This window comes from Collinsella aerofaciens (assembly GCF_964283865.1).
In the GTDB taxonomy this organism is placed as follows: domain Bacteria; phylum Actinomycetota; class Coriobacteriia; order Coriobacteriales; family Coriobacteriaceae; genus Collinsella.
The window spans coordinates 7,698-65,368 of the sequence record NZ_CAXYLS010000007.1 but is presented as its reverse complement, the minus strand read 5'-3'; the positions used below and the strand labels follow the sequence as shown (position 1 = coordinate 65,368).

40 protein-coding genes, 1 other RNA gene and 1 pseudogene (1 of these 42 only partly in view) are annotated in these 57,671 nt (G+C 62.1%); 13 read left to right on the top strand and 29 right to left on the bottom strand.

What is annotated here, in order from left to right:
• The 13 genes from ACRX4W_RS05685 to ACRX4W_RS05625 all read right to left on the bottom strand — a co-directional run.
• Positions 1–1,033 carry the 5' portion of a N5-glutamine methyltransferase family protein gene (locus ACRX4W_RS05685; RefSeq protein ID WP_432299582.1) on the bottom strand. It extends 218 nt beyond the left edge of the window, so only the first 1,033 of its 1,251 coding nucleotides appear in the window; the start codon lies at positions 1,031–1,033; the stop codon falls past the left edge of the window.
• 589 nt (positions 1,034–1,622) lie between these two features.
• Positions 1,623–2,690, bottom strand: a complete 1,068-nt coding sequence (gene prfA, locus ACRX4W_RS05680; protein ID WP_055252487.1) for a peptide chain release factor 1 — start codon at positions 2,688–2,690, stop codon at positions 1,623–1,625.
• 291 nt (positions 2,691–2,981) lie between these two features.
• Positions 2,982–4,397 carry a M20/M25/M40 family metallo-hydrolase gene (locus ACRX4W_RS05675; RefSeq protein WP_124786605.1) on the bottom strand — a complete coding sequence of 472 codons (1,416 nt, stop codon included), beginning with the start codon at positions 4,395–4,397 and terminating at the stop codon, positions 2,982–2,984.
• Positions 4,398–4,469: 72 nt separating this feature from the next.
• Positions 4,470–5,255 carry an amino acid ABC transporter ATP-binding protein gene (locus ACRX4W_RS05670; RefSeq protein WP_055252429.1) on the bottom strand — a complete coding sequence of 262 codons (786 nt, stop codon included), beginning with the start codon at positions 5,253–5,255 and terminating at the stop codon, positions 4,470–4,472.
• Positions 5,256–5,277: 22 nt separating this feature from the next.
• Positions 5,278–6,426 carry an amino acid ABC transporter permease gene (locus ACRX4W_RS05665; protein ID WP_117757471.1) on the bottom strand — a complete coding sequence of 383 codons (1,149 nt, stop codon included), beginning with the start codon at positions 6,424–6,426 and terminating at the stop codon, positions 5,278–5,280.
• A gap of 9 nt (positions 6,427–6,435) precedes the next feature.
• On the bottom strand, positions 6,436–7,362 hold the full coding sequence (locus tag ACRX4W_RS05660; protein WP_124786606.1) for a transporter substrate-binding domain-containing protein: 927 nt from the start codon (positions 7,360–7,362) through the stop codon (positions 6,436–6,438).
• Positions 7,363–7,619: 257 nt separating this feature from the next.
• A complete protein-coding gene (locus tag ACRX4W_RS05655) occupies positions 7,620–8,513 on the bottom strand; it encodes an aldose 1-epimerase family protein (RefSeq protein WP_124786607.1) in 894 nt (297 codons plus the stop codon).
• Positions 8,514–8,592: 79 nt separating this feature from the next.
• On the bottom strand, positions 8,593–9,468 hold the full coding sequence (locus ACRX4W_RS05650) for a hypothetical protein (protein WP_124786608.1): 876 nt from the start codon (positions 9,466–9,468) through the stop codon (positions 8,593–8,595).
• A gap of 195 nt (positions 9,469–9,663) precedes the next feature.
• Complete coding sequence (locus ACRX4W_RS05645; RefSeq protein WP_199408659.1) at positions 9,664–10,533, bottom strand: MerR family transcriptional regulator; 870 nt, start codon at positions 10,531–10,533, stop codon at positions 9,664–9,666.
• Between the two features lie 91 nt (positions 10,534–10,624).
• Complete coding sequence (locus ACRX4W_RS05640; RefSeq protein ID WP_117582985.1) at positions 10,625–11,203, bottom strand: UbiX family flavin prenyltransferase; 579 nt, start codon at positions 11,201–11,203, stop codon at positions 10,625–10,627.
• Positions 11,204–11,240: 37 nt separating this feature from the next.
• Positions 11,241–12,728 carry a UbiD family decarboxylase gene (locus tag ACRX4W_RS05635; protein WP_124786609.1) on the bottom strand — a complete coding sequence of 496 codons (1,488 nt, stop codon included), beginning with the start codon at positions 12,726–12,728 and terminating at the stop codon, positions 11,241–11,243.
• 143 nt (positions 12,729–12,871) lie between these two features.
• A complete protein-coding gene (locus ACRX4W_RS05630) occupies positions 12,872–14,329 on the bottom strand; it encodes an SLC13 family permease (RefSeq protein WP_164473338.1) in 1,458 nt (485 codons plus the stop codon).
• A 242-nt stretch (positions 14,330–14,571) separates the two neighbouring features.
• Positions 14,572–15,519 carry an isopentenyl-diphosphate Delta-isomerase gene (locus ACRX4W_RS05625; RefSeq protein WP_164473339.1) on the bottom strand — a complete coding sequence of 316 codons (948 nt, stop codon included), beginning with the start codon at positions 15,517–15,519 and terminating at the stop codon, positions 14,572–14,574.
• Between the two features lie 152 nt (positions 15,520–15,671).
• Between ACRX4W_RS05625 and ACRX4W_RS05620 the strand changes: the two genes are divergently transcribed.
• Complete coding sequence (locus ACRX4W_RS05620) at positions 15,672–16,916, top strand: MFS transporter (RefSeq protein WP_432299576.1); 1,245 nt, start codon at positions 15,672–15,674, stop codon at positions 16,914–16,916.
• A 6-nt stretch (positions 16,917–16,922) separates the two neighbouring features.
• Positions 16,923–17,414 (top strand): annotated as a pseudogene (locus tag ACRX4W_RS05615) (low molecular weight protein-tyrosine-phosphatase).
• A gap of 212 nt (positions 17,415–17,626) precedes the next feature.
• Here ACRX4W_RS05615 and ACRX4W_RS05610 read toward each other — a convergent pair.
• The 3 genes from ACRX4W_RS05610 to ACRX4W_RS05600 all read right to left on the bottom strand — a co-directional run bounded on the left by ACRX4W_RS05610 (position 17,627) and on the right by ACRX4W_RS05600 (position 20,409).
• Entirely contained in the window at positions 17,627–18,988 is a 1,362-nt protein-coding gene (locus tag ACRX4W_RS05610; protein ID WP_432299574.1) for an ATP-binding protein, read from the bottom strand.
• A gap of 274 nt (positions 18,989–19,262) precedes the next feature.
• The gene (locus ACRX4W_RS05605) at positions 19,263–19,592 is read right to left on the bottom strand and encodes a TIGR04076 family protein (RefSeq protein ID WP_197032192.1); all 330 of its coding nucleotides are present in this window, start codon (positions 19,590–19,592) and stop codon (positions 19,263–19,265) included.
• Positions 19,585–20,409 carry a PfkB family carbohydrate kinase gene (locus ACRX4W_RS05600; RefSeq protein WP_117773877.1) on the bottom strand — a complete coding sequence of 275 codons (825 nt, stop codon included), beginning with the start codon at positions 20,407–20,409 and terminating at the stop codon, positions 19,585–19,587. Before ACRX4W_RS05600 ends, ACRX4W_RS05605 begins: the two co-directional genes overlap by 8 nt.
• 326 nt (positions 20,410–20,735) lie before the next feature.
• Between ACRX4W_RS05600 and ACRX4W_RS05595 the strand changes: the two genes are divergently transcribed.
• From ACRX4W_RS05595 to ACRX4W_RS05585, 3 genes are read left to right on the top strand one after another with little or no spacing between them, the layout of a single operon-like run.
• Positions 20,736–21,239: a MarR family winged helix-turn-helix transcriptional regulator gene (locus ACRX4W_RS05595; RefSeq protein WP_117773876.1), complete on the top strand. Its 504-nt coding sequence runs from the start codon at positions 20,736–20,738 to the stop codon at positions 21,237–21,239.
• Positions 21,232–23,046 (top strand): ABC transporter ATP-binding protein, encoded by a 1,815-nt coding sequence (locus tag ACRX4W_RS05590; protein ID WP_117773875.1) that lies wholly within the window; start codon positions 21,232–21,234, stop codon positions 23,044–23,046. Before ACRX4W_RS05595 ends, ACRX4W_RS05590 begins: the two co-directional genes overlap by 8 nt.
• Entirely contained in the window at positions 23,039–24,958 is a 1,920-nt protein-coding gene (locus ACRX4W_RS05585; RefSeq protein ID WP_117773874.1) for an ABC transporter ATP-binding protein, read from the top strand. The genes ACRX4W_RS05590 and ACRX4W_RS05585 overlap by 8 nt, the downstream gene beginning before the upstream one ends.
• 203 nt (positions 24,959–25,161) lie before the next feature.
• Here the strand turns inward: ACRX4W_RS05585 and ACRX4W_RS05580 are convergent, their stop codons facing one another.
• Positions 25,162–26,040 (bottom strand): LysR family transcriptional regulator, encoded by an 879-nt coding sequence (locus ACRX4W_RS05580; RefSeq protein ID WP_161194440.1) that lies wholly within the window; start codon positions 26,038–26,040, stop codon positions 25,162–25,164.
• Positions 26,041–26,273: 233 nt separating this feature from the next.
• Between ACRX4W_RS05580 and ACRX4W_RS05575 the strand changes: the two genes are divergently transcribed.
• The 4 genes from ACRX4W_RS05575 (at position 26,274) to ACRX4W_RS05560 (ending at position 32,145) form a co-directional block, all read left to right on the top strand.
• Positions 26,274–27,155, top strand: coding sequence for an SDR family NAD(P)-dependent oxidoreductase (locus ACRX4W_RS05575; RefSeq protein WP_124786612.1), 882 nt, complete (start codon positions 26,274–26,276; stop codon positions 27,153–27,155).
• Positions 27,156–27,220: 65 nt separating this feature from the next.
• Positions 27,221–28,477: an MFS transporter gene (locus ACRX4W_RS05570; protein WP_432299569.1), complete on the top strand. Its 1,257-nt coding sequence runs from the start codon at positions 27,221–27,223 to the stop codon at positions 28,475–28,477.
• 68 nt (positions 28,478–28,545) lie between these two features.
• Positions 28,546–29,586 (top strand): Gfo/Idh/MocA family oxidoreductase, encoded by a 1,041-nt coding sequence (locus tag ACRX4W_RS05565; protein ID WP_117773867.1) that lies wholly within the window; start codon positions 28,546–28,548, stop codon positions 29,584–29,586.
• 411 nt (positions 29,587–29,997) lie between these two features.
• Positions 29,998–32,145 carry a Tex family protein gene (locus ACRX4W_RS05560; RefSeq protein ID WP_432299567.1) on the top strand — a complete coding sequence of 716 codons (2,148 nt, stop codon included), beginning with the start codon at positions 29,998–30,000 and terminating at the stop codon, positions 32,143–32,145.
• Positions 32,146–32,526: 381 nt separating this feature from the next.
• Here the strand turns inward: ACRX4W_RS05560 and ACRX4W_RS05555 are convergent, their stop codons facing one another.
• Both ACRX4W_RS05555 and ACRX4W_RS05550 read right to left on the bottom strand, forming a co-directional pair.
• The gene (locus tag ACRX4W_RS05555; RefSeq protein ID WP_199580544.1) at positions 32,527–33,231 is read right to left on the bottom strand and encodes a transaldolase; all 705 of its coding nucleotides are present in this window, start codon (positions 33,229–33,231) and stop codon (positions 32,527–32,529) included.
• Between the two features lie 193 nt (positions 33,232–33,424).
• Positions 33,425–34,252: an HAD hydrolase family protein gene (locus ACRX4W_RS05550; RefSeq protein WP_158558636.1), complete on the bottom strand. Its 828-nt coding sequence runs from the start codon at positions 34,250–34,252 to the stop codon at positions 33,425–33,427.
• Positions 34,253–34,327: 75 nt separating this feature from the next.
• On the opposite strand from ACRX4W_RS05550, the gene rlmKL reads away from it, so the two are divergent.
• Positions 34,328–36,895: a bifunctional 23S rRNA (guanine(2069)-N(7))-methyltransferase RlmK/23S rRNA (guanine(2445)-N(2))-methyltransferase RlmL gene (gene rlmKL, locus ACRX4W_RS05545; protein WP_432299564.1), complete on the top strand. Its 2,568-nt coding sequence runs from the start codon at positions 34,328–34,330 to the stop codon at positions 36,893–36,895.
• A gap of 94 nt (positions 36,896–36,989) precedes the next feature.
• On the opposite strand, the gene ACRX4W_RS05540 is transcribed toward rlmKL, so the two are convergent.
• The 5 genes from ACRX4W_RS05540 to ACRX4W_RS05520 all read right to left on the bottom strand — a co-directional run bounded on the left by ACRX4W_RS05540 (position 36,990) and on the right by ACRX4W_RS05520 (position 42,764).
• Complete coding sequence (locus ACRX4W_RS05540; RefSeq protein ID WP_215693931.1) at positions 36,990–37,703, bottom strand: response regulator; 714 nt, start codon at positions 37,701–37,703, stop codon at positions 36,990–36,992.
• A 4-nt stretch (positions 37,704–37,707) separates the two neighbouring features.
• Complete coding sequence (locus ACRX4W_RS05535) at positions 37,708–39,333, bottom strand: sensor histidine kinase (RefSeq protein ID WP_432299562.1); 1,626 nt, start codon at positions 39,331–39,333, stop codon at positions 37,708–37,710.
• Positions 39,334–39,447: 114 nt separating this feature from the next.
• Entirely contained in the window at positions 39,448–39,642 is a 195-nt protein-coding gene (locus tag ACRX4W_RS05530) for a hypothetical protein (RefSeq protein ID WP_250787186.1), read from the bottom strand.
• 60 nt (positions 39,643–39,702) lie between these two features.
• Entirely contained in the window at positions 39,703–41,730 is a 2,028-nt protein-coding gene (locus tag ACRX4W_RS05525) for a KUP/HAK/KT family potassium transporter (protein WP_432299559.1), read from the bottom strand.
• Positions 41,731–41,888: 158 nt separating this feature from the next.
• Positions 41,889–42,764 (bottom strand): nitroreductase family protein, encoded by an 876-nt coding sequence (locus ACRX4W_RS05520; RefSeq protein WP_373199283.1) that lies wholly within the window; start codon positions 42,762–42,764, stop codon positions 41,889–41,891.
• Positions 42,765–42,978: 214 nt separating this feature from the next.
• Here ACRX4W_RS05520 and ACRX4W_RS05515 point away from each other — a divergent pair, with 214 nt between their 5' ends.
• Entirely contained in the window at positions 42,979–45,279 is a 2,301-nt protein-coding gene (locus ACRX4W_RS05515; RefSeq protein ID WP_432299557.1) for an LTA synthase family protein, read from the top strand.
• Between the two features lie 547 nt (positions 45,280–45,826).
• Here ACRX4W_RS05515 and bilS read toward each other — a convergent pair.
• The 3 genes from bilS to ACRX4W_RS05500 form a co-directional block, all read right to left on the bottom strand.
• Entirely contained in the window at positions 45,827–46,378 is a 552-nt protein-coding gene (gene bilS / locus ACRX4W_RS05510; protein ID WP_432299590.1) for a flavodoxin family protein BilS, read from the bottom strand.
• Between the two features lie 111 nt (positions 46,379–46,489).
• Positions 46,490–48,349, bottom strand: coding sequence for an ABC transporter ATP-binding protein (locus ACRX4W_RS05505; RefSeq protein ID WP_432299555.1), 1,860 nt, complete (start codon positions 48,347–48,349; stop codon positions 46,490–46,492).
• Positions 48,350–50,194: an ABC transporter ATP-binding protein gene (locus tag ACRX4W_RS05500; RefSeq protein ID WP_432299553.1), complete on the bottom strand. Its 1,845-nt coding sequence runs from the start codon at positions 50,192–50,194 to the stop codon at positions 48,350–48,352.
• A gap of 213 nt (positions 50,195–50,407) precedes the next feature.
• Here ACRX4W_RS05500 and ACRX4W_RS05495 point away from each other — a divergent pair, with 213 nt between their 5' ends.
• Both ACRX4W_RS05495 and ACRX4W_RS05490 read left to right on the top strand, forming a co-directional pair.
• Positions 50,408–51,475: a hypothetical protein gene (locus tag ACRX4W_RS05495; protein WP_432299551.1), complete on the top strand. Its 1,068-nt coding sequence runs from the start codon at positions 50,408–50,410 to the stop codon at positions 51,473–51,475.
• Between the two features lie 299 nt (positions 51,476–51,774).
• Positions 51,775–52,767 carry a hypothetical protein gene (locus tag ACRX4W_RS05490; protein WP_432299549.1) on the top strand — a complete coding sequence of 331 codons (993 nt, stop codon included), beginning with the start codon at positions 51,775–51,777 and terminating at the stop codon, positions 52,765–52,767.
• A gap of 348 nt (positions 52,768–53,115) precedes the next feature.
• Here ACRX4W_RS05490 and ffs read toward each other — a convergent pair.
• Both ffs and ACRX4W_RS05480 read right to left on the bottom strand, forming a co-directional pair.
• Positions 53,116–53,211, bottom strand: an RNA gene (gene ffs, locus ACRX4W_RS05485) — signal recognition particle sRNA small type.
• Between the two features lie 94 nt (positions 53,212–53,305).
• Positions 53,306–57,671 (bottom strand): Spy0128 family protein (locus ACRX4W_RS05480; RefSeq protein ID WP_432299547.1); only part of this gene is annotated, 4,366 nt, incomplete at its 5' end.

Below are 57,671 nucleotides of genomic sequence, written 5' to 3'. Positions count from 1 at the left end.
CGCCGCCCTCGAGCGCCAGGTCGGGCTCAAAGTCCTTGACCTCGTGCGGCAGCGAGCGCATGACGTCGGTCGGGATGTAAGGTGGGTTGGAGACGAGCACATCAAAGGTGCCCCACTCTTCGCGGGGAATGGAACTCACCAGGTTGGTGAGGCTAAAGGCAACCTCATCTGCCGTGAGGCCGAGGGCGTCGCGGTTTTTGGTGGCCAGATCGATGGCGCGCGACTCGATATCGGTGGCGGTGCAGGTAACGTGGCCGCGGCGCTCCCAGGCAAGGGAGAGCGAAATGCAGCCCGTGCCGCAGCCGACCTCGAGAACGCGGGCAGTGCAGGGCCCGGCTGGGGCAGGCGCAGCGGTATCCTGAGCTAAAGCCGTCTCCTGGTCGGCACCCTCGATGGCGATGTCGTATTCGTCGAGCTCGGGCTCGGCGGCTTTTGCGGCTTCGGCTTCTGCTGCTTGCGCGGCGGCTTCCTCGGCCTCGCGATCGGCAAGCTCCTCGGCATAGGCGCGGCTACCGAGCACGGCGCTACCCAGCGCAGCCTCATCGGCGGCCGTCAGGTTGGCAGCACGGCGCTCGGCGGTCGCGCGTTCGTCGGCCAGCGCCGCCTCAGCTTTGCGGGCCTGCTCGACCTCATCGTTCCAAGGCAGCTCAACACGCTGACGGGCAGCGGCCTCGGGGCTCAGCACCTCGGCATCCAGATAATTGAGGACTTCCTCGACGAGCATCTCGGTTTCGGGGCGCGGAATGAGCACACCGGGAGCGCACGCGACGTCAATCATGCGAAACTGCGTGCTGCCGGTGATGTACTGCAGCGGCTCGCCTTTGGCGCGACGAACGACGGCCGCATGCATGGTCTCGAGCTGGGCCGCGTTAAGCGTCTCGTCCATACGCATATATAGGTCAATGCGCGCCAGGCCCGTGGCGGCGCACAGCAGCCACTCGGCGGAAAGACGGGGATGCTCCTCGCCGCGCTCGGCCAGGTACTCCTTGGTCCACTCGAGACAACGCTTGATGGTCCAGATCTCGTTTGCCATGGGGCCCTCCCCTCTTAAGCGCCGGGCGGCGCGCGAATGTCGGAGCAGATTGTAAGCGAGGCCAGCGCTTGGCAAGGGACGATTGAAGGCGATTATCGAGAATCAGCCCAGAATTTTGCTTGGAGCCTGCCTAGAGTGTTCATTCGTCGACGTCTAAATCTGCATCCGTCAAGCTTTTGGCAAGGTTGCCCCAAAACTGACCAATATCTAACCAAGAACTTGCCAAATCACTTGACGCGCGACCCATCAAAAATCGCCCCGCGACTTCTTGGACAATTTTTCGAGCAATATTTTCGATAGCAGATATATGCCGTCAATTACCTTAAGCAGGTAAGCAGCTCAAATGACATCACAGCCGACTGAATAAAATATCAAGGCAATGTCACCAATGACTCCCTACGGATCATTTGACAACCAAGGAAACGCCGATGTTTTGGCAATGTCAGCGAGCGACGTCCAGAGCGACAAGTTGGCATGAAAAAGGCAGGGCATAGACCTTCTGGTCATGCCTTGCCTTTTGAATGACAAATTGTCGCTCTGGGCGGCGCGCAGCGTCGAGCAGTTACGGCGTTTGGTAAAACGCCGTAACTTAAACAGCCTGTGCCAGCTTCTCGGCTCGCTCGGCGGCGGCGAGTGCCTCGATGACCGTGCCGAGCTGGTCGCCCAGGAGAACGCCGTTGTAGGTGGAATTGAAGCCGATGCGGTGATCGGTCACGCGGTCCTGGGGCTGGTTGTAGGTGCGGATCTTCTCGGAACGGTTGCCGTGGCCGATCTGGCTCTGGCGCTCGGCACCGAGCTCTGCCTGCTGCTTCTCGAGTTCCATCTCGTACAGGCGGGCGCGCAGCATCTGCATGCAGACCTCGCGGTTCTGGATCTGGGAGCGCTGTTCCTGCGACTGCACCACGGTGTTGGTGGGAAGGTGGGTGATGCGCACGGCGGAATAAGTGGTGTTAACGCACTGACCGCCAGGGCCGGAGGCGCAGTAGGTGTCGATGCGCAGGTCGGACTGGTTGATCTGGACGTCGATCTCCTCGGCCTCGGGAAGCACGGCGACAGTTGCCGTGGAGGTCTGGATACGGCCCTGGGACTCGGTCTTGGGAACGCGCTGGACGCGGTGCACGCCGGACTCGAACTTCATGACGGAGTAGACGCGGTCGCCCTCGACCTTGAACTCAATGGACTTAAAGCCGCCGGCCTCGCTGGGGCTGGAGTCGAGCACGGTGGTCTTCCAGCCGCGCGACTCGCAGAAGCGCTGATACATCTTGTACAGGTCGCCGGCGAAGATGGCCGCCTCGTCGCCACCGGCGGCGGAGCGAATCTCGACGATGGTGTTCTTGTCGTCGTTGGGGTCGCTCGGGATGAGCATGTACTTAATGTCTTCCTCGAGCTGGGGAAGCTTGGCCTCGTTTTCGGAGATGTCCATCTGGAGCATCTCCTTCTCATCGGCATCGGTAGTATCGTGGAGCATTTCCTTGGCAGCCTCGATGTCATCGAGCGCGCCGATGTACTCGCGCGAGGCGGCGATGAGGTCGGACTGGTGCGCGTACTCCTTGTTGAGACGCGTGAACTCCTTGATATCGGAGGCGACGGCCGGGTCGGAAAGCTTCTTCTCGAGCTCCTCGTAGGCCTTGATAATCTTTTCGAGCTTGTCGCGCATGGCGGGACTCCTTTATATGCGTGAAGGTGAAAATCGGCAGAGCTGATGGGGCGCACGGCGCCACTGCGGGGGTAAGCCCGGCTAGAACATGTCGATCTTCAGATACATGCGCATCCCTTCGCGTATGGGGTACATAGTTGCGGTCTAACCCATACATGATAGCGTGCGCAGGCAAACCTGCATATAACCCGCACGGAATGAGTGGACGTAGCCGTTGGGGACGTTCCTTAACGGCTAGTCGTTTAAGAGCGTCCCCAACGGCTAACAAAGAGACTGTCGCTTTGTCACATTCTAGAGCGTTTGAAGCAGGGCGATGAGGAAGCGAACACCCTGGAGGTAGGCGCGGCGGGTGATGCGCTCGTTGGTGCCGTGGACGCCGCGGTTGCACTCGTCATCGTCGACCACAAACGCCGAAAAACGAATGCATTCGGAGCAAATGTGCTGGTAGTTGGCAGCGTCGGTCGCGCCGATCACGGTCGAGGGGACAATCGCCAACGGCTCGGATGATCCGTTTTCCTCCGTCCCCTTTGGATCGCGGAAATAACGGGCGGCGATGGAGCGAACCGCCTCGAGGCCGGGACCACCGATGCGCGGGGACGGCGAGGGCTCGGAGCTGCCGGGGGCCAGCTCCACTTCGACACGACCGGCAAGGTCCGCCCCGGCAACCGCCTCACGGCAGCGCGCCACAACGTCGGCCACGCTCGTGCCCTCGAGCATGCGGAAGTTAATGTTGGCCCACATATCCTGTGGCATCACGTTAGCGCCAGCGCTGCCGCCCTCGATCTGCGTGGGCGCGCAGGTAGTGGTCACGAGCGGGTAGAGTTTTTTGCTGGCGAGGCACTCGCACACGATGGTGTCCTTGTTGGAGGCAATCTCGTCGGCCGAGTAGAGCCCCAGCTCGACAAGCTGTGCGGCAAGCAGATCGGTCACACGCGTCGGCCACTCGATATCGCAGATTGCGGCGATAGCGCGGCTCAGTACCTCGAGCGATGTGCCGCCGTAGGGGTTGGACGAATGCCCGCCCTCGCTCTTCGTCTTGAGCACAATATCGGCGTAGCCCTTCTCGGCAAGGTCGGCATGCATAAGCCAGCCCTCGCCCGCGCCGTACTCGGCAGCCGAAACGATACGGTAGTCACCCTCGTCGATCAGGTATTCAAGTTCAATACCGCGCTCCTCGAGCACGCGACCGATCGCCCCCGCGCCGTACTGCGTGGTTTCCTCGTCCTGGCCAAAAGCCAGCAGCAGCGAACGCTTGTGCTCCCAACCGTGCGCCAACGCATACTCAACCGCCTCGAGAATACCTGCGACCTGGTCTTTCATGTCGATAGCGCCGCGACCCCAAATGTAGGTGTCGTCCACCTGTCCGCTAAAGGGAGCATGCGTCCAGTCGGCCTCGGTGCCCGGCACCACGGGGACCACGTCCATGTGGCCCATGAGCATGACGGGTTTGAGGGCGGGGTCGGAACCGTCAAGCGTCACCAACAGCGAATGGTCGACAAGCTCGACCTCGCCCGCCGCGAACACGCGCGGCCAGGCCTGCTGCATATAGGCGCGCAGGTCGTCGAAGGGCTGCCAGTCCACCGCCTCGGCATCCATGCTCGAAATGGTCGGAAACGACAGCACGCGGCCCAAGCGCTCGCACGCGCCGACCTCGTCTATATCCGCAAAATCGTCCTCATGCGCAAAGAAGCGCCAAACCTCGGCCATGACATCCTTTCGATTGTGACGACAAAGGCCGCCCCACGGGAGCGGCCCTGCAACGTAAGCGTTTGCGGTCGGTTATTTGTCCTCGAGATAGCGAGAGAGGAACTCACGAGTGCGCTGGTGTTTGGGGTTGCCGAAGAGCTCGGCCGGCGCGGCATCCTCGAGCACCACGCCCTTGTCCATAAAGACCACGCGGTCGGACACCGTGCGGGCAAAGGCCATCTCGTGCGTGACGACGACCATGGTCATGCCGTCGGCGGCGAGCTTGCGCATGACCTCGAGCACCTCGCCCACGATCTCGGGGTCGAGCGCGGAGGTCGGCTCGTCGAACAACATGATCTGCGGATTCATGCACAGGGCGCGGGCGATGGCCACGCGCTGCTTTTGGCCGCCGGACAGACGACCCACGGCGGCGTGCGCGAACTTTTCGAGCCCCACGCTCGTCAGATGCTCCATCGCGACCTTCTCGGCCTCGGCCTTGCTCATCTTTTTGAGCGTGACGGGCGCGAGCGTGCAGTTGTCGAGCACGTCCATATTGTTGAACAGGTTGAAGCCCTGGAACACCATGCCGATGTCCTCGCGCAGCTTATTGATATTGCAGCGCTCGGCCGTGAGGTCCTGGCCGTGGAACCAGATATGGCCGGCATCCGGAGTCTCGAGCAGGTTAAGGCAGCGCAGAAACGTCGACTTGCCCGAGCCCGAGGCGCCGATAATGGTGACGACCTCGCCGGGATTGACGGACAAGTCGATACCCTTGAGTACCTCGAGTGAGCCAAAGCTCTTGCGCAGGCCCTCGACGCAGATAAGCGGCTCTTGGTTTTGCACGGCTGCTGCAGTGCCGGTAATGGCGGTATCTGCCATGATGATTCTCCTCGTCTTAAGCCTAGTTAGAGCTGGGCAGCGTGGCAGGAGCCTCGGCGCCGAGCTTTTTGCCAAAGGCCTCGAGCAGGCGGCTCGCCACGAGCGTCAGGATCAGGTAGACCACGAGCGCCACGCAGTAGACCTCCATCTGGCGGTAGTACACGCCGGCGACCGTGGTAGTAGCGTACATGAGGTCGAACACGCCGATGACCGAGAGCACCGACGAATCCTTGATGTTGATGATGAGCTCGTTGGTGAGCGCCGGGATCGCGTTTTTAATACCCTGGGGGAACACGACCTTGCGCATAGCCTGCCACTGCGACAGGCCCAGCGAGCGCGCTGCCTCGGCCTGGCCGGGATCGATGGACTCGATGCCGCCGCGCAGGACCTCCATCATGTAGGCGGTGGAGTTGAGCGAGATGGTGACGAGGCCGGCGGTGAAGGTACTCCAGATCTGGTTGGCCTGGGCGGTCTCGAAGCCCATGCCGCGCAGAACGGTAAAGCCCGCGTAATAGATGAGCAGGCCCTGGACCATCATGGGCGTGCCGCGCACGACGGTGGAATAGACGGTCGCAAAGCCTCGGCCAATGCTCTTAAAGAAGCGCACCAGGTCGTTGTCGACGCGATCGAAGGTCTGGGTGCGCAAGAACACAAAGAGCAGCGCCAAGAAGAAGGCGATGACGGTGCCGAAGGTGGCAAGCGCGATGGTGATCTCGATACCGCGGATAAAGAAGTCGCCGCTCTTGTAGGTCATGTAGACCAAGCTCGACAGAAAGTCGCTGGGATTGGAGTCCGAGACAATGCTCACCTGCACCAGGTCGACAAACGACATGACGCAGCGGTCGATAAAGAAGATCGCCGCGATGGCAACCACGACATAGCTGCCCAGGCGCGCGCCGCGACGGCAACGCTCGGATGCGAACGGCGACGTTTCGCGATAGTCGTTCCAGTGCATAAGCTTGGTGACGAGCGCTGCCACCGATACGACGATCCAGGCCCACAGAATCGCCCAGAGACAATCCTGGAACACGCCCGTGGGCGCCAAGAAGCTCAGCGGCGTTGGGTTGCGCTGGCTAAACGCCAGACCGAGCGCCGCGATAGCGCTCGTGCCCAGATACACATAACGGTGGTCGGCCTTGATAAAGGAGGCCAGACGATTGATAGCTTTCATGCTGCCTCCCTATGCCGGCTGACGGTCGAGGCACGCGTCCCACATCTGGTCGCGCTCCTCCTGGCTGATGCCCTTGAGCGTCTTATCGATAAGTTTGAGCAGCTTGTCCGAGCCCTTGCGGCAGCCGACGTTTGTCGTAACCTCCTGCTTAAAGCCCTCGCCCTCCGCAAAGCGAATGGGCACGATGCCCGGGTTTTGGGCCATATAGCCCTTCTCGTTTTCGGTGTTGTAGGTCACGGCGTCACAAGTGCCCTGCAGAAGATTCGAGAACACCGTGGGGACCGAATCGACCGGGTTTTTGTGCACAACGCCCGGGATTTCGTCGATGACGGTATCGAGCATGGTGTCCTTTTGGCCGAGGACCGTAGCGCCGCTAAAGTCGCTGAGCTTGGTCGCATTTTGGTAGGGCGAGCCCTCTTTTACGAACAGGCCAAAGTAACCGATAAAGTACGGGTCGGAAAAGCCGACGGACTCCTCACGCTCGGGCGTGGCGCTCATGCCGGCGATGATGAGGTCGATCTGGCCGTTGTTGAGCGAGTCGATGAGACCCGAGAAGCTCTGCTTGACGGCGACGGGCTCGCCGCCGAGGGCCTTGCAGACGATCTTGGCAATCTGCACGTCGTAGCCATCGGCGTAGGCTCCCTGCACGTTGTCGATGGGGATGGTGTACTCACTGGCTTCGGAAACCTGCCAGTTGTACGGGGCGTAGGCCGCCTCCATGCCGATACGGATCTTGTCCTTGCCGATAACGGAATCGGACAGGTCGTCGCGGCCGCCGCCCGTCGTGGGCTGAACCACCTTGAGCGTGGACGGGCGCTGGCAGCCGGCGAGCGCGCCGGCGACAACGGTAGCGCTCGCAGCAAGCGCACTGCCTAAGAAGATACGACGGCTGCACACCGGCTGGGTATGCGCACCGCGCTGTAGTCGAGGTTGCATCTGGTGCCTTCCCTATTTTGTTTTGCTGACAATAAGACAGGATATACGCCCGCAACCAGCAGCACGGCATGTGCGCGAAAAATTAATAGACACGCGAGGACAATTGGCGCAAAGTAGCCTGCCCCCCATGCACCGCTTGGCATAAAAAAGGCAAGGCATAGACCTTCTGGTCATGCCTTGCCTTTTGAATGACAAATTGTCGCTCTGGGCGGCGCGCAGCGTCGACCGGTCCGCCGTTCGTTAGAACGGCGGAGCCTCTAGAGCAGGGTAACGCTAAAGCTGCGGACGTCCGTCTCGCCCGGCGCCAGCGTAATGGTGTTGACCTTGTGCTCAAAGACGTCGTCCTCGGTGTCCATGGTGGTGTGGCCGGTCCAGGGCTCGAGCGCCACAAACGGGGCGTCGTTGGCGGCAGACCACACGCCGATGTACTTAAAGCCCTCAAAGTCGATCTTGACGCCGTGGCCCGACTTGCGACCGCGCAGCGTGAGCGTGGAGCCCGGGGCATCGGTGAACATGATGGCGTCGTTATCGAAGCTGCGGTGCGTGATGGGCAGCACGTCCGAGTTGTCGGGGGCCTTGTGGCTGCCCTCGAACGTCATAAGGCCATCGGGCGTGATGATGGGGGCCTCGTTAGTCCAAGCCTCGGTAAACGCCAGCTCGTAATCCTCGAATGCCTCGTCCTCGGCACCAGGAGCGGGCACGTTAAATGCGGGGTGACCGCCCACCGAGAACGGCAGGTCCACGTCGCCGGTGTTCGTAACGGCAACGGTCTGGGTAAGCGTGGCGTCGCCGGTCAGGGCATAGGTCATGTTGAGCTTAAAGTGGAAGGGGAACGCCTTGAGCGACTCAGGCGTGTCAGTGATCTCGTAGGTGACGGACGAACCGTCCTCGGAGACCTCGACCAGCTTGTGCTCGACAATGCGCGCGAGTCCGTGGCGCGGCATCTCGCAGGTGCCGGCCGCAGACGTTGCCGTGTTGTTGCGCAGCGATCCCACGATGGGGAACAGAATCGGCGCATGCTTGCCCCAAAAGGCGGGGTCGCCCTGCCACAGATACTCGTTGCCGTTGAGGGCAAGGCTCGTGAGCTGGGCACCCATGGAATCGATGGCCGCGGTGAGGCCGCCGCGCTTGATGGTAGTGACGGTGGACATGTTACTTCCTCCAAAAGTAAACAATAGTGTCGAGGGCTATTGTCCCACTCTTGGCGGCAAGGAGAAGCGACAGGCACAGTTATTGAACGATTGCGTAAAGGTCGAACCCGCCCTGCGGCGTGCTGTCGACCGTATCGGGCGCCTGTGAATTAAAACTCACCGGAACCATGCGCTTTGAGGCACGGTAACGCGTGCCGTCGGTGGCGACGGGCGGCTCATCGACCGTGAGCTCGTAGTCGCCGGGCTTGAGCTCGATGCCGTCACCTTCGGAATTAACGTATTGATACTCGTCGATTGCTTGTCCCCTGAGCGTGCGGCCCACAATATGGACGAGCATTTGGCTATCGCCGCGCGCGGTATCCCACGTCGCACCGTCCTTAACCTCGACCGACACATGCACCGAGCGCGTGCGGCTGAGCGATTGCTCGACAGACATCTCGACCTTGGCGGCGTCCTTGCGCTGTTGCTCCACGTGGCTCCAGACATTTCCGATCGCCGAGCAAGCGATGACGCCGGCCATGAAGGCGATGAGGATGGGGCCGAGCGGTGAGCGGCGGGCCGCGTCTTCCTCGCGAGCCAGGTTGGGGCGACGCGTGGGGGCGGGCGCCTGGGCACCCTGCGCGGGCACGTCGAGTATGCTGAAGGATGCCGTGCTGCCGGGGTCGATGGTGTGGCGCGGCTGCGGGGTCTTGGCCGGCGAGATGGACATGTCGGCTGGCTCACCCAGCGTGGCCGTGGCATCGGCCTTTGCCTCGTCGGCCTCGGCCTGGGCCCAGGCCTGCTCGAAGGTCAGGGGCTCGGCGGGGTCGGAATCGGCATCCGAGTCAAGCGCATCGCCAGCATCGGAGTCCACATCGGTCCCGTCGCTCAACTCATCACTTGGCAAGGGCTCGTCCCACACCTCATCCGGAGCCTCGCCCTCGCTGTACCACCATTCAAAGCTATCGATATCCATACGGGGCGCCCCCTTGGCCTCGCAAATAAACACTTGCTAGCCTTATACCCCCAGACGGCACGGCGGCTCGCCGGCACAGATAGGAAAACCATCACAACATTCGACGCTTTTCCTCGTTTTCGAGATTTTCATCGAATGTTGTGACGGTTTGGGCGGCAGCCATGCCGCGAATGTGACAAAGGGACTGTCCTCTTGTCACATCTGGAGGGCTACGGGGATTTGGATGCAGCAGAAGTCCTCTTGGTGGGACTCGTCGTAGCTGGTGGTATCGAGGTAGCAAAAATCGAAGGCATCGCCGATGGGCTGGAGTGCGTGCTCGTCCATGCAGGCCACGATGGCACGAATGCCCTCGGGTTCGTACGGCATGCCCCAGCGGCTCATGCACAGGTATGTGCCCTCGGGCAACACCTCGACGCCAATCTCTGCCAGCTCGGCAGGATCGCTCGGCAGCAGCTCCTCGGCACCGCGCGGCAGCACGGCAAAGGAGCCGGCACCGGCGATGGGGTCGTCGGAATGCAGCGCCTCGCGACGCAGCATGGCGCCCCAGCCGCGCATGGGGCGCGTGCCCGTGAGCGCACGCATGCGCAGAATCGCGCGCATGAGCGTGGGGTGCAGCATCGAACGGCCGCGCTCGATATCGGCCGGGAACTCCTCAAAGACCACGAAGCGGCGCTCGAACTGCTTGAGCTCCGGTTTGCCCTCGCGCTCGCGCCAATAAACCGCCTCGTCGTAAAAGCTCAGTCGCTCCTGCACGCTCGCACGCTCGGCTTTGAGCCCGGCAATCTGCCCATCGAGCGCCTGAACCCGCGAGCGCAGGTGATCGGTCATCTCGCCAATGTCGAACGTCGAGGTCAGGCGGTCAATCTCGTCGAGTTCGAGCCCTAGGTCGCGCAGCATGCAGATCAGACGCATGAGCGGGATCTGCGTGGGCGAATAGAAACGGTAGCCTTTTTCGTTAACCACGGCGGGCTTAAACAGGCCGATCTTGTCGTAGTAGATGAGCGTTTGACGCGAAACGTTAAACAAGCTCGCCATCTCGCTAATCGCATACATACCCGTCTGCATAGGTCCTCCCGACACATCCTTTGACGCGAAAAGCCCGCCGCCCACAGGGGCAGCGGGCTCAAACACTCCTCGTATCCTACCCTAAATGCGCCTATGACCAGCGCTTATAGTTTGCACATGACACGCCGACGGCCTCGAGCGCCTTGGCGGCGATGTGATGCACCGCATCGTCGAGCGTGGCGGGGCCGTTGTAAAACGTGAGCATGGGCGGCATGAGCATGACACCCGGCACACGCGCCAGGCGCGCCATGTTGTCGACATGGATCGCACTGAAGGGCGTCTCGCGCACCATGAGTACCAGGCGGCGTTGCTCTTTCATCTGCACGTCGGCCGCACGCAGCAACAGGTTTTCGCTGTAACCACTCGCGATGCCGGCAAGCGTCTTCATGGAGCAGGGCGCCACGATCATGCCATCGACCGGATAGGTGCCGCTTGCAATGGCGGCGCCGATGTTCTTGTTGTCGTAGACCACATCGGCATGCGTGGCAAACTCGTCGAGCGTCATGCCGAGCTCCTGCTCGATGGTGATCTCTCCCCCGCGCGTGACGACAAGCGCCGATTCGGCGCCGGCCTGGCGCAGGCATTTGAGACACTCGAGGCCCAGCGCAGCGCCGCTGGCACCAGATACGCCAACGACAATGCGACGGGGACGGACAGAAGACTCAGGCATGACAACTCCTTACTTAGTTACTCGGTAGGGTTACTTACTAGAAAGCAATCTCCTTGGCCCACTTGTCACGGTCGATCTCCATGAACTGCGAGCGGATGAAGTTCTTCTTGAGGTCGAACGGAACCGTGCAGTCGAAGATGGCCTTGCAGGCGATGCCGTGCTCGCGGATCGAAGGATCGAACGCGGGGTCGTTGGACGGGTCGAGCACGTGGCAGTGGCAGCCGGGGATGGTGATGAGGTCGACGTCGGCCTGGAAGCGCGTGGTCATGGCCCACATCACGTCGCTCATGTCGAAGATGTCGACGTCTTCGTCAACCAGGATCACGTGCTTGAGCTCGGAGAATGCCGAGAAGGCGAGCATGGCGGCGTTGCGCTGACGGCCCTCGTCATTTTTGCTCGACTTCTTGAACTGCATGATGGCAACGAACTTGCCGCCGCCGCAGGGGGCGGCGTGAACGTTGAGCAGGCGGCCCGGGATAGCGGTCTCGACCATCTTGTAGATGGAAGCCTCGGTGGGGATGCCCGCCATGGACACGTGCTCGTGCGAAGGACCGATGCAGCTCTCCATGATGGGATTGACGCGTGTGGTGACGGCGGTGATCTTGATCACCGGGCAGACCTTGGCGCCACCGGTGTAGCCGGGGAACTCGGGCATGGCATAGCCGTGGCCGTTGACATCCTCGTTGATGGTCTCGTCGTGCATGAGGTAGCCCTCGAGCACGTACTCGGCATTGGCAATGCACTTCTGCGGAACGGTGATGCAGTCGGCAAGCTCGACGGCGTGGCCGCGCAGGGCGCCGGCGATCTGCAGCTCGTTAAAGCCGAGCGGCGTGGTGGGAGCCTCGAAGCCGCAGCACATGTACACGGCGGGGTCCAAGCCGATGGAGATGGAGATGGGCATGTCCTCGCCGCGCTGGCAGTACTCGTCAAAAAAGGCGCCAAGGTGACGGCTGCCCGGGGTGATCCACATGGCGAGCTTGTCCTTGTCGACACAGGAGAAGCGGTGGATGGTCACGTCGGACTGGGAGCCGTCGGGGCTCGTGCCGTAGGCGAGGCCCATGGTGATGTAGGGGCCGCCGTCGACGGGTGTGTTGGTGGGAGCGGGAACGATCTTGCGCAGGTCAAAGCCCTCGTCGGTCGCCTTGTACACGACCTCCTGGCAGTCGACGTGCGCGCCCTCGGCGATCTGCTTAGGCGCAATCAAGCTCTCGAAGCGCTTGCCGATCTCGAGGCCCAGGTGCTCCTCGTCAAGGTCGAGCAGGGCGGCAACGCGCTTGCGGCTGGCAAGCATGCCGATGCAGACCTTGGCATCGTCAAAGCCCTTGACGTTGTTGAAGACCATCGCCGGACCCTCTTTGGTCGGACGCATAACGGTACCGCCGGCACCGACGTGGCGATAGACGCCCGAGACCTCGGCGTCCGGGTCGACCTGGGTGTCGGTCTCGAGCAGCTGGCCCGGCATCTCACGCAAAAAGTCGAGCGCGGAGCGCAGGTCGTGGATCTGGGAAGCATCGGTAGTGGACATAGCGTGCTCCTTTCGGGAGAGTGCCCGGCGACGGGAGTGCCGCCGGGCTGGGTAACGTAGTGGGGCCGCAGCGCTTATAGATGGAGCGCTTGGCAACTCGCGGTTCAAGCACTCGGCTGTTTACAGCCCAAGCGCTCGGCCGCTTACATCAGGCCAAAGAGATGGAACCAGGCGGCCTCGACCAGCACGACGATAAAGACGACCGCGGTGAGGGGAATGCCCATGCGCATGGCTTCTTTGGAGGTGTAGCCGCCGGCGTCCTTGCCCTCGCCGATAAGGATCGGCAGGTTATGGAACGGCAGGATGTAGTGGATGTTGATGGACGTGAAGACGATGAGTGCCACGGCGAGCGGGCTCACGCTGGAGCCGGCCGCGAAGCTGATGAACGCCGGCACGCACACGCCGAGTACGGCCATGACCGAGCCCATGAACATGTGGATGATCATGGAGAGCGCGGCGACAAGCAGGGCGAACAGGAAGATGTTCTCGGGCACGGAGCTGGGAAGCACGACGTCGGCGATCCAGGCGTTCATGCCGGTGGCACCGCCCACAGAGCCTACGGCCATGGCGGCCGTCAGGAACATGAGGGACTTGATGTCGACAGCATTCCAGCTGGCGGGGGTGAGGACCTCGCCGATGACGGGCATGGCGAGGCAGACGCCGATGGCCAGGGTGACCCAGCCGATGTAGTCGCCCGAGACGGTGAGCCACAGCGCAATGGCGATGACAAGCCACACGATGGTGCGGATCTCCTTGACGGAGAGCTTGCCGAGCGCGGCCTGCTTGGCCACGATCTGCTCGCGATCGTAGACGAGCTCCTTGCTGGGCTTAAAGAGGAAGAGGCCCAGGAACAGGGTGCACAGCAGCGCGACCAGCATGGGCACGCTCATGTACAGGAACCAGTCGACGAAGGACGGGCTCATGCCGCCGGCCTCGGCGCTGTACTGCGCAACGAGCGGGTTGAGCGTGGAGTCGCCCGTCAGGAAGAACATGGAGCCCGGGGCGGCAGCGGCAAACACGAGGAAGCCGAGCTTGCCGCGGTCGTCGTCACCGTAGCCGGCGGACTCGGCGATAACCGAGACGACGGCGAGGATGAGGAAGGCGCGGGGGAACGGATGCGGGATCAGCAGCGACAGCACAAAGGTGAGCGCGAAGATTGAGATGATGAGCGACTTGGCATCGCGCACGAACTTGAGCATAAACGCATAGGCGATGCGCTCGCCCAGGCCCGACTCCTTGACCGCGCTGGCGATGAGGTAGGCGCCGATGACGAGCCACATGGTGGCTTTGGTCCACGAGCTAAACGTGGAGGCGACCGTCGCCGAGATGCTCGCGGCACCCGTGTCGTCCACGCACACCTTGAACAGAACGAGCAGCGCGCAATAGAGCAGGCCCACAAAGCCCGGCTGTGCCACGCCACACGCCCAGAACACCACCGTGGCGAGCGTCAACGCCAGACAGGTCTGACCGCCGACCGTAAGCTCGACCGTCGAGCTCAGCTCCGCCAAAGGAAGAAACTTCACCAGCAAAAAGACAACGATACCCAGCACAAAGCCAATTTCGCGCTTGGTGATCTTAAACGCCTTCTTTTCCGCTTCCATCTCCCCACCTTTCTTGTTGGGGGCGCTCCGGATTCGCGGCCACGTTGCCACTTAAAAAGGGGCGCCCGTTATCGGACGCCCCTTACGTTGCGCTGTGTTGTGGCAATACAGTCAAGCGGGATTTTTGGATGAGAAGCGATCCTCTGGACAAAAAGCGTCACAACATTCGACGCTTTTCCTCGTTTTCGAGATTTTCATCAAATGTTGTGACGGTTTGGATGTGGCAAAGGGACTGTCTTTTTTCACATAGCGAGGGCTGCGCGGATGGAGGGGACCTCCAGAGCCTCGCGGAGCCAGGGGGCCAGCTGCTCGGGGTGACCCTGCAGGTAGCCTTTAAGCTCGGACGGGGCCACGCGGCGCACTTCCGAGATCTCCTCTTGGTTGATATGCAGCTCGCCCGGCTCAACATGGGCAAGGTAGACCTCGCACCATTCGCACTCGCAGCGGCCGTCGCCGTGGTCCTCGCGGTACACCACGTGTCCGAGGTGCTTGAGCTGATCGGGCTCGCGCGTGATGCCAAGCTCTTCGTTGATGCGACGTGCCGTGGCGGCCGCGACGTCTTCCCCGGGGAGCGGATGGCCGGCACAGTCATCGGCCAGCACCCCGCCCCACAGGCGTTTGAGCGGACTGCGACGACAGAGCAGCAGGCGCGCGTCTTCGCCCTGGCCCTCGACCAGAAGCGTCAGAAATGCCTGATGCAGGATTCCCTCGCCGGTATGGGCCTCGATGCGGTCGACGGGGCCAAGCGCCTCGCCGGTCGCGGCATCGACCGCCACGACCTCGGAGCCTGCGCCGCCCTCATCCCAGCCGGCGCGCAGAATGCGGGCTGCGGCCTCCTCGAGCGCGGCGATGAGTTCCTTGGTGGTATCGAGCATGCGCCGCAAGTCGTCCGCGGTCGCGTTCTCCACATGAAAACCCGTGCTTGCAACTACCGGCACGCCAAAGCGCGTGGCCAGCGCCGCCGCAATATCGTGCGCCGGAATTTCGTCTCGATGGCACGGAACGGCCAGGATGCTCACCGTCGCCGTACGGCCGGGCTCGGGGCGAGGAATGGCCTGCGCCGTGGCGCCCAGGTGCGCAAACTCCGGCGAGCAGGCGTACACCGCCATGCCTCGCGGCGTCACCGTCAACTGGGCCTCGAGCGCAAACTTGCCCTCGCCCACTACAACCTTTGTCGTGTGCATACCCATGGGATCTCCTGTCGCCCGCAATGTACCTGAGACCATCTTCGCCTGTATTGCGACTATACAGGCAAGCGCAGCCTGCGACAAAGGAGGCAGGCACCTGACACATTCTGTTAGAGTTGCAGGGATTGAATCCCGCTTATTCATGCGACATTGGAGTGACAACCTTGACCGCCGCAACCACGCCTAAAAGTAAGTCAACCGCCGCCGCGCTCTCCCCCGCGCGCACCAGGCTCTGCCTGGCGCTGCTCGTGCTGTTGGGATTCTCGCTCGGCTGCTCCGAGTTCGTGGTCATCGGCATCGAAAGCGACCTGGCGACGGAACTCGGCGTATCACCTGCCACTGCGGGCCAGCTCATCAGCGTGTTCGCGCTGGTCTACGCCATCGCGACGCCGGTGCTTGCGCTCAGCACGGGGCGCTTCCGTCGTTACCAGCTGCTCGTGTGCTACAGCATTATCTTTGTGCTCGGCAATCTGGTCATGGCGTTGGCGCCCAACTTCCAGGTACTGTTTATCTCGCGCATTGTCCTGGGATCCGTCTCGGGCGCACTGCTCGCCGTGGGCGTGACGTACATCCCCGAGCTGCTGTCCCCGCAGCAAACTTCGCTTGCCATCTCGGTCGTGTACGGCGCGTTTTCCGTGGCGATGGTCTTTGTGACCTCGATTGGCAAGTTTGTGGCCGACACGCTCGACTGGCACGTGGCCATGTACGGTACGCTGACCTTTGCCGTTTTGATCTGCGGAGCGCTCGTGGCGTTTATGCCGCGCGCCGGACAGACCGACGAACCCGCTACCTTCCGCGAGCAGGCGGGTCTGCTACGCGAACCGAGCATCATCACCGGTATGCTCATCTTTTTGTTTGGCGTGGGATCGGTCTATGTGTTCTACGGCTACGTGACGCCTTATCTTGAGCAGGTGCTGGGCATGGGCACTGTTCAGGCAAGCACCACGCTTATGGCCTACGGCGTGTTCTGCCTGGTCTCGAACATCTTGGGCGGATGGATCGACGCGCGCTTTGGCATGAAGGCGCTGCTTGTGACGTTTGTGCTGCAAGCTGCGGCGTTACTCGGGCTGTTTGCCGTGGGCGACACCATGCCGCTCGCGCTGGTCTTTGTCTTTAGCCTAGCGCTGCTCATGTACCTGTTCTCGGTGTCATGCATCACGCACTTTATGGACGTGGCGCGCAGCCGCCATCCCAAATCGATGGTACTCGCGAGCTCGGTAGAACCCATGGCGTTTAACGTCGGCATTTCGTTTGGCACCGCAGTGGGCGGCGCCGTGGTGAGCAGCGTTGGCATTGCCTACGTTGGCGCGGTTGGTGCCGCGTTCTCGCTTGTGGCCTGGGCGCTTACGCTGGTGACGATTAAGTTGGCTCGCTGGGAGCGCAAGCGGGCGAGGGCGTAAGCGCAGATGCGATACTCGAGCTCGATGATGGCGATCGAAAGGAAACCGCATATGCAACGCGTACTGTTTATCTGTCATGGGAACATCTGCCGCTCGACGATGGCTGAGTCGGTGTTTACCGAGCTCGTGCGCCGCGCTGGGCGCGAGGCGGAGTTTGTCATCGATTCCGCAGCGACCTCAACTGAGGAGATTGGCAACCCGCCGCACCACGGTACCGTTGCCAAGCTACGCGAGGCCGGAATTCCCATCGTCGCACATCGCGCACGTCAGGTGCGTCGCGCGGAGTATGGCGACTAGGATCGCATTGTCTATATGGATGCCGAGAACGCGCGTGGCCTGCGTCGCATCTTTGGCGACGACCCCGACGGCAAGATTACGCGCTTGCTCGATTGGACCGAGCGCCCCGGCGACGTGGCCGATCCCTGGTACACCGGCAACTTCGATGCCACCTACCGCGACGTGCTCGACGGTTGCATCGCTATGCTCAAGCAGCTGTAGGCAAGCGAGCTCGCGAGGTGCGCCATTGGCATAAAACGAGCGTGGATTATCTCCCGCATACAAATTGAGCGTGGATTTTCTCCCACTTTGAGCGCGAAATAGCTCCAAAAACGGGAGATAATCCACGCTCGATATTTCGACGGCAGAAAATCCTCGCTCGATACTCACCGACGAGCTCAATGTGACAAAGGGACTGTCCATTTGTCACATTCCTAGACAGGTTTGACCTCCAGCTTTATCCCCTCGACACGGGAGTCGCCCAAAACATCCGGAAGGGTCCAAGTCGCATACAGAGGCAGATAGAGAACGCCCCCGTCACGCTCAACGTTGCCTCTCGAGAAAACAATCCCGCGCTTTACGCCATACTCGGCCGTTTCTAGCACATGGTTCAACGCGGCGTGCGCATGGTAATACGTCCCCAATTTAACCTCGATGGGCACAGACGTCCCATCCGGGCCGTCAATCACGAAATCGACCTCGCCCCGTTTCTTGGTCTGGTAGTAATACAGCCCTCTTCCCTGGGCAGCCAGCTGCTGAGCCACCACGTTTTCGTACACGCCGCCGAGGTTGGGCTCCTTGCTGTCGAGGTACGCCGCCTGGGCGACCCCGATAGGATAACGGGCCATCAGCATCCCGATATCGGACTGGTACAGCTTGAACTGGGACGCCCGTGCCGTCTTAAGCAGTGGGGACTTGGGCTCGGTCACGATGTCGGTCTTGAGAGCGACGCCGGCATCGACAAGCCAGACAAAATCTCGCTGGTATTTCTCGTAATGCGCCTTGGGATCTATGGAGTTGAGCACGAAACGCTTGTTCTCGCCCTCCAGCATGACAGGAAGCTGGTCGAAGATACTCTGCACCTGGAGCGCGCGCCCGTTCGCGTATTTCGAGATATCCCGACGGTATTGCCCGTTCAGCTCGGACTGGAGCTGGCGGACAGATGCCAGATCACCCTGCGTGTCGAGGAAGCGCTGCACGATCTCCGGCATACCGCCGACGACGATATAGGTCCTGAAGTTTGCCATCATTGCGTCGTGAATATAACCAGGAACCGGCGTCTCGTTGCGGCACGCATCGCAAATCGAGCGCCGCGCCTCTTCGCTCACCCCGATTGCCCAGCTGAACTCCTCAAAATCCAGCGGGAACATCCTGAGCTCATGGACGTACCCCACGGGATAAGACCTGACGCCCTTGAATTGGGTCCCAAGCATGGACCCCGAGAATGCCCAGCGACAACGGCCGTCCTCGACAAGGAACTTGGCCATCGTCATGATGTCCGGCGCCTCCTGCACCTCGTCGATAAACACGAGGGTCTCGCCCGGCGCTATCGACTTTCCCGAGAGAAGCGTCACCCTGCTAATGAAATCATCGGCATCTCGCGCCTCGAGGAGAGCGTCCCTTGCCTGGCGATTTTCCATGAGGTTGAGCTCGATGTAGGTTGCGTAGTTCGACTTACCGAACTCGCGAATCGAGTAGCTCTTGCCGATTTGGCGAGAACCCGTGACGAGCAGCGCCTTTCGTTCGATGAATCTCTGCCAACGATTAAGCTCGTCTGCGATTTTCCTGCGCAACATAAGCTCTCCCTTCGCCACGATAAATGAAATTCAGAAATTTATATCGACTATTATCAATGAAATGCAGAAATTTTTAGTACCGAAATTGGATGAAATGCAGAAATTTGACCTTACTCGCATACAGAATATAGACGAGAGCGCCTAAGCATAAGCGAGCTCATGATTCCCATATACAAATCGAGCGTGGATTTTCTCCCACTTTGAGCGTTCAATCGCGCCCAAAACGGGAGAAAATCCACGCTCAATGTTTCAATGGGAGAAAATCCTCGCTCGGCTACTCGTCGACGATCTCGGCGAGCCAGACGTTTAACGTATCGACCTCGGGGCAGCAGAACTTTGCCGTACCAGGCTCGTTGCCAGGTACGGTTCCGCCATAGCGCAGGATATCGATATAGGGAAAGCCCACATGGCAGGCCATGGCGCACATCTTGCCGCGGTCTCGGTCAAAGTCAAAGACGTCGCCCGGCTTGTGACCATGGTGGCAGCGGCACGTCCCCAGCTGGTCCACGCAGCTCACGCGGATACGCGGCCGCTTGCCACGCGGCGCGCCGAGCGGCCTGTTCTCGCCCGCAGGCTTGACGCCGCCCTCGCCAGCGTTACTCATGGTCAATCACATCCAGGCAGGCCTCGATGGGAAGGCCGGCCGACTTGTCCTCTTGGTCGGCATTGCGCTCGATAAGCTCAGCCACCACACGCATGGCATCGGACGTCGCGCGCTGCAGACTCCAACCTGCCATAACGCGGCCCATGAGCACCGCCGAGAACGTATCGCCCGTGCCCGGGAAATAGACCGGAATGAGCTCAAAGGGAATCGTGAAGTACTCCCCCGCCACATGGTCGTAACCGATAACCGCGTTCGTGCCATTTACCACGGCGCTCGTAATGACCACCGACTTGGCACCCAGCTCGCGCACGGCGTCCACAAGGGCGCGGGCCTCATCGGGCGTGATCTGCTCTGCAATAGGCGTATCGGCGAGCAGACAGGCCTCGGTGTAGTTGGGCACCGCGTAGTCTGCGCACTCCAGCAGGTGCCGCATAAGGCCAATCGTGGACTCGGGCACACCGGCATAGAGCTTGCCGTTGTCGCCCATGATGGGATCGACGAACACCTTGGTGCCCTTTTGCGCGCGGCGGTGGCAAAAGTCCGAGATGATACGCGTCTCTTCCTCGGTCACGATAAAGCCGGTCGAGATGGCGTCGAACTCAAAGCCGAGCTCCTCCCAGATGGCGAGGCTCTGGCGCACGTACTCGGTGGTGTCGTGGATGTAGAACTTGGGATAGTTGAGCGTATCGGACACAAGTGCCGTCGGCAGGTTATGGATACGGTAGCCCATGTGCGACAGCACCGGCAGCATGGCGGAAAGCGCGACCTTGCCGTAGCCGCACATATCGTTAATCAGCAGCAGCTGAGTATTCTTCATGAGGGTCTCCCTTGTTTCGGGCGCGGCGCGGCAGCGCCACAGTGCGACTAAGTGTAGCGCAGGGGACGTTGTGAACGGGCGCTGGCACCGCAGAGGACGAATTGTTGCGGAAAGGTTGCGGGAAGGAGGAAGTTAGTCGTTGGGGACGTTCTTAAATGACTAGTCGACACAAGGAGTGTCCCCAAATGCCGGCACATAAGGAACGTCCCTAAGTGCCGCTCGAACATAATAAGTTTGGTACCTTGACATTTATTTACCGTGCTCCTAAATTGGTTAGGCACAAAACAATTCAACTACCTAACTAAAGAAAGGAGCGAAGCTTAGATATGTGTGTTGAACCACTCGTCCTTCCGCATGAGCCCAGCGGTGACCCGTCGCAACCGGTAGACATACCCGAAGCGGTCAGCGCCGAAGACAAACTCGCCAAGCGCATCCTGAGCGGCCTGGGCTTTTGCGGCCATTACATGCATTTTCATGGCGGAGGCGTGTCCGGCAAGGCGCCCATCATCTGCCTGCTGGCCAAGCAACCCGGCGGCGAGATGTCGCAGCAGGAACTCGGCATGCACTTTGACCTCAAGCCGGGGTCGCTTTCCGAGATCCTGTCCAAGCTCGAGCTCAACGGCCTCATCGAGCGCAGCCGTAACCCCAAGGATCGACGGCAGCTCACCATTCGCCTGACCGAAACCGGCCGGGAAAACGCCCGCATCGACCAGGCGGCCCGCATTCGCTTTAGAGAGCAGGCCTTTAGCGCGCTCACCCATGACGAGCGCGAGGACCTCGCCGAAATGCTCGATAAAATCCGCGTAACCTGGGAGGAACTGGATGATTAAAACCCTCATGGGCAGCATCCGCGACTATATGAAAGTCACCGTTGCCACGCCGTTGCTCGTGCTTGGCGAGGTGCTCTGCGAGATGCTGATTCCATTTATCACCGCCAACCTGATCGACGCCATCAAAGACGGCGCCACCGTAGCCGAGATGCTTCCCACCGCGGGCCTTTTGGTGCTCATCGCGCTGACATCGCTTGCTTTTGGCGCCGCGGCAGGCGTCACCTGCAGCCATGCGAGCTGCGGCTTCGCCAAGAACCTGCGTCACGACCTGTTCTACAAAATCCAGACGTTCAGCTTTGCCAACATCGATGAGTTCTCGAGCTCCTCGCTCGTCACGCGCCTGACCACCGACATCAACAACGTGCAGCAGGCCTTTATGATGATCATCCGTATCGCCGTGCGCGCGCCGCTGGTATTGATCTTCGCCTTTACCATGGCATTTATCATGGGCGGCAGCGTTGCCATGGTCTACCTGGTCATCATTCCGCTGCTGGGCTTTGGGCTGTTCTTTATCATCTTTAAGGTGCGCCCCATCTTCTCGCGCGTGTTCCACAAGTACGATGCCCTTAACGAGTCCGTCGAGGAAAACGTCACCGGCATGCGCGTGGTTAAGAGCTACGTACGCGAAGACTTTGAGAAGGAGAAGTTCGCGGCCGCCGCGCGCGATGTCCAGACGGACTTCACCCGCGCCGAGAAGCTGCTCGCCTTTAACAACCCCATGATGAACATCTGCGTCAACGGCGCGTTTGTCGTCATCATCTACCTGGGCTCCAAGCTCATCATCACGAGCCAGGGCACGCTGTTCGACGTGGGCCAGCTCTCCTCGACCTTTACCTATGGTTTCCAGATTCTCATGAGCCTGATGCAGCTGTCGATGATCTTTGTCATGGTGACCATGGCCGACGAATCGGCACACCGCATTGCCGAGGTGCTGGCCGCCGAGCCCACGATCGCCGATCCCGCCGAGCCCGTGCTCGAGGTTGCCGACGGTTCCATCGACTTTGACCACGTGAGTTTTAAGTATTCCAAGCATGCGAAGCGCCAGGCGCTCGACGATATCGACCTGCACATTACGAGCGGCGAGACCATCGGCATCATCGGCGGCACCGGCTCGGCCAAGTCCACGCTCGTTAACCTCATCGCCCGCCTGTACGACACCACCGAAGGCGCTGTGCGCGTGGGCGGCGTGGACGTGCGCGACTACGACCTGGACGCGCTGCGTCACCAGGTCGCCATGGTGCTGCAGAAAAACGTGCTGTTTAGCGGCACCATCGCCGAGAACCTGCGTTGGGGCGACCCGAACGCCACCGACGAGGAAGTCCGCGAGGCAGCGCATCTGGCCTGCGCCGACGAGTTTGTCGACGGTTTCCCCAAGGGCTACGACACCTGGATCGAACAGGGCGGCTCTAATGTTTCGGGCGGTCAGAAGCAGCGCCTGTGCATTGCACGCGCCCTGCTGCGTCGCCCCAAGATCTTGATCCTGGACGACTCCACCAGCGCCGTCGACACCAAGACCGACGCAAAGATCCGCGCAGGACTGGCAAGCTATCTGCCCAACACGACCAAGCTCATCATCGCCCAGCGCATCAGCTCCGTGCAGGACGCAGACCGTATCATCGTCATGGAGGGCGGCCGTATCGCGCAGATCGGCAACCATGACGAGCTGCTTAAGACAAGCGAGATCTACCGCGAGACCTTCACCTCGCAAAACAAGATGAGCGCCGAGGGCGAAGGGGCCGTCGAGGCCGACACCGAGGCATCCGCAACGCAAGCTCAGACTCAAGAAGGAGGCGAGGCCCATGAGTAAGGCAACGACCGCCGAGCGCGCGCTCAACCGCAAGGGCGGCACCATGTCGCGCCTCATCAAGACGCTCTTTGGCTTCTATCCCGTGCTTTTGCCCCTCGTCGTCGCCGGCGTGGTGCTCTGCGCCATCATCAACTCCATCGGCGCGACCTTCCTGCAGAGCGCCCTGCAAATTATTGGCGAATCGTGGCAGTCGGGCGATTGGGAAGCCGCGCAGCCCAAGATCGCACAGCTCGTGACCACCCTCGCCTGCATCTACGGCGTCGGCGTCCTGTCCTCGCTCTTCTGGAACCGCGCCATGGCTATCGTCACGCAGGGCTCGCTGGAGAAGCTGCGCGAGATGATGTTCAACCGCATGCAGGACCTGCCGATCCGCTACTTCGACACGCACCAGCGCGGCGATGTCATGAGCCACTACACCAACGACATCGACACGCTGCGTCAGATGATCAGCCAGTCGCTGCCCAACCTGCTCATGACGATCATCATCATCGTCACGGTGTTCTTTATCATGCTGTACTACAGCGTGTGGATGTGCCTGGTCATCATCGCCGGCGTCGCCTTTATGACCTTTATGACCAAGCTGCTCGGCTCCAACTCCGCGCGCTTCTTCATTGCGCAGCAGACCGAGCTCGGCGTGGTCGAGGGCCATATCGAGGAGGTCATGAACGGCCAGAAGGTCGTCAAGGCGTTCTGCCACGAGTCTGCCGCCGAGGCCGATTTTGACGAGCGCAACGAAAAGCTCTTCGAGGTCTCCCAGAAGGCCAACATGTACGCCAACATCCTCATGCCCATCCTTATGAACCTGGGCAACCTGCTCTACGTGCTGGTCGCACTGGCGGGCGGCATTTTCCTGGCGCTGGGCGCGCCCAACCTGAGCATCTCGGGCATGGCGCTGTCCATCGCCGTCGTGGTGCCGTTCCTCAACATGACCAAGCAGTTCTGCGGACAGATCGGCCAGATCTCGCAGCAGATCAACGCCGTGGTCATGGGCCTCGCCGGCGCCGACCGCATCTTTGAGCTCATCGACGAGAAGCCCGAGGCCGACGAAGGCTACGTGACGCTCGTCAACGCACAGGTGAACCCCGAAACCTGGGAGCTCGAGGAGGCCGACCACCACACCGGCATGTGGGCATGGAAACATCCGCACCGCGCAACCGGCGAGATCGAGTACGTGCCGCTGCGCGGCGACCTGGTCATGGACAACGTCGACTTTGGCTACACGCCCGACCACGAGGTGCTGCACGGCGTGTCCGTGTTTGCCAAGCCGGGCCAGAAGGTCGCGTTTGTCGGCGCCACCGGTGCCGGCAAGACGACCATCACCAACCTCATCAACCGCTTCTATGACATTGCCGACGGCAAGATTCGCTACGACGGCATCAACGTCAATAAGATCCGCAAGGCCGATCTGCGCCGCTCGCTGGGCGTCGTGCTGCAGGACGTGAACCTGTTCACCGGCACCGTGATGGATAACATCCGCTACGGCAACCTGGATGCGACCGACGAGGAGTGCATCGCGGCGGCCAAGCTCGCGGGCGCGGACGACTTTATCACCCGCCTGCCCGACGGCTACGACACCATGCTTACCGGCAACGGTGCCCAGCTGTCGCAAGGCCAGCGTCAGCTGATTTCGATCGCGCGCGCCGCCGTCGCCGATCCGCCGGCAATGATTCTGGACGAGGCCACGAGCTCCATCGACACCCGCACCGAGGCCATCGTGCAGGCGGGCATGGATAAGCTCATGGAGGGCCGCACGACGTTTGTCATCGCGCACCGCCTGTCCACCGTGCGCAACTCTGACGCGATCATCTGCCTGGATCACGGCCGCATCATCGAGCGCGGCAACCATGATGAGCTGATTGCCAAGCGCGGGTATTACTACCAGCTGTACACGGGTGCGTTTGAGCTGGAGTAGGAACGGTTACTGACGGAGGGTGCCCCGGGGCGGCGGGGTAATTCCTCCGTGCTCAAACATTCTCGCTTCGCTGCGAAACTGCGCGCGGAGGAAATACCCCGCCGCCCCGGGGCACCCTCCTGCGCGCAATCAGCCCGTTGTTTAAAACGGAATAAAGGTTAGTGAGGCCCTGGCCGTTTGGCCAGGGCCTCGTTTTGTGTAAGCTACTTGAGGAGTTGGGCCATGGCGTTGACGAATTTTTGTACTTGGAGGGTGGGCTCGAGCGGGTAGTGCAAGAAGACCGGCACCTCGCGGCCACATAGGAACGGCACGCCTACAAAAGCCGGGTGCACGCCCGACCACGCCCCGCAAGTGAGCACCGCGTCGCCCTTTTCCTCCGCCTCGTTAAAGAGCGCAAAGTCAAAACTGTCCACGTCGATCACGTCCACGCCGCCATCGGCCAAAAGATCGATGCGCAGGCTGTCCATGGCGTCGTTGCCGTGGCGCAGTACGCGCAGACGCATACCCTCCAAGTCGGCAACCGTAATGCGATTCTTGCGCGCCAGCGGGCTCGTGCGCGGCACATCAATATAAAACGGTACGTTGACGATAAGGAGCTTTTGGCAGGCATCACCCCAGCGTGGGGTTGAAAAACTCGATTGCACCACATCGACCTCGCGGCCCAAGCTGCGCATGACGGTCTCGCGCTCGTCGTAGAGATCGCTTACCGGCACGATCTCAAATCGCAGCGACGGTTCCAGATCGTGGATGCCCGACCACATCGACAGCGTTTGGCGCCCCGGGCACATCATCGACACGCCCAGGCGCACGGCACCGCCATCGCCCGCCGCGCGTCGGGCACGGCGCAACGCATCCTCGGACTGACGCATGATCGAGCGCGCATCGTCTACCAGCAGCGCACCCGCCGGCGTCACCTTAACGCCCGAATGCGAGCGCTCGAACAACGTGATGCCAAACTCGGCCTCGAACCCCGACACCTGTTTGACGAGAGCCGGGGTCGACACACGTAGTTTTGCCGCCGCGCGCGAGAAGCTTCCCAGCTCCGCGGCGGCCGATATGGCCTCAAGTCGTCGATCGTACACGTTAATCTCCCGTTTTCGCGCCCGTGGCCACATGGTGCCACAGGAGGTTGTTTTCGCAGGTCATGCGCTCAATTGAGAATAAACTGCATCGCACAGTGTAAACCTATGGTTAACGCCATTCTAACAAATATGCAATTCACCTGCGCAAATGCAAAGCATACGATAACCAGCGAAAACCACGTGGGTCGGTTAATGGGAGCGACCCACCGGGAGGCATAAGAAGGGAAGTTCCTATGAGCAATTGGCTTAAGCTCGAGGGCGATGTCTGCGCCGTGACCGGCGCGCTCGGCGGTATGGGCGTCGAGATTTGCCGCGAGTTCGCCCGCAACGGCGCCAACGTCGTCCTGCTCGACCTGGACGAGGAGAAGGTCAAGGCCGCTGCCGCCGACCTTGCTGCCGAGTTTGGCATCCACGCCGAGGGTTACAAGATGAACGCCACCGACGAGGCCGAGGTTCAGGCTGCCGTCGACGCCACCATCGCCAACTTCGGCCGTGTCGACGTCCTCGTCAACACCGCCGGCATCCTGCGCTTCGCAGCCATGGAGGACCTGCCGCTCTCCGACTGGAACGAGGTCATCAACGTCAACCTCACCGGCTACTTCATCACCTCGCAGCGCTTTGGTCGCGAAATGATCAAGGCTGGCCAGGGTCGCCTGGTGCACATCTCGACCGTTGCCAGCCACTCCCCCGAGACGTTCTCGGGCGTGTACAGCTCCACCAAGGCCGGCGTCAACATGATGTCCAAGATGCTCGCCGCCGAGTGGGGCCCCTACGGCGTGCGCTCCAACTGCGTCGAGCCCTGCTTTGTTAAGACCCCGATGTCGGCGAGCTTTTACGCCGACCCCGAGGTCGAGAAGAGCCGCAGCCGCCTCATCGCCACGCGCCGCATCGGCGAGGTCAGTGATATCGCCAACGCCGTCATGTTCCTGGCGTCCAAGCGCTCGGACTTTACCACCGGCGACGCCATCAAGGTCGATGGCGGCTTCTCCAATATGATGGGCGACCTCACCGCCAAGCCCGGCGGCCGTCGAGCCTTTGCCGACAACTACCTCAAGAACAAGGGTGTCGAGCTTTGGTCCGACGAGTCTGGCGTCGCAAAGCCCACTGACCAGTAAACCAGCCTGACAGGGAGGCTCGCGGTGACGCCTGCCCCTCCCCCGCATCGATTAGAAAGAGTCCAATGGCTTCCACCAACTCCAACAAGGGTCGCGCCGTCGTGCTTTCCGCCGCGTGCGTCACCATGTTCTTCATCAGCTCCATCGCGCTGTATTCCGTCGTGAGCAAGAACCTGCTCGCCGTCTACCCCGAGTGGTCCAGCGCTCTTACCTGGGCTTTCCCGGTCTTTCAGACCATCATGGCCGTAACGGGCATCTTCGCCGGCCGCATCTCCGATAAGATCGGCCCGCGCAACGTCGTGATCGCCGCCGCCGTGTGCTACGGCCTGGGCTGGTTCATGTCCGGCACCGTTACCGAGCCGTGGCAGTTCTACCTGTGGTTCTCGCTCGTCGCCGCCATCGGCAATGGCCTGGGCTACAACCCGGCGCTCACCACCGGCCAAAAGTGGTTCATCGACAAGAAGGGCCTCGCCTCCGGCATCACCCTTGCCGCCTCCACCGCCGGCCCCGCCGTGCTGTCCCCGGTGCTCGCCTCGCTGCTCATCCCGAGTCTCGGCATCTTTGGCGCCCTCAAGGCACTCGGCGTCATCTTCTTTGTAATGATCGCCGCCTCCGCCCTGTTCCTGAAGGCCCCCGAGGTCGGCTGGCTGCCCGAGGGCTTCGAGGCCCCCAAGGGCGGTGCGCACGCCGGCACCTTCGGCGACCTCACCCCAGGCGAGATGGTCAAGACCCCGCGCTTCTGGGTCCTCATCGTCACCTTCGCCTTTGCCGCCACCGCGGGCACCCTGCTCGTGGGCAAGGTTGCCTCCATCGCCGCCGTCCAGCTCTTCGCCGACCCCACGAGCGCCGCGGCCGTCGCCCTCGGTGGCGTGGTGGTCTCCGTCAACACCTGCGCCAACCTGGTCGGCCGTCTGTCCTTTGGTCAGATCATCGACAAGCTCGGCGCCTACAAGTCGCTGCTCATCAGCCTTGTCGTCACCATCGTCGCACTCGTCATCATGTCGATGAGCTTTACGCAGAGCATGTTCTTTGTGGCGCTCGCCCTGCTCGGCTTTAGCTTTGGCGCCCTGCTCGTCATCTACCCGCCGCTTACCGGTGGCGCCTTTGGCACCAGCAACATCGGTGTCAACTACGGCATCATGTTCTTGGGCTATGCCGCTTCTACCTGGATCAGCCAGCCCATCACCGCCGTGCTGTATCACGCCGAGGCCGGCAGCGCTGCCTACCAGCAGTCCTTCTACGGCGCCATCGTGATCGCCGCCATCGCCGTCGTGCTCACCGTCTACATGATGGTCTCCGACAGCAAGAAGAAGTCCGCCTAGTTATACCAATGTGGCAAAGGGACAGTCCCTTTGCCACATTCGCCAGCCACCAGCATTAAGGAGTCGAAATGTCTGAGCTCAACCCCGTCCGCATTGCCGTCATCGGCGCCGGCGCCATGGGCCGCAACCACATCCGCTTTGTCACCGAGGAGCCCGAGGCCGAGCTCGTCGCCATCGCCGACGCCTTTGAGGGCGCCCGCGCCACGGCCGAGGCCGCCGGCGTGCCGTTCTTTACCGATCCCGCCCAGATGATGGACGAGGTCAAGCCCGAGGCCGTCATCATCGCCACCCCCAACGACCTGCACCTGGGCGTTGCTCGCGAGGCCATCAAGCGCAACATCGTGCCGCTGGTCGAAAAGCCGATCTCCAACGATCTTGAGGATGCCCAGGCCTTCGCCGCCGAGGCCGAGACCGCCGGTGTGCCCGTGCTCGTGGGTCAGCACCGTCGCCACAACCCCTTCGTCAACAAGGCCAAGGAGATCATCGAGTCCGGCGAGCTGGGCAAGCTCACCGTGTCGAGCTTCCACTACATGATCTATAAGAACGACGAGTACTTCGATGTCGAGTGGCGCCGCAAGAAGGGTGCTGGCCCGATCCTGGTCAACCTGGTGCACGACGTCGACCTGCTCCGCTACCTGTTGGGCGAGCCCGTTGCCGTCCAGGGCATGCAGTCCAGCGCCGCCCGCGGTTTTGAGACCGAGGACTCCGCCGTGGTCAACGTCCGCTTTGCCGATGGCGCGCTCGCGAGCATGACCATCTCCGACGCCACCGCCAGCCCCTGGAACTGGGAGGCAACCGCTCGCGAGGATCCGCAGTACCGCCCCTTCGACGCTGACGCCTACTTTATCGGCGGAACCTTGGGCGCCCTGTCGCTGCCCCGCCTGCACCAGTTCTCCTACGACGGCGCCTCTAACTGGCACAAGCCGCTGCAGATGGAGATTCCGGCCGTCGACCCGGCGCTTCCCCACAAGATGCAGCTCAAGCACTTTGTGAAGGTCGTCCGCCGCGAGGTCGAGCCCGTCGTGACGCCGGCCGACAACGTCAAGACGCTCACGCTTCTCAACGCCGTCAAGGAGGCCGCCGAGACCGGCCAGCTCGTCGAGCTGTAACGCCTTAAGAGCGGCCGCGACAGAAACCCCATGCCGAGCCCCTCGGTCCGCCACAAATAAGCCCCTCTTCTTTGCCCCGCGAGCAGCCTCCTGCCCGCGGGGCTTTTTGCTACTTCGCTGACGATTTTTCTGAGATGGGGGCCTTTTTGCACCTCAGCTTGATTCGTTCGCCACGAAAGCGGCCTATCTACTACGTTTAACCGATCGCCCTCAACCATGCCAAATTTCGCGGAATAAAAACCGCAGGTAAACGGCTTGCCACTTTTCGGAAAACCGGGGGATGGTCGACCCACACGGTTCAAACGTAGTAGATAGGCCGCTTTCATGGCGCGGCCCCAAAACAGTCTTTTGGGACGGGTGGTATCCTTGGTAGCTCTGTGCTGCAAACGCACCTTAAACGCAAGGAGTCCCATGGATCTTATCGCCCAGCTCGCGCGCGAGCTCAACCTTAAGGCCGCCAACGTCGAGGCAGCCGTCAAGCTCATCGACGAGGGCAACACCATCCCCTTTATCTCGCGCTACCGTAAAGAGGCCACCGGCGGCATGGATGACGTCGCCCTGCGCGCGCTCGACGAGCGCCTGTCCTACCTGCGCAATCTTGAGCAGCGCAAAGAGGACGTCATCCTGCTCATCGACGCGCAGGGCAAGCTCACGCCCGAGCTTGAGCAGCAGATTCGCGAGGCCACGCAGCTCCAGCGCGTCGAGGACCTCTACAAACCCTACCGCAAAAAGCGCATGACCCGAGCACAGAAGGCCCGCGAGGCGGGACTCGAGCCGCTCGCCAATATGATCATCATGCAGGCCTCGGCCAAGGGCAGCGCGCTCGACGCCGCCGCGGCATACGTCAACGAGGAGGCCGGCTTCGACACGCCCGAAAAGGCGCTCGCCGGCGCCGCCGACATCGTGGCCGAGACGGTGGCCGAGGACCCCGAGAACGTCGCCGATCTGCGCGCCTTTACGCAAAACACCGCCGACATCGTCGTCGAGGCCACCGACCCCGCCGAGAAGACCCCCTACGAGCCGTACTACAGCTATGATGAGCCGCTGCGCCGTATACCCAACCACCGCGTGCTGGCTATCGACCGCGGTGAGCGCGAGGGCAAGCTCCGCGTGCGCGTGAACGTCGACGGCGCTGCCGCTACGGCACGCCTCGGCAGCCGCTGGCCCCGTCGCCAGGGCGTGTTTGCTCCCGTCTTTGACGCCGCCATCGCCGATGGCTACAAGCGCCTCATGGCCCCCTCGCTGGAGCGCGAGGCCCGCGCCAAACTCACCGTTCGTGCCCAGACCGAGGCCATCAACGTCTTTGCCAAGAATCTCGAGGGCTTGCTCTCGGCGCGCCCCGTGCGCGGCGCCCGCGTGCTCGCGCTCGATCCGGGCTACCGCACCGGCTGCAAGGTCGCCGTCATGGACGAGACCGGCAAGCTACTCGACCACGGCGTGGTCTATCCCACCAAGCCGCGCCACGACGTCGCCGGCACCAAGCGCGAGCTCGCCCGCCTCGTCAAGAAGGACAGCGTCAACACCATCGTCATCGGCAACGGCACCGCCAGCCGCGAGACCGAGGAAGTCGTCTCGGAGTTCATTGCCGAGCAGGCGCCTGGGCTGCGATACACCATTGTTAACGAGGCGGGCGCGTCGGTGTACTCCGCCTCCGAGCTCGCGAGCCAGGAGTATCCCGATCTGGATGTCACCGTACGTGGCGCCATGAGCCTGGGCCGCCGTCTGCAAGACCCGCTGGCAGAGCTCGTCAAGATTCCGCCCCAGTCCATCGGCGTTGGCCAGTACCAGCACGACCTTGACCAGGCCGAGCTTTCGCGCACCTTGGGCCACGTGGTGGAAGACGTCGTCAACCGTGTGGGCGTCGACGTCAACACCGCGAGCGCAAGCCTGCTGGGCTACGTGTCGGGCATTACGCCGAGCGTAGCCAAAAACATCGTGGCCTACCGCGAGGAAAACGGCGCCTTTACCGATCGCCGCCAGCTCAAGAAGGTCCCCAAGCTGGGACCCAAGGCGTACCTCAACGCCGCAGGTTTCCTGCGCATCAGCGGCGGCAAGAACCCGCTCGACGCGACAAGCGTCCACCCCGAAAGCTACGAGGTGGCCACGGCCGTCCTGGAGCGCGCCGGCGTTGCGGCAAGCGAGCTCAGCCGCGGCGGCGTGCCCGATATCGAGCGCCGCCTGGGCAGCATCTCGGCGCTGGCAAGCGACCTGGACTGCGGCACCCTCACGCTCATCGACATCGTCAACGAGCTCAAGAAGCCCGGTCGCGACCCGCGCGACGACGCGCCCGAGGTAGTCTTTAGCCGCTCGGCGCTTTCGATCGACGACCTGGAGCCCGGCATGGAACTCAAGGGCACGGTGCGCAACGTCGTCGACTTTGGCGCCTTCGTCGACGTGGGCGTGCACCAGGACGGCCTCGTACACATCTCCAAGCTCGCCAACCGCTTCGTCAAGCACCCGAGCGACGTGGTGCGCGTCGGTGACACGGTCAAGGTGTGGGTCGAAAAGGTCGATCGCGACCGCAAGAAGATCTCCCTCACCATGGTGCAGGGGAAGTAAACCGCCAAAGCAAGGGTCCCCCCTCTCGCGACGTGCAAAATCGCGAGTATTCTGCAAATTCCACCGTTCCGGATGCCCCTCAGAGACGAAAAAGCAAGAAACAGCCCCCGTTTTAGCGTCATCAGAGCCAAAACGGGGGCTGTTCCATGCTTCACCCAGCTGGTAAAAGCCTTTACCTTGCTGAATACTCTCAATTTTGCACGGCGCAGGCGGGGGTACCTTTGTCCACGGCAGGATATGGAAGCCTATCACCAACCTACCGGCAAGTTCGTGTCGGCAGCCCCGGCCTTTCCTTTGCCTAGCGCGACCCTCGCGAAGCGCGTGAGCGATAGGGAAAGGAAAGGCCGGGGCGAACAACCCGCGATGTAGCCAGCGTTCGCGTTACGGCAGGATATGGAAACCGAGCGAGGCGATATCCTTGGCAAAACCGCGCACGGTATCGAGCGAGACCTCGTACGGGTCACGGCCGATGTTCTTACGCTTGGCCAGGATGCTGTTGGGCACCGTGATGATCTGGCAACCGCATCCTTCCGCCTGGTAAATATTGATAAGCTCACGCGTGGATGCCCACAGGACCTCGCAGTTGGGCTTGGCGGCGGCCTTCTTGACCGACTCCGTCATAAACGGAATGGGGTCGACGCCGGTATCGGCGATGCGGCCGGCAAAGAGCGAGATGATGGACGGTGTCTCGGCATCAACGGCCTCGACCATCTCGTCGACCTGCGTAGGCGTAAAGATGGTGGTGACGTTGACCTTGATGCCGTCGGCCGAAAGCTTGCGCACCAGCTCGGCGGTGGACTCACCCTTGGTGGTCACGCACGGAATCTTGACGTAGACGTTCTCGGCCCAGGTAGCGATCTCGCGGGCCTCGACCTCCATGGTCTCGACGTCGTCGGCAAAGACCTCAAACGACACGGACACATCGGTGATGTGGGCCAGGACCTCCTTGGCAAACGCGCGGTAATCCGTCACGCCGCCCTTCTTCATAAGGGACGGGTTGGTCGTGAAACCCTGAACGTTGCCGTTCTCGTACATGTCGAGCATGCCCTCGAGATTTGCACCGTCAGCGAACACCTTGATTGCCATCTGCCTGATTCCTTTCGTTAGCATACGGCCGATAAACTGCTAAACACTTTACCTACGTTTATCAAGGCGTGAACTGCGGGTTTTTATCTTCTCGGCGAACGGTATAAACACCTCAGTGTTTGGATTGATAAATCGATTGAGCATGCAAAAGCAAAGAGTCGCAGTTTGAGCAAACGTCAGAAGGCGAGATTCATTAGATGAGGCCGAAATGTTGCATCGCTGTGACGGTGCCATCGTGTGCGACATCGTCGGTCACGTAGTCGGCGACTGCCTTGACCTCGGGCATGGCGTTGCCCATGGCTACAGCCGTCTCGACGGCGGCGAGCATACCCAGATCGTTGCCGGAATCGCCAAAGCCAAAGGTGCGCGCGTTGCCGGTGCGACCCAGGTATTCCAGCGCTCGCGCCACGCCCACGCCCTTGTCGATGCCCTTGGGGCTCAGCTCGCGATTCTGACCACCGGTGTTGCACAGCTCAAACTCGCGCTCGATAAAGCCATCGTCGTTGGCTACGCGAGCTAGGTCGCACGCGTTAATGCACACCTTGCCTACGCGCAAATGCCCATCGACGCGCATCTGATCAACGCCATGCACCACGCCGGCGCCTAGCAGAAATGACTGTTCGACACCAACTGGCTCAAGTGAATAGGTGGCACCGTTCGTCTCGAACAACGCCTCGCCGCCCGCCACAGTAATGCGACGCGCGAGCTCCTCAACAATGTCCTCGTCAATGCAGTCCTCGTGTGCCACGCGGCCCTCGACCTCGAGCGTGGCCCCCGCCATGGCAACGACGCCCGCGGGGTCGAGCGCACGCAAACTGTCCGCGATGAGCCACAGGGGACGACCCGTGCAGATAAACGCCTTGTGCCCCGCATCGCGCAGTGCATGGAACGCCTCAACCACCGTCTGCGAAGGGCGAACCGCCGAAAAGTCCTTATCGGTCATATCGTCGGGATCGAACGACGTCAGCGTGCCGTCCACGTCAAAAAAGAGCACAGCGGGTTCGGGACACGCATCAATCATATGGGTTCCTTTCGAGGATAAGGGCAAACGAAGCATCCATCATATAATGGAGCGACGCAACCAGAGAGGTCACCCATGGAATTTTACGCAAGCTGCCCCGAGGGCTTTGAGTCCGCACTCGCCGATGAGCTTAAACGCCTCGGGCTTTCGCATGTCCGCCGCCTGAAAGGCCGCGCTACGTTTGAGGGCGAGCTCGAAGAAGGCTACCGCGCCTGTCTGTGGTCGCGCCTGGCGAGCCGCGTGTTCGTGGTACTCGGGCGCTTTGAGGCGCAGGATGCCGATGAACTGTACGATAGCGTTTACGACATCGCCTGGGAGAGCATCGTCCGCCCCGGCGCCACCATCGCCATTACCGCCCGCGGCGTGACCGAGCAGCTGCGCAACACGCGCTTCTCGGCCCTGCGCGCCAAGGACGCATTGTGCGACCGCTTGGCCGAAACCACGGGCCGTCGCGCCGATGTCGACGCCGCCGATCCCGATGTTCACCTGCTGCTTTCGCTGCGTCAGCGCCGCGCGAGCATCAGCCTGGACCTTTCGGGCGACCCGCTGTTCAAACGCCTACCGCCCGCAGCGACCCGCGCCGGCGAGGGCGCGCACGTGCTGCGCCCCGACTACGCCGCCCTGGTGCTGGCGCAGGTCGGCTGGACCGCACTATGCGAGCGCGAGCTGACGGCCGACGATTACGAGAACGAAGCCCTTCCCACGCTGATCGATGCCTCGTGCGCCGGCGGCGGTCTGCTGCTGGAGGCCGTGAACATTCTGACCGACCGCGCCCCGGGCGCCGCACGCGAGCGCTGGGGCTTTGAGGGCTGGCAGCTGCACGATGCCGCCCTGTGGGAGCAGCTGCTTGCCGAGGCGCGCGGGCGCGAGGCGGCAGCGCGCGAGCGCCAGGCGCGCATCGTGGCCGTGGATGTTGACCCCGCCGCCCGCAAAACCGCTGAGCGCATGGTTAAATGTGCCGGCTACAAGCGCTTTGTCGATTTTTGCGCCGCCAAGTCCGCCACCGTACTGGACCACGCGGGCGCTGTCGCCGGCGCCGCCGTGGTCGCGGATACGACCGAGACACCGCTTTCGCTCATGCATGACACCATGACGCTCATCGGCGAGTTGCGCCGCGCGCCCGAGCTTGCCGCGGCGCCGGTCGCCGCGCTCACCCGCGACGGATTGCTGGCCCGCGCGCTCCACACCGAGCCCGAGCGCTCGATCGCCGTCATGCCCAACAACGAAGAGGCGACCGTCGAAGTCTGGCCTTCGCTCGACCACGCCGCCGCAGCGTTTGAGGCTGCGACCAGTGCGGATGCCGAGGCCGAGGCTGCGGATGCCAACGAAGTCAACGATGAAGCCGCCGCTTCCGCCATGCCCGAGCCTGCCGCCATGCTCGACCTGGGCGACGGCAAGCCGCTGCCCGTGCTCATCCCCGAGTCCGAGCAGTTCGCCAACCGCCTGCGCAAGAATGCCCGTCTGCGCCGCAAGTGGGCCAGGCGCGAGGGCGTGAGCTGCTACCGCGTCTACGATGCCGACCTGCCCGACTACTCCGCCGCTATCGACCTGTACGAGGGTTGCCCGCAGACGCCGGGCCGCTGGCTCGTCATCGCCGAATACGCCGCGCCCAAGACCATCGACCCCGCACTGGCCCAGGCCCGTATGCTCGACATTCTGGCCATCGCGCCGCGCATCCTAGATGTTCCCGCCGAGCATGTGCACGCCAAGGCCCGCATGCGTTCGCGCGGCGGCTCGCAGTACGGCAAGCAGGGCGCCGGCAAGGGCGGCTCGGGTGAGCGCGCCAATATCGCGCGTCGTCGCCTGCCGCTCATCGAAGAGGGCGGCCTCACCTTTGCCGTCAACTTTGACGACTACCTGGACGTCGGCATCTTCTTGGACCACCGCGTCACCCGCAACCTGGTGCGCGAGCACGCCAAGCAGGCGCGCCGCTTCCTCAATCTGTTTGCCTACACCGGCACTGCCACCTGCTACGCGGCCGATGGCGGCGTCGAGGAGACCGTGACGGTCGACCTCTCCAATACCTATCTGGACTGGGCCGAGCGCAACATGCGCCAGAACGGCTTTGTGGGGCCTCAGCATCATTTTGTGCGCGACGACGTGCTCGCTTGGATTCGCGACCAGCGCCAGACGCGCAACCGCTGGGACCTGATCTTTGTCGACCCGCCCACGTTCTCGAACTCGTCCAAGATGGGCCGTCGCACCTGGGATGTCCAGCGCGACCATGTTGAGCTTTTGGCTGGCGTATCGCGCCTGCTCGCGCAGGGCGGCCATGCCATCTTTAGCTGCAACCTGCGCGGCTTCCGCCCCGAGACGCGCAAGCTCGCACGCGCGGGCGCCGTGCTGGAGGACATTACGGCGCAGACCATCCCCGAGGATTTCGCACGCAACCAGAAGGTGCACCATTGCTATATCGTGCGCCGACTGCCCATCGAGGATGCCATGGCCGAGGTCGGCTTTAGCGCCGAGGAAATTGCCGAGCGAACCGAAGAGCTGCGCAACCCCGAGGCCCGCAAGCCCCATGCGGCAGCGCACGCGCACGCACAGGCCGGCGACCGAGGGCCGCGCGGCGACGGCAAGCCCGCCTGCGCAGGCAAGCCCAAAAAGAAGAAGTTCTACGCCAGCAAGCCCAAGGGCAAATAACAAAGTTGCGGTGGTATACGGACTGTTTTGCCTGGAATTAGGCAAATTTAGACCGTATTTCACCGCAACTCATAGTGGGATGGTGGTTGGCAATCTAGCCTTGGGTGACCAATCGGTAACCGATACCCACATGCGTTTGGATATAGCGCGGATGCGCGGGGTCGGACTCGATCTTCTTGCGCAGCGTGCCCATAAAGACACGCAAGCTCGCCAGATCGCTCTTAGTTGCCGTGCCCCAAATCTCGTGCAGGATAAACTGGTGCGTCAGCACCTTGTCGGCGTTATGCGCCAGCAGGCACAGGAGCTTGTACTCGATCGGCGTCAGATGCAGCTCCTCGCCATCCATCGTGGCGATGCCGGCATCAAAATCGATATGCAGCTCACCGGTATCGAACGAGCCCTCGGAGGCAACGCCACCCGTTTGCGCATACGAAAGACGCCTAAGCGTCGTGCGAATGCGCGCGAGCAGTTCCTCGACCGAAAACGGCTTGGTCAGATAGTCGTCGGCGCCGGCATCGAGTGCGCGAATCTTGTCCGCATCCTCGCTGCGTGCCGAGACCACAATGATCGGCATGCCCGACCATGCGCGCACCGACTCCACCACCTTGACGCCGTCCATATCGGGCAGGCCCAGATCGAGCAGCACAATGCTCGGCGCCTGCGACGAGGCGGCGGCGATGGCGGCATGGGCGGTCTCCACGGCCATATGGCGCAAGCCGTGCGCCTCGAGCGCGGCAACGATAAGGTTGCGAACAGCTGGGTCGTCCTCAACGACCAAGATGAGCGGTTTTACGGCAGAGTTCGACACAGCGCTACTCCTTATCAAACGAAACGTCGGCGGCGGGAAGCTCAATCGTAAAGACCGAACCGTGCGGGTCCGCCGCGGCAACCTCTATGCTACCGCCATGCGCCAACGCAATGGAACGGCAGAGCGAAAGACCCAGGCCCACGCTGCGGTGGCTGTCGGCCAGACCATGGTTGGCGGTATAGAACGACTCAAAGATCCGCTCGCGATCCTCGGGTGCGATACCCGGACCATCATCGGCCACCGAGCACGCCACGCGACCATCGTCGACGCTAATCGAGATCACGATATGCGAGCCTGTGGGCGTATAGGTGATGGCGTTGTTCACCAGATTGACCACCAGCTGCACCATCAGGCGCGCATCGACGTTGACGAGCGCCGGCTCATCGCACGCCACCACCTTAAGGTCGTGCTCGCGCACGGCAGGGTTCACGTGGCGCAGCGCCTCCTCGACGATATCGTCCATGAGCTCGAGCGTGGTCGACAGGCGCATACCGCCGCCCTCGAGCTTGGTGATGGCGAGCAGGTTCTCGACGGTGGCGTTGAGCCATTGCGCATCCGAGCGAATGGACAGAAGCATGCCGCGGCGCGTCTGGCTATCGAGCACGGCGGTGCCGGTCGAGCCCTGGTCGAGCAGCACATCGGCATTGCCCGAAATACTGGTGAGCGGCGTGCGCAGGTCGTGCGAGATGGAGCGCAGCAGGTTGGCGCGCAGCTGCTCGTTTTTGGCGAGCACCGCCGCCTCCTCGCGGGCCTCCATGGCGCGGGCGCGATCGAGTGCCAGCTCGCCTTCGCTCACGATGGCATCGGCAAGTGTCCGCTCCTCGTGCGTCAGCACGTCGGGCTCGGCAACGATAGCCAGCACGCCCACCACCGAGGCGGGGTCGCCCGAGCGCACGAAGCCGTCACCTGTGCGGACCGTCAGGTAGATGCCATAAAGCGCCGAGCCGCCATAGGTGGCATCGAGCGGCGTTCCCACATAGGCGGACGCCGAGAGCCGCGGCGGCATCTGCGGCGCCAGTTCGTGCACCGGCGCGGCATCGCCCACGGCCGTGTATGTCGCACGCGGCAGCAGGTCATCATCGTCGGCGTCGGCGCTGTACCACACGACCGGACAGCCCGAAAGACGCGCCAGCTGCGTTGCCATGGCATGGATAATTTGCTGCTGGTCGGCGCACCGCTGCAGCATGCGGTTAGTCTCGAGCACCATATGCGTGCGACGGTCGCTGGCGGCAGCCTGCGCCAAGGCGCGGCGCAGGGCCAACGCAATCGAGCTCGACACAAGCGAGACCACGAACATGATGAAGAACATGCCGGGATAGACGCGGTCGATAAGCGACAGCGAGTAGCGCGGGTCGACAAACAAGAAGTTGTAGAGCGCCACGGCGGCAGCCGAGCTCAGCAAGCAATACAGGCGACTCCAGGTAAAGAATGCGCACAGCTGAACGGCGAACACATAGACGATCATGATGCTCGGCGCGAGACCCGGATGGTCGAGCAGCGCGCCCACAATCGTCGCTGCGACCAGCAGCCCCGCCGATACGCAGGCGTCATACAGAGGAGTGCGGCGCGTCAGCGTTGTGCGCCGCCACCAAAAGTTATCGGCAATATCGCCGTCCGCACGGACGTCCATAGACACCGTACCCCTCCCTCAAAAACAAAAACCACCACAAAGGGGACAGGCACCTTTGTGGTGGTTTTCCCTCGTGGTGGTTCTAAGTGTAAAGCCTTCTACGACCGGCAGTCGCTAGACAAACAGCACGTGCGCGAGCAGGGCACACACGCACACCGCTCCAAATACCAGTGCCACGATCGAAATTACGCGATCGGCCATGTCCATGTTGGCCCGATTCGTAAAGAACCGATCTTCGGCAGCGTCGACACGCGCCTCACGCATCATTTCGACCACCGCCTCACGGCCATCGAGCGCCTTTGTATCCATGTTTACCTCCCCGGCCTCATGCTTATCCATCAAAAACCAACTCCGTGTAGCCGCCGACGTCTACGGCCGCTCGTTGGGAGCCAGGCGCTGCATCTTGTTCACGGCCTTGAACTTGGTGAACAGCGGCACGTACTCAAAGCTCACGTTGGAGTTCTCCAGGCCGTACCAGCGTGCAGGCGTGCCGGCGGCGCGGCGAATGATGTACTTGAGCGTGATGGCCGTACGCTCGCTGGGCTCCACATCGCTTTCGGGCGCCAGAAGCTTACGGATCAGGACGAACTTGAACGTACCGATGTTACCCGGATCCTTGTAGACCGAGTAGTCATGCGTCTGCGGCGGCAGCTCGCCGGTGGCAGCCAGGTCCTGAACAACCTGACGCAGGTAGGCATTGACGCGCTGGTTGATCTTGTAGCCCAGGTACAGATGCACGCGGAACACGTAGTCGGTGCCGAACGTCTCGACCGAATAGGCAAAGGTGTGCGGTTCGTCCATGGTCTCGACATTCACAAACCACCAGGCGCGGGCGCGCTTGGGATGCTTGTCCAAGATCGAATAGACGATATCGCGGTCGATGTAGTCGGTATGGGTGTCCTTGGTCAGGTACACGACGTTGTCGCTCATGCGCTCGTAACGGTCGTCGTCACGCAGGCGCTTGAGCTGCGGCAGGTAGCTGCGCAGCGGCAGCAGCGTAAACTGGCGCTGCTCGACCGCCGTGCCGTTGTACCAGCACACCATAATGCCCATGATGAGTGCAGCCATGAGGATGGTGAAGTAGCCGCCGTGGAAGAACTTGGTGAGCGAGCTCACGAAGAAGAAGCCTTCGAGCAAAAGGAAGAAGGCCGCGAAGATCCACGGAGCAACCTTGAGCTTGCGCTCCTCGTGCAGGTAGAAGAAGAGCAGCAGCGTGGTGCACATCATAGTCAGCGTAATGGCAAGGCCGTAGGCGGCTTCCATATGCGCCGAGTTCTGGAACAGCAGCACCACGATGACGCAGCCGACAAGCATGACGTTGTTGACCATGGGGATGTAGAGCTGGCCCTTGGTCTCGGCAGGGTAGAAGACCTGCATGTGCGGCATAAGGTCCAGACGGCTGGCCTCGGACACCAGCGAGAATGCGCCGGTGATGAGCGCCTGCGAGGCGATGATGGCCGCAACGGTGGAAAGGCCGACGGCAAAGGGACGCAGGCCCGGGGTGAGCATCTGGTAGAAGGGGTTGAGGTCGGCGATACCCATGAGCTCGGGGTTGGCGGCGTTGTTGATAAGCCACGCGCCCTGGCCCATATAGGAAAGCAGCAGACAGCACTTAACGAACGGCCAGGTGGCGTAGATGTTGCCGCGGCCCACGTGGCCCATGTCGGAATAGAGCGCCTCGGCACCGGTGGTGGCAAGGAAGCAGCTGCCCAGAATCATGATGCCCGCGTGGTTGTTGGGGCTCAACAAAAAGCCGATGCCACGCAGCGGGTTGAGGCACAGCAGCACCGCGGGGTGCTGGAAGACAAAGAACAGACCCGTGCCGCCCAAGAACAGGAACCACAGCGTCATGATGGGGCCAAAGGCGTGACCGATCTTGGCCGTACCGATACGTTGTACCAAGAAGAGCGCGATGATGATGGCAAGCGTGATGGCCACGACACGGCCCTGATCGTCACCCAACACAGCATGGACCGCCGGGATGGTGCGCAGGCCCTCGATGGCCGTGGTAACGGTAACGGCGGGCGTCAGGATGCCGTCAGCGAGCAATGCGGCGCCGCCCAGCATGGCGGGGATGATGAGCCACTTGCCGCAGCGCTTGACCAGGCTGTACAGGGCAAAGATACCGCCCTCGCCGTGGTTGTCGGCGCGCAGCGAGATGAGCACGTACTTGACGGTCGTCAGCAGCGTGACCGTCCACACGACAAGGGAGAGCGCACCAAGCACGAACTCCTCCGTGACGCTTCCGATGCCGCCGTTGCCGGCAACGAGCGCCTTGGTTACATACATAGGGCTGGTGCCGATATCGCCGTACACCACGCCCAGCGTGACGAGCATCGCCGAGATACTCACAGGAATCGCAGCGTGCGAGGCTGCCTCCTTGGCCTTTTGTTCCATAAGCCGGTTTCCTCCCAACTTTAACGTTCGAGGGGATTATAGGTAATCGGCCCATGTTTTAATGCACTGTTTTCCCAGCTAGATAAAGATTTATACAGTCTTTAGGCTACCGCGGCGATATGGAATGTGACAAAGGGACTGTCCCCTTGTCACATTCGTCATTTTCCGAGCCAGTTTTTGAACCACCACTCCATGGAGCGACTCATCTCGGCCATAAAGGGACTGGTGTGCTTGCGGGTATAGATGTCCACGACGCGCTCCCCCACCTCGCGGGCATGCGGGCGAAACATCGCATCCATCTCGGCCACCTGCGCGTCCATGGTCGCGGCATCGGCGCGGCGATAGCGTTCCTCGTGTACCAGGTTTACCACGGGGTGCGCGATTGCCGGGCGTTCCTTACGGGGCGTGCCGATGATGAGCATCGACAGCGGCACGGTATACGCAGGCAGATCCAGCAGCTCGGCCACTTCCTCGGCATTCTCGACGATATCGCCGATGTAGCAGCTCCCCAGGCCCAGGGCCTCGGCGGCGACCACGGCATTTTGCGCGGCGATCACGGCGTCCTGTGCCGCGATGGCAAAGTCGCCCAGACCCGGCGCGCGACGGGGCGACTTGCCCGTGCGCTCTACAAACTCGGGCTCAAAGCAGCCCACATGCTCAAACAGATCGATCCACTTGGCATAGTCGACCACAAATATAAGTGCCCAGGGCGCCTTGGCAATCATAGGCTGATGGTCGCACAGGTCGGCCAGGCGATCGAGCGTGGCCTGCTCGCGGATGCTCACGATGGAATACATCATCATGGCGCCCGCCGACGGCGCACGGCTCGCCGCGTGCAGAATCGCTGCCCGCTGCTCGTCGGTCACCGCCACGGGACGGTCGTCGTCATCGCGCGCAAAGGCACGCGTGGACGAGCGGTGCTCCAAGATGTCCAGCACCGCGTTACCCGTAGTCTCGACCGGATAACCGTTCGCATCCACGCCCGCAGCTCCGCCGCAGTGCCCGGCACCCGTCATACAAACCCGCTCGCCCATAGCTCTATCCTCGCCAATTCTTTAAGAAGCCTTTACGTTTCCGTGTAATTCCCGTCCATTATCGCGCAGGTCGCCACTACATTGCGCCACACCGCCGCACATGCGCGTTAATATGGCTGGTTGTCGTGCGCAGCCCGCAAATGCAGTGCATATTTAGGTAACAATCGGGTAAACCCCCGCTTTCGTAGGTTTTAAGTTTGTGAGGAGTCTCAGCATGTTCGCTGCCGCCATCTCGCTCGTCGGTCTTGCGGCGACCGTCTACCTTGTTTTGCGCGAGGCCAAGGCCATTCGCGCTCAGTCGGGCACCGTTGCCAAAAGCGCTCTTGGGTGGAGCGTCGCCTTCGGCCTGTTCCAGCTCTTTTTGACCATTTGGAGCGCCATTGGCCTCGTCGCGCAAAACGAGCCGCTCGCCTTCGTAATGCTCATCCTGACCAACGCCATCCTCACCGGCTGCGCTTGGGCCAGCATCGCCCGCGACCGCATCGCCCCGCGCGTCTTTGCGTTCGCCGGGCCCGACGCCCCCGCCCCCACCGGCAAGCTCGCCCGCCTGCGCGGCGCCTTTGTGGGCAAACCGCTCGTCGCCGCCGTCTTGTGCCTGCTGCTCGCCGGCGTCTTTGCGCTGCTGGGCATGGAGGTCTCGTCCAACCACGACTTTACCTGGGTCTACCCCCTGTGCATCCTGCTCGAGTGGGCCATCATCACCACGCTCATGGTCGGCCTGTTCTTCCTGTTCCAGCGCCACGGCGCAGCTCCCGCGGTCCTGGCCTTTGCCCTCTTTGTCCTGGGCATTGCCGAGTTCTTCGTCATCACGTTTAAATCCATGCCCATCCAGCCGGGCGACCTTTCGGCCATCTCCACCGCCGCCGCGGTCGCCGGCAACGGCTACACCTTCTCGATCTCGCTGTTCTGCGTGCTGTCCATGGGCTTTACCGCCATCGCCATGCTGCTGTGCGAATACGCCGGCCTGGTCGCGCCGCATCGCCAGAAGGGCGCCGCCAACGCCAAGCGCATGCTGCTCACCAACCTGCTCGTGGCGGTACTGTGCCTGGGCGGCGTGACCGCGCACGTCACGCTTATCGACTACTACAACACCCTCGGCATCACCGTCTACACCTGGCGCCCGCTCGAGAGCTACTGGCGCGAGGGCTATCTGCCTGCCTTTATTAGTGCAGCGCAGTCTATCAGGCCGCCCAAACCCGCCGACTACTCTGTCGATGACGCCAAGGCCACGCTCAAAAAGTACGCCAAGGCCTACGACAAGTCCGACGCCGCCAAGAGCGACGAGCGCACCGCCGCAAAGGAGCAATTCGACAGCGAGAAGCCCACGGTCATCGCTATCATGAACGAGACGTTCTCGGATTTGTCGATCTACCAGAACATGCGCGCCGGCTACGAAGGTCCGCAGTACTTTAAGAACCTGTCCAACTGCCTCAGCCGCGGAAAGCTCTACGTGAGCGCCTACGGCGGCGGCACGGCCAATACCGAGTTTGAGTTTATGACCGGCAACTCCATGGCCAACCTGGGCTCGGGCGTGTACCCCTACACCATCTACAACATGGAAACGACCGGGAATCTGGCAGAGCAGTTCAAATCGCTCGGCTATTCCACCACGGCCATGCACCCCAACCACGCGACCAACTGGAACCGCGAGAACGTCTACAAGGACTTTGGCTTTGACCAGTTCCTGTCCATCAACGATTTCCAAGGCGCCGATACCCTGCGCGGCATGGTGACCGACCAGGCAACCTACGACAAGATTCTTGAGCTGCTCGACCAGAACGCCGATCCGCAGTTTATCTTCGATGTGACCATGCAGAACCACTCGGGCTACGACACGGGTCTGCTGCCGGTCGACAAGCAGATGCACCTGAACATCGACACGACCGACCTGGACGCTAAGACCGTCGAGGACGGCACGCTCTCCGATGTTGACGAGTATGTCTCGTGCATCGAGCAGTCCGACCAAGCGCTGCGTTACTTCCTCAACGCCTTGAGCAAGCTCGACCGTAAGGTGGTCGTGGTGTTCTGGGGCGACCACCAGCCGTTCTTCCCGTCCAAGTTCAACGATAAGTGGTTTACCGGCGAGGACGACGCCACGCATCAGGAGCGTCTGTGGCAGACCGACTACATCATCTGGGCCAACTACGACGTTGCCGGCTGCGACCAGACGAGCGAGGTCGACGACCTGTCCACCAACTACCTGTCCACGCAGCTTATGCAGCTGATCGGCGCCCCGCTGACCGACTACCAGAAGGCGCACATGACGCTGCGCGAGTCGCTGCCCGCCATCAACTCGGTGGGCTACGAGGACGCCAGCCTGCGCTGGGCGCTCTCCTCCAACGTCACCGGTGACGACGCCGTTGCCGCAGCCGCCACCAAGGCACGCGAGGATTACGCCAAGATGCAGTACTACGAGATGTTCCGCGACGGCAAGAACGTGTACACGGAGCACTTCCAGACCGAGGCCAACGAGACCGACCCCAACCTGGCGCCGGGCACGACCAAGATCAAATAGCGACTAGCTGCGAGTTCATAACTGAAACGTCTGTCCGAGCGGAGGCATATAAGGTTCCCTGCTCGGGCAGACGCCATGTTGTTGGAGCGCGGCTTGTCATAGGGGTATCCGCTGAACATATATAAGTCGAAGGCCACGTCTTGTGGCCTTTTTTGCATCCGGAAACCGTGTCCCAGAATTCACGTCCGGAGTGGGGTGCAGTTTCCGCTTGTGGCTCCGTTGGGAAACTGCATCCCACTCCGATTGCAAATTCCGGGTCGCATTTTCCGCCAGAGCCCTCAACCGGAAACTGCATCCCACTCCAAAGGCAAATTCTGGGACGCACTTTCCGAATCCCCATCCATCCGGAAAGTCCGTCCCACTCTGAATACATCCAGCGAACGCATGCGAGCGTGTCGTCCAAGACGGTCTCGTCATCGGGGTGATGGAAAATGTCACCCCCAAACGCTTGCCACGGTTGCGCCCACAAGTGTCAAGAAAAAAGCCTCGAGAACTTCGAGGCTTTCACATTTGTATTGTTTTGCACGAAGGACCGCGAACGGCGAAGCTACTCGCCCAGCACGGCCTTCTTTGCAGCTGCAGCCACGTTATCCATATCTTCCTTGGTGGGATGGTCCTTCGCAGCAACCCAGTTGTCGAGCAGCATCTTAAATCGGGCGTTGTCGGGATCTTGCTCGAGCATGGCCTTGTAGCGCTGCTTGACCGCGGGGCCCATCTTGCCCTGGCACATCGCCCAACCTGCAAGCTCGGCATCCTCAGCCAAATTGGAAGTTACGCGATCAATAATCTGCTGGTAATAGCTCTGGTCGGCCCCAAAGCCGCAGGTGCCAAACAGGAAGACGCGCTTGCCGTGCAAGGCGGAGAGCAACGCCGCGACCGACGGCGTGCACGCGCCCTTGTCGCACCAAAAACCGACGAGCACCGTGTCGGCCGCGCAGGCGCCCTGCGCCTCGTGCGCGACCTGCTCCGGATCTGCATCATCGCTCAGCGCGGCGGCATGGATAAACTCGACGCCTGCAGCCTGCAGGGCGCGCTTGATCGCCCCCGAAACCATCCTGGTATTACCGCTCTTGCTGTTAACCACCATAGAGCATGTCATAGTCACGTTGCCTCGTTTCCCCCGAAACTCGAGCCATTAATGCAATTTGTTAAAAGCATATCTTAGTACTAACGACGCAGATGTAAACCATCTGCCGCTAATCGGCAGCCCCTACTGGGCAAACTGGCTGCGGTAGAGCTCGGCGTAGAAGCCGCCTGCCGCTAGCAACTCGTCGTGCGTGCCGCGCTCGATAATCTGGCCGTCGCGCATAACCAGAATGCAGTCGGCATTGCGGATCGTCGACAGGCGGTGCGCCACCACAAAGCTCGTGCGGCCAGCCATGAGCTCGTCGAATGCCGCCTGCACCTGCAGCTCGGTACGCGTATCGATGCTCGACGTTGCCTCGTCCAGCAGCAGAATCGCCGGATCGGTGAGCATGACGCGCGCGATGCACAGCAGCTGTTTTTGACCTTGGCTAAACGTGCCGCCGTCCTCGCCGATCACCGTATCGTAGCCGCCTGGCAGCTGCACGATAAACTTGTGCGCGTGCGCGCGCTTGGCGGCCTCGACAATCTGCTCGCGCGTGGCATCGGGGCAACCGTAGGCAATGTTTTCGGCCACCGTGCCCTCGAACAGCCAGGTGTCCTGCAGCACCATGCCAAAGACGCGGCGCAGGCTCGCGCGCGTATAGTCACGCGAGGAGCGACCATCGACCGCGATGCGCCCAGCATCGATATCGTAAAAGCGCAGCAGCAGATTGATGAGCGTCGTCTTGCCACAGCCCGTGGGACCGACGAGGGCAAAGCGCGTACCGGGTTTGGCCTCGATGCAGATATCCTGCAGCAGCTTGCGGTCGGGCACATAGCTAAAGTCCACGTGTTCAAAGGTCACCTCGCCCTGCGGGGCGACAAGCTCCACGGCATCCGCCGCGTCGGGCTCCTGCTCGCGTGCATCGAGCAGCGCGAACATGCGGCGCGCCGAGGCATACGCCGTCTGGATCTGCGTAATGACGTTGGTGACCTCGTTGAACGGCTTGGTGTACTGGTTGGCATAGGACAGGAAAATCTGCACGCCGCCCACCGTAAGCGCCGCGGGCACGCCCGTGATCACGCCCACGCAGCCGATCACAGCGACCACGGCATAGATGATGTTATTGATAAAGCGCGTGCCGGGGTTAGAAAGCGAGCCCATAAACTGCGCGCGCTCACCCGCCGTATACAGCTCGGCGTTGAGGGCATCGAAGCGCTGCTGAGCGCTCGGGCCGTAGGCAAACGCGTCCACGAGCTTTTGCTCGCCCACATACTCCTCGATATGGCCGCCGAGCTGGCCTTGAATGCGTTGCTGGGCCGTAAAGCTCTTGTTGGAGAGCTTTGCGATGGCGCCGGCCGCAAAGATGGAAAGCGGCGTGACGAGCACCACCACGAGCGTCATGGTCAGGTTGATGGAGAGCATAAACGCGAGCGTGCCCACAATGGTGATAACGCCGGTAAAGAGCTGCGTGAAGCCCTGCAGCAGACCATCGCCCACCTGGTCGACGTCGTTGACTTCGCGGCTCATAAGGTCACCATGGGCATGGCTGTCGATAAAGCTGAGCGGCATGCGGCTGAGCTTGTCGCTCGCCTCCACGCGCATGTCGCGCACTGTCTCGTAGGACAGGCGGTTGACGCAGCAGCCCTGCAGCCACTGGAAGGCCGCCGCGCCCACCACGACAATCGCAAGCTTGGTAACGAGCGGCAGCAGCGCGTCAAAGTCCACCTGCCCGGCGGCAACGATGAGGTCGATGCCCTCGCCGATGAGGATGGGCGTATAGAGTTGTAAGATCACCGAGATGGCAGCGCTCACAAACGACGCCGTAAACGAAATGCGATGCGGACGGACGTAGCCCAGCAGGCGGCGAGTTACCGCGCCCACGGGGTAGCGCTCGGGGTCGCCGGGCTGACGCGGGCCGTCACCCAAGTCGTTGAGGTTATCGTTGCCGGACACGTTGGCCGTCATCGTGGCGACCGAACCGGAAGAAGTATACGGATTCATTTAGCAGCCCTCCTTTGCGCAAGTGGATGCCGGGGCAGCCGGGGCGGACGCGGGCGACGCACTCCCCCGCCGACCCTCGAGCTCCTCGCGGCGCAGCTGCGACTGGCAGATCTCGCGGTAGAGTTGGCAGCTTGCATACAGCTCGTCATGCGCGCCCAGGCCCGCGACCGAGCCGTGATCGAGCACGCAGATCATGTCGGCGTCGCGCACGGTCGAGACGCGCTGGCTCACAATCACCGTGGTCAGCGGCAGCCCACCCTCGGCGGCACCGCGCATGCTTCGTTCGCGAATGGCATGGCGAAGCGCCGCATCGGTCTTAAAGTCGAGCGCCGAGGCGGAATCGTCCATGATCAATATCTGAGGCGAGCCCACCAGGGCGCGCGCGATGGTCAGGCGCTGGCGTTGGCCACCGCTGAAGTTCTTACCGCCCGCCTCGACCGGAGCATCTAAGCCCTGCTGCTTGTTACGCACGAACTCGCTGGCCTGCGCCATATCGAGCGCCGCCCAGAGCTCCTCGTCGGTCGCCGACTCGTCACGCCAGGTCAGGTTGCTGCGGATCGTGCCGCTCACCAGCGACGCGCGTTGCGGGACGGCCGCGACCACATGGCGCAGCTGATCGAGCGGCCAGGCACGCACGTCGGAGCCCATCACGCTCACGCTGCCGGTGCTCGCATCGTACAGGCGCGAGATAAGCGAGGCGAGTGTGGACTTGCCGCTGCCCGTGCCGCCGATAATGCCGAGCGTCTTGCCCAGTGGGAGTTCCAGGGTCACATCGTTGACGGCATTTGCCGCGCCCGCGCCAAAGGAGAAGCTCGCATGGTCAAAGCTCAGCGCGGGAACTGGGGCGGCATTGCCCGGCTTGGGCAGCGCGACCGGCTGGTTGCCCTCGTCGGTGATGCTCGGCACGCAATTGAGCACCTCGTTGATACGCGACGCACTGGCGCTCGCCTTGGTAAAGACCACAACCAGGTTGGCGACGTACACGATGGAGGTCAGGGTCTGCGTCATGTAGTTCACAAACGCCATGACCTGACCCTGCGTGAGCTCACCCACGTTGACCTGGATGCCACCCACCCACAGGATGGCGCACACGCCCAGGTTCATCACCAAAAACGTGACGGGATTAAGGATCGACGAGAGCTTACCCACCGCGATGGCAGTATTGGCCTGGTCATCGGCGGCTTGGGCAAAGCGCTCGCGCTCGTGGTCCTCGCGCACGAAGGCGCGAACCACGCGAGCGCCTGAAAGGCCTTCGCGGCAGATAAGCGCGATGCGGTCGAGCTTTGCCTGCAGCTGCTTGTAGTACGGGATGCAGCGCGCCATGACAAACCAAAACACCAGGCCGATAGCGGGCGTGCAGATCAAAAAGATGATGCCGAGCTTAAGGTCGATGGCAAGGGCCGCGCACATGGAGCCCCCCGCCAGGAAAGGCCAGCGGATGAGCATGCGCACGCCCAGCGCCACGGCGAGCTGAACCTGGTTGACGTCGTTGGTAATGCGCGTGATGAGCGACGGCGTGCCAAAGCGATCGAGTTCGGCATAGCTCAGCTTGTTGATGTGCTGGTAGAGTGCGCCGCGAATGTCAGTACCCATGCCCTGCGAGGTGAGCGCCGCCATCTTTTGGCAGACGAGCGTAAACGAGATGCCGATCACGGCCATGGCGGCAAGCACCATGCCGTAGTGGACGACGGCGTCCACGTCGTGCGAGCCAATGCCCTTATCGATCATCTGGGCAATCACCAGCGGCGTCAGCAGGTCAAAGATCACTTCGATCAACTTGCACGCAGGGCCGATCACCATATATCGGCGAAACTTACCACCAAAACGCCTGAGCAACTCAATCATGTATAGGCGCTCCCTATCATCATCCACATTCAATTCGAACCATGATAGTACCGCCACCCCAAAAGAAGCGTAAACAACTCGTCATTTCTAATGGAGTTCGGTTTCCAAAGAAGCGGAGAGGTGTGCATGCCCAGCCAGTGTCGGGTCGACCGCTTGGTATACTTACATTAGTGCTACCAAGTTAGTCGCCGACCCTTGAAATGAGGTGCCGAGATGAACGACATTCTCGCAAGAAGAGCAAGACGAGCAACTGTGGGCATCGCCCTTTCCGCGGCACTTGTCGCGGGAATCGCCCCCGTAACGGCGATCGCGGCAGAAACCAGTTCCCCCACCGGTGCGGCCGTTTCGCAGACGAGCGCCGCCAACGGCAATTCGGGCGCCCCGCAGACAGAAGACGCGGCCGCCGCAAAAGAAAAAGCGTATGCAGCCATGCAGGAAGCGCTCAAAAACCTCGAGGCCGCAAAAAACGCCGCAAGTCCCGAGAAAATTGCGAGATTCAATGATGACATTGCCCGTTTTCAAGAGCTCCGCGACAAGATGGCGGCGCAAGCCGCCGAATTGAGGGAATCCCTTCCCACCATGCAAGCGGACATCAATGCAGCCCAAGCCAAATACGACAAGGCCATCAACCGGGTAAGCGAGCTCCAAGCAAAATTAGACATGAAACTTGAGGAGCTTAAGGCAGTCGAAGCACTCGGCGACGAGGAGCTTGCCGAAACTATTAAACAGCAAATAAAGTCGTTGCGCCAAGAGATCGTAACGGCAAAAGCGCGAGTTGACTTTTGCGAAATGGAGCTCCGCGAGGTCCAGGACCGCCTCAAAAGGCAGGAAAGACAAGTTAATGACTGTGAACGTTCTGCAGAGAAGTATAAAGCCCATACCGACCAGTTCATAGCCTGGCGAGATGCGCTCCTCGACAATTTGAAAAAGGCGCAAGCGGCCTATGACGACGCCTGCAAGGCATACGAAGAGGCGAAAGCCGCGGCAGACAAGGCCACCTCGCCCGAGATAACGCAACCGACCGAGACGACGCCTCCCTCCAACTCGGCGCAACCGGCCGAGGCGACACAGCCCACCGGCTCGTCCGCGACCGGCAAAAATACCCCGCCGAGCTCCACCAAGCAGGCGAACTCGAGCAGCGGCAAGCAAGCAGATACGACCGCCGGCAAGCTCGCGAACACGGGCGACGCAGCGCCGACCGCAATCGCACTCGCAGGCATCGCCGCCACAGGACTCGGAATAGCCACCGCAGCCACACGCCGCCTCAAGAACTCAAAATAGCCGCCAGATCATACTACCTTCGCCAATCCACAAACCCGGAGACAAAAGAGGCCCGTTTCCCCAACCCATGGAAACGGGCCTCTTTACTTGAAAAAACAGATGGCAATGCCGCCGTCTCTTGTACCACGCAGCCATCAATGCCCAGACAACACTAGCAAGCCGCGTTCCTTAAGGGATAGATTTAATGGCTGTTAATCAAGGGGTATACGCACACGCCCGATCAATGGCGGGCAAACCGCCTGATATACTTACATTAGTGCTACCAAGTTAGTCGCCGACCCTTGAAATGAGGTGCCGAGATGAACGACATTCTCGCAAGAAGAGCAAGACGAGCAACCTTGGGCATCGCCCTTTCCGCGGCACTCGCCGCGGGAATCGCCCCCGCAACGGCGATAGCGGCGGAAACCAGTTCCCCCATCAATGCAGTTGCCTTGCATACGGAAGATGCGGCCGCCGCAAAAGAAAAAGCGTATGCAGCCATGCAGGAAGCGCTCAAAACCCTCGAGGCTGCAAAAGACGCCGCAAGTCCCGAGAAACTTGCGGAAATCGATGATGACATTGCCGCTTTTCAAGAGATCTACGACATGGTGGTGACGGAAGCCGCCAAACGGAGGGAACCCCTTCCCGCCATGCAAGCGAACGTCGATGCAGCCCAAGCCAAATACGATGAGGCCCACAACCGGACAAGCGGCCTTCAGGCAGAATTAAATAAGGCAATCGACGACGGAGCTTCTAACGAAACTATTAAGCAGTTGCAAAGTGAGATCATGTCGGCAGAAAGGCGAGAAAAATCTTGTGAAGATGATCTTCACCACTGCCAACGCCGGCTCGAAAGCCAGGAAAGACAGGTTCAGTATTTCGAAAGTGAGGCAGAGGAAGCCAAAGCCCACATCGACGAGGACATAGCCAAGCGAAATGCGCTCCTCGGCGATTTGGAAAAGGCGCAAGCGGCCTATGACGACGCCTGCAAGGCATACGAAGAGGCGAAAGCCGCGGCAGACAAGGCCACCTCACCCGAGATAGCGAAACCGACCGAGACAGTGCCTCCCTCCGGCTCAGCGCAACCCGCCGAGGCGACACCGCCCGTTGGCTCACCTGCAACCGGCAAAGACGCCCTACCAAGCTCCACCAAGCAAGCGAACACAAGCAGCGGCAAGCAAGCAGATACGACCGCCGGCAAGCTCGCAAACACGGGCGACACAGCACCGAGCGCAATCGCACTCGCAGCAATCGCCGCCGCAGGCCTCGGAATAACCGCCACAGCCACACGCCGCATCAGGAACCCAAAATAGCTGCCAGCGGTTATTGTCTTCGCCAATCCGCAAACCCAGAGACAAAAGAGGCCCGTTTCCCCAACCCAGGGAAACGGACCTTTTTAACTGCAAAATCCAAGCAACAGCACCGCCACCTCTTGAACAACGTAGCCATCAATGCCCAGACAACGCCAGCGAGCAGCAAAAGGCACGGGATTAAATTATTCAGATAAATGTGACCCTTCAGGCGGTTTTGGTTGGCTACCCGCGAGTGCCGGCAGGGCGCTTGGTAGTCGAGCGATCCCGCAGGCAAAGCCGAGGACCAGCGAGACACCAAGCGCCCTGCCGGCACTCGCGGGTAGCCGCGGCACCAAAAAAGCGCCCGTGCGCTCGATGGATTCGGATGCCCGACAGAGGCTCCTTATGGCTGCTTCCTTCCGGACCTGACCAGATTCGGAACATGTCGTCATCCGAACCCATCGAACGCGCTAGGCGCTCGGTATATCTTACCTGCTCCCGCCCGCCACGGCAAGTGGGGCGAACCCATCGGATGGATTCGCCCCACTCGTCCATATCGCTAGCGGCGCCTGCGGTACAGGACCGCGCCGCCCGCGACGGCCAGCGCGCCGATGCCGGCCATGGCGCCGAGCGCCTCAACCGGCAGGCTGCGGTCGCCAGTGTCGGGCATGCCGCCCTTGGAGCCGTCGCCGGAGCTGCCGCCGGAACCGCTATCGGAACCGCCGTCCGAGCCACCGCCCGGCGTGCCGGGGTTCTCGGGGGTGCCGGGGGTCCTGGGATTCTCGGCATAGCTATTGGTGAAGACCGGCGGCATGTTGGCGTCGCCCTCGTAGGAGACCTTCGCCGACAGATAGCCCGTCTTGGTGCCGTCTGCCGCCTCGTCGCTCACCGTGACGACGATCTTGTGCACCGCTTTGTCGTAGGTCACGTGCGCCTGGACGTCGTCGACCTCGCTCACCGTGAAGGTGTAGGTGCCAGCCTGCTTGAAGGTCAGTGCATCGAACGTGACGCTGCCGTCGGCGGCATTCTTGGCGGTCGACATGACCTTGCCGTCCCGGCTCTTGAGCTCAAAGCTAAACTGGCCCGCCTTGAGCCCGGCGCCCTTGAGCACCTTGGCGGCGCCCAGCCTGAGGGTGACAGGTGCTGCCTCGTAGCCGTTGGTGAAGGTCACCGAGGTGTCGCCCGCGGCATTGCCCTCGGCATCCATGAGCTCGTGCTTGACGGCGAGCGTGCCATTACCGGCATCGGTGACCGTCGTGCGCACGCGGTACGTCGTCCTGTCGTACGTCACGCCGCCCGCCGTGCCGGGGACCTCGCTCAGCCTGTAGTTATGCGTGCCGGGCGCGGTGTAGGTGACGGGGCTGAGCGCGACCGTGCCGTCGGCGGCGTTGCGGCCCGTAGCCGCGACGATCTCGCTGCCGTCAGCGGCAATCTCGACCAGCTGGAACTCGAACTCGCCCTCGGCCAGATCACGGCCCTTAAGCTTCTTGCTCACCTTGATCTGGTCGGTGACGGAGCTCGGCGTCGGATTCACGCCGTAGGTGTTGGTGAACTCGAACGCGCCCTTGCCCTCGGGCGTGCCCTCTGCGGGCAGGACCTCCGCGGCGAGCGTGCCCTTCTTGGTGTCCTCGACCACCTTGACCGTGAAGGTCTTGGTCGCCGTCGCGTCATTGACCACGCCGTCGACCGAGCCGGACTCGCTCACGCGGTAGCTGAACGTCTTGGTGCGCAGGCCGTCGCGGTCGATCTTGACGTCATCGAGGTCGCTCGGCTGCTTAAACGTGACGTGGCCCAGCCCGACGTTGCCGACGGCGTCGTTGGTCGCCTCGGTCACCGTCTTGCCGGAGGCGTCGACCGGTGCGGGCGCGCCGTCCAGCGGCTCAATCTTAAAGGTGTACTTGCCCGCGATATCGGACTGCGTAAGGTTGAGGCCGACCTGGCCGAACGCCAGCGTCTTGGTGCCCGCAAGGTCAACTGTCGCCTCGCCGGCGCTATAGCCGTTCACGAACGACAGCGTGCCGTCGGAGCCCTCGGGATAGACCACGGCCACATCCAGCCCGCTCTTGCCGTTATCGGTCACCTTGACCGTGATGCCGAAGCTCGACGTGGCCGCCGTCACGCCCGCGGGCAGCCGGTCCGTGCCGTCCTCGGATACGGTATAGGGGATGGTCCAAGAGCCATCGGCGGCCTTGGTGGCGGTACCGTCCGCCACCATCTGCTTAAGCGAGTCGGTGGTGTAGGCGATGGGCGAGAACGCGAGCCCCGCGGCCACGCCGTCGCCGGAGGCCTGGTTGGTCGCGGTCGCGACCACGTTGCCCCGGGCATCGCGGACGGAGAACGAGAACTCGCCCGCCGCCGCGGCGCGGCCCGTCAGCGTCTTGGTGGCGTCAATTGCCACGTTGCCCTCGCCGCCGAGCGTTCCGGTGGCCTCGTAGGAGTTCTGGAACGCGACCGTCACGGGCGCGGGCGTCGCCGTGACGTCATTCGCTGTGGAGACCTCGCTGCGGGCGACCTCGAAGCCGTCCTTGGCAACTGTGGTCGTGACCGTAAGCTTGCCCGTCGCGGTATCGTAGGCGAGCGCGATGGTCACCGTGCGCGGCGCGGTGTCGTTGGTGTAGCCCTCGCCGCCGAGCTTGGTCTCGGTGACGGTGAAGCGATAGACCTTGCCCGCGTCGGCGTCGGTGAACTTCACGTCGCTCTCCGCGGTCCCGCCGATGAGGTCGACCAGGCCGGCCGCACCGTCATCGGCCGCGGCCACGGCGTAGGCGTCCTTGCCGGTCTTGAGGCCGAGCTTGGCGGCCGTCTCGGCGTCCGCGGTCACGGTGAAGGCGAACTGCCCCGCCTCCATGGCGCGGCCGGAGAGCGTCTTGGACAGGCGCACTCCCGCGCGGACCGAGTAGTCGAGCTCGGTCGTGTAGGTGTTGACGAAGTCGCCGCCGCTCGCCTGCGCGATTGCGGGCGTCGTGGCCGTGAGGTTGCCGGAGCCGTCGTCGGTCACGGTCACCGTCATCGTGGCGGTGTGGCCGTCGTAGGCCACACCAGCGATGGCGGAGCCGTCATCGGGCCTGACCTCGCGCACCGTGTAGGTGAAGGTCTTGGCGCGCACGCGCTTGCCGCCGACCTCGGCGAACCCGGCGTCCTTGATGTCATCGAGCGTGTAGCGGATGGGGCCGAAGTCGAAGGCGACCCTATCGCCCGCCTTGGTGCCGGCGCCGGCCGTCACGCTGACGGTCTTGGAGCCGTCGGCAGAGCTCGCGGGCATGGGGGCGCCGTCCTCGCCCGCGAGCGTGAACTGGAAGCTGTCGCCCTCCGCCCAGTCGCGGCCCTCGAGCGTCTTGGTGAAGAGCCCCGCGGTGGAGACGTCCCTGCCCTCGGTGGCCGTTCCGTACGTGTTGGTGAACGCGACGGTCGTGCCGTCCTCGGTCACGGCGCCTTCGGCCTTGGAGCCGTCAGCCCCGTTAACAGCAGTCGTGTAGCCCTCGGCGGCGTCCTCGGTCACGGTGTAGCGCGCGCCCACGGGCAGGCCGGCGACGGTCCTCTCCCCGCCGTCCTTGAGCGTGAAGGTCGCCTTGCCGTCCGTAAACGTCACGGCGTCCTCGCCCTTGCCGAAGGTGCCGGAGACGGGCTCGCCGTCCCCGTCGGCCAGCGCGACCGTGAAGCCGAACTCACGCTGGCTGTCGCCGCCGACGACCGTCTTCTTGACGGTGAGGCTGCCCCCGCGGGGCACGCTGTTGTGGGTCGTGTTGGTCTGCGACTCGTTCTCGCCCACCTTGACCGTTGCGGTGTTGGCGATGTCGTCGACCACGGCGGCTTCGGCGGAGACCTTCACGTCGAAGCTGAGCGTGCCCGTGGCGCCCGCAGCCTGCTCGCCGAGCGACCAGGTAAGGGTGCGCGTCGCGGCGTCGTAGGCGGCACCGTCGGCAGAACCCTCAACATAGTTAACGCCCTTGGGCAGGACATCGGCCACCGTCACGTCGGCCGCCTGCGCGGCGCCCCTGTCGTCGACGCTGTTATTGGCCCAGCCGATGGTATAGGTGAGGGTATCGCCCACGCCCACCGGTTTGCCATCCACATCGACCTTGGCGCCCGAGGCGTCCGCCTTGGTGACGGTCTTGGTGTTGTCGTGCGGCGTGAAGGTGTTGGTGAAAGTCTTCTTGCCCCGCTCGTTGGAGATCTCGGCCTTAAGGCCGGCGCCAGTCTGAGTCACCGTGATGTCGAAGGTGTAGGCGTGCGCATCGTCCTCAATCAGGACATCGCCGCTTGCTTTCTCGGTCACGGTCGCGTGGTAGGTGCCCAGATTGGTGAAGCTGAGCTCGCCAAAGGAAACCTTGCCGTCCTTGTCATTCTTCGCCTCGATTGGGTAGCCCTCGAGAACACTGCCCGCACCGTCGGTGAGGAAGAGCTCAAAGACGAACTCCCCCTCCTGGAGGCCGGGCTTGCGGCCGCCCGCGAGCACCTTGGTGAGCTCGGGGACGGACGCCGTGGCGGGGGCGGGGTCGAAGGTGTTGGTGAAGGCGGCGAAGGAGACCTGGTCTGCCGCGATGGAGCCCTCGGCCTTGGAGCCCTCGGCTCCGTTCACCGCAGCCTTGTAGCCAGCGGCGGCGCGCTCGGTCACCGTGTAGGCAGTTCCCGCGGGCAGCCCCGTGATCCTCGCCGTCTGGCCATCTTTGAGCTTGAGGGTCGCCTTGCCGTCCTCGAACGTCGCGTCACCGTAGGTGCCGGACACTTTGCGGCCCGCGGCATCGGTGGCCTCAACCGCAAACTTAAATGTCTTGTCCGCGTCGACCGCCAGGCCCTCGCGCGCCACGACGGTCTTGGAGACATCGAGCTCGCCCGTCTTCACAGTGTTGGTCACGGTGAAGCCGCGCTCGGCGTCGCCGGTGACCTTAGAGCTGTAGCCCTCGACGGGCACCTCGGCCACGGTG

Coding starts and splice junctions, on each gene's coding strand:
- prfA (WP_055252487.1), bottom strand. CDS start 2,690: ATGCGCGACAAGCTCGAAAAGATTATCAAGGCCTACGAGGAGCTCGAG.
- ACRX4W_RS05675 (WP_124786605.1), bottom strand. CDS start 4,397: ATGGCCGAGGTTTGGCGCTTCTTTGCGCATGAGGACGATTTTGCGGAT.
- ACRX4W_RS05670 (WP_055252429.1), bottom strand. CDS start 5,255: ATGGCAGATACCGCCATTACCGGCACTGCAGCAGCCGTGCAAAACCAA.
- ACRX4W_RS05665 (WP_117757471.1), bottom strand. CDS start 6,426: ATGAAAGCTATCAATCGTCTGGCCTCCTTTATCAAGGCCGACCACCGT.
- ACRX4W_RS05660 (WP_124786606.1), bottom strand. CDS start 7,362: ATGCAACCTCGACTACAGCGCGGTGCGCATACCCAGCCGGTGTGCAGC.
- ACRX4W_RS05655 (WP_124786607.1), bottom strand. CDS start 8,513: ATGTCCACCGTCACTACCATCAAGCGCGGCGGCCTCACCGCGGCCATC.
- ACRX4W_RS05650 (WP_124786608.1), bottom strand. CDS start 9,468: ATGGATATCGATAGCTTTGAATGGTGGTACAGCGAGGGCGAGGCTCCG.
- ACRX4W_RS05645 (WP_199408659.1), bottom strand. CDS start 10,533: ATGCAGACGGGTATGTATGCGATTAGCGAGATGGCGAGCTTGTTTAAC.
- ACRX4W_RS05640 (WP_117582985.1), bottom strand. CDS start 11,203: ATGCCTGAGTCTTCTGTCCGTCCCCGTCGCATTGTCGTTGGCGTATCT.
- ACRX4W_RS05635 (WP_124786609.1), bottom strand. CDS start 12,728: ATGTCCACTACCGATGCTTCCCAGATCCACGACCTGCGCTCCGCGCTC.
- ACRX4W_RS05630 (WP_164473338.1), bottom strand. CDS start 14,329: ATGGAAGCGGAAAAGAAGGCGTTTAAGATCACCAAGCGCGAAATTGGC.
- ACRX4W_RS05625 (WP_164473339.1), bottom strand. CDS start 15,519: ATGGGTATGCACACGACAAAGGTTGTAGTGGGCGAGGGCAAGTTTGCG.
- ACRX4W_RS05610 (WP_432299574.1), bottom strand. CDS start 18,988: ATGTTGCGCAGGAAAATCGCAGACGAGCTTAATCGTTGGCAGAGATTC.
- ACRX4W_RS05605 (WP_197032192.1), bottom strand. CDS start 19,592: ATGAGTAACGCTGGCGAGGGCGGCGTCAAGCCTGCGGGCGAGAACAGG.
- ACRX4W_RS05600 (WP_117773877.1), bottom strand. CDS start 20,409: ATGAAGAATACTCAGCTGCTGCTGATTAACGATATGTGCGGCTACGGC.
- ACRX4W_RS05595 (WP_117773876.1), top strand. CDS start 20,736: ATGTGTGTTGAACCACTCGTCCTTCCGCATGAGCCCAGCGGTGACCCG.
- ACRX4W_RS05590 (WP_117773875.1), top strand. CDS start 21,232: ATGATTAAAACCCTCATGGGCAGCATCCGCGACTATATGAAAGTCACC.
- ACRX4W_RS05585 (WP_117773874.1), top strand. CDS start 23,039: ATGAGTAAGGCAACGACCGCCGAGCGCGCGCTCAACCGCAAGGGCGGC.
- ACRX4W_RS05575 (WP_124786612.1), top strand. CDS start 26,274: ATGAGCAATTGGCTTAAGCTCGAGGGCGATGTCTGCGCCGTGACCGGC.
- ACRX4W_RS05570 (WP_432299569.1), top strand. CDS start 27,221: ATGGCTTCCACCAACTCCAACAAGGGTCGCGCCGTCGTGCTTTCCGCC.
- ACRX4W_RS05565 (WP_117773867.1), top strand. CDS start 28,546: ATGTCTGAGCTCAACCCCGTCCGCATTGCCGTCATCGGCGCCGGCGCC.
- ACRX4W_RS05560 (WP_432299567.1), top strand. CDS start 29,998: ATGGATCTTATCGCCCAGCTCGCGCGCGAGCTCAACCTTAAGGCCGCC.
- ACRX4W_RS05555 (WP_199580544.1), bottom strand. CDS start 33,231: ATGGCAATCAAGGTGTTCGCTGACGGTGCAAATCTCGAGGGCATGCTC.
- ACRX4W_RS05550 (WP_158558636.1), bottom strand. CDS start 34,252: ATGATTGATGCGTGTCCCGAACCCGCTGTGCTCTTTTTTGACGTGGAC.
- rlmKL (WP_432299564.1), top strand. CDS start 34,328: ATGGAATTTTACGCAAGCTGCCCCGAGGGCTTTGAGTCCGCACTCGCC.
- ACRX4W_RS05535 (WP_432299562.1), bottom strand. CDS start 39,333: ATGGACGTCCGTGCGGACGGCGATATTGCCGATAACTTTTGGTGGCGG.
- ACRX4W_RS05530 (WP_250787186.1), bottom strand. CDS start 39,642: ATGGATACAAAGGCGCTCGATGGCCGTGAGGCGGTGGTCGAAATGATG.
- ACRX4W_RS05525 (WP_432299559.1), bottom strand. CDS start 41,730: ATGGAACAAAAGGCCAAGGAGGCAGCCTCGCACGCTGCGATTCCTGTG.
- ACRX4W_RS05520 (WP_373199283.1), bottom strand. CDS start 42,764: ATGGGCGAGCGGGTTTGTATGACGGGTGCCGGGCACTGCGGCGGAGCT.
- ACRX4W_RS05515 (WP_432299557.1), top strand. CDS start 42,979: ATGTTCGCTGCCGCCATCTCGCTCGTCGGTCTTGCGGCGACCGTCTAC.
- bilS (WP_432299590.1), bottom strand. CDS start 46,378: ATGACATGCTCTATGGTGGTTAACAGCAAGAGCGGTAATACCAGGATG.
- ACRX4W_RS05505 (WP_432299555.1), bottom strand. CDS start 48,349: ATGAATCCGTATACTTCTTCCGGTTCGGTCGCCACGATGACGGCCAAC.
- ACRX4W_RS05500 (WP_432299553.1), bottom strand. CDS start 50,194: ATGATTGAGTTGCTCAGGCGTTTTGGTGGTAAGTTTCGCCGATATATG.
- ACRX4W_RS05495 (WP_432299551.1), top strand. CDS start 50,408: ATGAACGACATTCTCGCAAGAAGAGCAAGACGAGCAACTGTGGGCATC.
- ACRX4W_RS05490 (WP_432299549.1), top strand. CDS start 51,775: ATGAACGACATTCTCGCAAGAAGAGCAAGACGAGCAACCTTGGGCATC.